At 30.9% G+C, this 57,671-nt stretch carries 41 protein-coding genes and 1 tRNA gene (2 of these 42 cut by a window edge); 21 read left to right on the top strand and 21 right to left on the bottom strand.

Translation table 11 applies throughout. The features are described from left to right. Together GQS58_RS13720 and GQS58_RS13715 are read left to right on the top strand one after the other, a co-directional pair. Positions 1-35, top strand: partial view of an enoyl-CoA hydratase/isomerase family protein gene (locus GQS58_RS13720; protein WP_166386850.1) — the 3' portion only. It extends 733 nt beyond the left edge of the window; 35 of the gene's 768 nt are visible here — the last part of the coding sequence; its start codon lies beyond the left edge, outside the window; it ends in the stop codon at positions 33-35. 44 nt (positions 36-79) lie between these two features. Further along, on the top strand, positions 80-640 hold the full coding sequence (locus tag GQS58_RS13715) for an MOSC domain-containing protein (RefSeq protein ID WP_166386848.1): 561 nt from the start codon (positions 80-82) through the stop codon (positions 638-640). A 231-nt stretch (positions 641-871) separates the two neighbouring features. Here GQS58_RS13715 and GQS58_RS13710 read toward each other — a convergent pair whose 3' ends face one another. Next, positions 872-2,014, bottom strand: a complete 1,143-nt coding sequence (locus tag GQS58_RS13710; RefSeq protein WP_166386846.1) for an ATP-binding protein — start codon at positions 2,012-2,014, stop codon at positions 872-874. Positions 2,015-2,192: 178 nt separating this feature from the next. Between GQS58_RS13710 and GQS58_RS13705 the strand changes: the two genes are divergently transcribed. Both GQS58_RS13705 and GQS58_RS13700 read left to right on the top strand, forming a co-directional pair. Then, positions 2,193-3,380: a phosphoglycerate kinase gene (locus GQS58_RS13705; RefSeq protein ID WP_166386844.1), complete on the top strand. Its 1,188-nt coding sequence runs from the start codon at positions 2,193-2,195 to the stop codon at positions 3,378-3,380. Positions 3,381-3,593: 213 nt separating this feature from the next. Then, positions 3,594-4,634, top strand: coding sequence for an aldo/keto reductase (locus GQS58_RS13700; protein WP_166386842.1), 1,041 nt, complete (start codon positions 3,594-3,596; stop codon positions 4,632-4,634). 141 nt (positions 4,635-4,775) lie between these two features. Here the strand turns inward: GQS58_RS13700 and GQS58_RS13695 are convergent, their stop codons facing one another. Together GQS58_RS13695 and GQS58_RS13690 are read right to left on the bottom strand one after the other, a co-directional pair. After that, positions 4,776-5,081 carry a DUF6370 family protein gene (locus tag GQS58_RS13695; protein ID WP_240914625.1) on the bottom strand — a complete coding sequence of 102 codons (306 nt, stop codon included), beginning with the start codon at positions 5,079-5,081 and terminating at the stop codon, positions 4,776-4,778. Between the two features lie 86 nt (positions 5,082-5,167). Continuing rightward, positions 5,168-6,853, bottom strand: coding sequence for a glutamine--tRNA ligase/YqeY domain fusion protein (locus GQS58_RS13690; RefSeq protein ID WP_166386840.1), 1,686 nt, complete (start codon positions 6,851-6,853; stop codon positions 5,168-5,170). 219 nt (positions 6,854-7,072) lie between these two features. On the opposite strand from GQS58_RS13690, the gene folB reads away from it, so the two are divergent. From folB to GQS58_RS17415, 3 genes are all read left to right on the top strand, one after another. Further along, the gene (gene folB / locus GQS58_RS13685; RefSeq protein WP_166386838.1) at positions 7,073-7,429 is read left to right on the top strand and encodes a dihydroneopterin aldolase; all 357 of its coding nucleotides are present in this window, start codon (positions 7,073-7,075) and stop codon (positions 7,427-7,429) included. Between the two features lie 163 nt (positions 7,430-7,592). Continuing rightward, positions 7,593-7,663: transfer RNA gene (locus tag GQS58_RS13680), tRNA-Cys, on the top strand. Between the two features lie 212 nt (positions 7,664-7,875). Beyond that, positions 7,876-8,133 (top strand): DNA/RNA helicase domain-containing protein, encoded by a 258-nt coding sequence (locus tag GQS58_RS17415; RefSeq protein WP_166386871.1) that lies wholly within the window; start codon positions 7,876-7,878, stop codon positions 8,131-8,133. 306 nt (positions 8,134-8,439) lie between these two features. Here the strand turns inward: GQS58_RS17415 and GQS58_RS13670 are convergent, their stop codons facing one another. From GQS58_RS13670 to GQS58_RS13640, 7 genes are all read right to left on the bottom strand, one after another. Next, complete coding sequence (locus GQS58_RS13670; RefSeq protein WP_166386836.1) at positions 8,440-11,568, bottom strand: DEAD/DEAH box helicase family protein; 3,129 nt, start codon at positions 11,566-11,568, stop codon at positions 8,440-8,442. A 381-nt stretch (positions 11,569-11,949) separates the two neighbouring features. Next, positions 11,950-13,677 (bottom strand): BT4734/BF3469 family protein, encoded by a 1,728-nt coding sequence (locus GQS58_RS13665; RefSeq protein ID WP_166386834.1) that lies wholly within the window; start codon positions 13,675-13,677, stop codon positions 11,950-11,952. Positions 13,678-14,303: 626 nt separating this feature from the next. Beyond that, positions 14,304-15,311: a helix-turn-helix transcriptional regulator gene (locus GQS58_RS13660; RefSeq protein WP_166386832.1), complete on the bottom strand. Its 1,008-nt coding sequence runs from the start codon at positions 15,309-15,311 to the stop codon at positions 14,304-14,306. A gap of 82 nt (positions 15,312-15,393) precedes the next feature. Continuing rightward, positions 15,394-16,464: a hypothetical protein gene (locus GQS58_RS13655; RefSeq protein ID WP_166386830.1), complete on the bottom strand. Its 1,071-nt coding sequence runs from the start codon at positions 16,462-16,464 to the stop codon at positions 15,394-15,396. Between the two features lie 13 nt (positions 16,465-16,477). Beyond that, on the bottom strand, positions 16,478-17,521 hold the full coding sequence (locus GQS58_RS13650) for a hypothetical protein (protein WP_166386828.1): 1,044 nt from the start codon (positions 17,519-17,521) through the stop codon (positions 16,478-16,480). Between the two features lie 17 nt (positions 17,522-17,538). Beyond that, on the bottom strand, positions 17,539-18,660 hold the full coding sequence (locus GQS58_RS13645) for a DUF4433 domain-containing protein (protein WP_166386826.1): 1,122 nt from the start codon (positions 18,658-18,660) through the stop codon (positions 17,539-17,541). Further along, a complete protein-coding gene (locus GQS58_RS13640; RefSeq protein ID WP_166386824.1) occupies positions 18,660-19,295 on the bottom strand; it encodes a hypothetical protein in 636 nt (211 codons plus the stop codon). The genes GQS58_RS13645 and GQS58_RS13640 overlap by 1 nt, the downstream gene beginning before the upstream one ends. Before the next feature lie 206 nt (positions 19,296-19,501). Between GQS58_RS13640 and GQS58_RS13635 the strand changes: the two genes are divergently transcribed. The 6 genes from GQS58_RS13635 (at position 19,502) to GQS58_RS13610 (ending at position 23,865) form a co-directional block, all read left to right on the top strand. Further along, the gene (locus tag GQS58_RS13635; RefSeq protein ID WP_166386822.1) at positions 19,502-19,936 is read left to right on the top strand and encodes a hypothetical protein; all 435 of its coding nucleotides are present in this window, start codon (positions 19,502-19,504) and stop codon (positions 19,934-19,936) included. A 2-nt stretch (positions 19,937-19,938) separates the two neighbouring features. Next, positions 19,939-20,241 carry a hypothetical protein gene (locus GQS58_RS13630; RefSeq protein ID WP_166386820.1) on the top strand — a complete coding sequence of 101 codons (303 nt, stop codon included), beginning with the start codon at positions 19,939-19,941 and terminating at the stop codon, positions 20,239-20,241. Positions 20,242-20,252: 11 nt separating this feature from the next. Further along, positions 20,253-20,711 (top strand): hypothetical protein, encoded by a 459-nt coding sequence (locus GQS58_RS13625; protein ID WP_166386818.1) that lies wholly within the window; start codon positions 20,253-20,255, stop codon positions 20,709-20,711. 84 nt (positions 20,712-20,795) lie between these two features. Then, a complete protein-coding gene (locus tag GQS58_RS13620) occupies positions 20,796-22,145 on the top strand; it encodes an ATP-dependent RecD-like DNA helicase (RefSeq protein WP_166386816.1) in 1,350 nt (449 codons plus the stop codon). A 115-nt stretch (positions 22,146-22,260) separates the two neighbouring features. Further along, a complete protein-coding gene (locus GQS58_RS13615) occupies positions 22,261-23,235 on the top strand; it encodes a hypothetical protein (protein WP_166386814.1) in 975 nt (324 codons plus the stop codon). Between the two features lie 132 nt (positions 23,236-23,367). Beyond that, positions 23,368-23,865: a tetratricopeptide repeat protein gene (locus tag GQS58_RS13610; protein WP_166386812.1), complete on the top strand. Its 498-nt coding sequence runs from the start codon at positions 23,368-23,370 to the stop codon at positions 23,863-23,865. 259 nt (positions 23,866-24,124) lie between these two features. Here the strand turns inward: GQS58_RS13610 and brxL are convergent, their stop codons facing one another. The 7 genes from brxL to GQS58_RS13575 are packed head-to-tail and all read right to left on the bottom strand — an operon-like array spanning position 24,125 to position 38,142. Continuing rightward, positions 24,125-26,206 carry a BREX system Lon protease-like protein BrxL gene (gene brxL, locus GQS58_RS13605; RefSeq protein ID WP_166386810.1) on the bottom strand — a complete coding sequence of 694 codons (2,082 nt, stop codon included), beginning with the start codon at positions 26,204-26,206 and terminating at the stop codon, positions 24,125-24,127. A gap of 3 nt (positions 26,207-26,209) precedes the next feature. Beyond that, a complete protein-coding gene (locus GQS58_RS13600; protein ID WP_166386808.1) occupies positions 26,210-28,693 on the bottom strand; it encodes a PglZ domain-containing protein in 2,484 nt (827 codons plus the stop codon). A 15-nt stretch (positions 28,694-28,708) separates the two neighbouring features. Beyond that, positions 28,709-32,737, bottom strand: coding sequence for a BREX-1 system adenine-specific DNA-methyltransferase PglX (gene pglX / locus GQS58_RS13595; RefSeq protein ID WP_166386806.1), 4,029 nt, complete (start codon positions 32,735-32,737; stop codon positions 28,709-28,711). Between the two features lies 1 nt (position 32,738). Then, positions 32,739-36,326, bottom strand: a complete 3,588-nt coding sequence (gene brxC / locus GQS58_RS13590) for a BREX system P-loop protein BrxC (protein WP_166386804.1) — start codon at positions 36,324-36,326, stop codon at positions 32,739-32,741. Positions 36,327-36,336: 10 nt separating this feature from the next. Beyond that, the gene (locus GQS58_RS13585; protein WP_166386802.1) at positions 36,337-36,900 is read right to left on the bottom strand and encodes a BREX protein BrxB domain-containing protein; all 564 of its coding nucleotides are present in this window, start codon (positions 36,898-36,900) and stop codon (positions 36,337-36,339) included. Next, the gene (locus GQS58_RS13580) at positions 36,887-37,663 is read right to left on the bottom strand and encodes a BrxA family protein (RefSeq protein ID WP_166386800.1); all 777 of its coding nucleotides are present in this window, start codon (positions 37,661-37,663) and stop codon (positions 36,887-36,889) included. The genes GQS58_RS13585 and GQS58_RS13580 overlap by 14 nt, the downstream gene beginning before the upstream one ends. Positions 37,664-37,668: 5 nt before the next feature. Continuing rightward, positions 37,669-38,142: a BrxE family protein gene (locus GQS58_RS13575; protein WP_166386798.1), complete on the bottom strand. Its 474-nt coding sequence runs from the start codon at positions 38,140-38,142 to the stop codon at positions 37,669-37,671. Positions 38,143-38,806: 664 nt separating this feature from the next. On the opposite strand from GQS58_RS13575, the gene GQS58_RS13570 reads away from it, so the two are divergent. Beyond that, a complete protein-coding gene (locus tag GQS58_RS13570; protein WP_166386796.1) occupies positions 38,807-39,160 on the top strand; it encodes a hypothetical protein in 354 nt (117 codons plus the stop codon). 133 nt (positions 39,161-39,293) lie between these two features. Here GQS58_RS13570 and GQS58_RS13565 read toward each other — a convergent pair whose 3' ends face one another. The 4 genes from GQS58_RS13565 to GQS58_RS13550 all read right to left on the bottom strand — a co-directional run bounded on the left by GQS58_RS13565 (position 39,294) and on the right by GQS58_RS13550 (position 41,974). Further along, the gene (locus GQS58_RS13565; RefSeq protein ID WP_166386794.1) at positions 39,294-39,506 is read right to left on the bottom strand and encodes a hypothetical protein; all 213 of its coding nucleotides are present in this window, start codon (positions 39,504-39,506) and stop codon (positions 39,294-39,296) included. Between the two features lie 290 nt (positions 39,507-39,796). After that, a complete protein-coding gene (locus GQS58_RS13560) occupies positions 39,797-40,078 on the bottom strand; it encodes a helix-turn-helix domain-containing protein (RefSeq protein ID WP_166386792.1) in 282 nt (93 codons plus the stop codon). Between the two features lie 61 nt (positions 40,079-40,139). Further along, the gene (locus GQS58_RS13555; protein ID WP_166386790.1) at positions 40,140-40,697 is read right to left on the bottom strand and encodes a hypothetical protein; all 558 of its coding nucleotides are present in this window, start codon (positions 40,695-40,697) and stop codon (positions 40,140-40,142) included. Between the two features lie 11 nt (positions 40,698-40,708). Further along, positions 40,709-41,974 (bottom strand): site-specific integrase, encoded by a 1,266-nt coding sequence (locus tag GQS58_RS13550; RefSeq protein WP_166386788.1) that lies wholly within the window; start codon positions 41,972-41,974, stop codon positions 40,709-40,711. A 443-nt stretch (positions 41,975-42,417) separates the two neighbouring features. On the opposite strand from GQS58_RS13550, the gene GQS58_RS13545 reads away from it, so the two are divergent. The 7 genes from GQS58_RS13545 to GQS58_RS13515 all read left to right on the top strand — a co-directional run. Beyond that, positions 42,418-47,958, top strand: coding sequence for an alpha-2-macroglobulin family protein (locus GQS58_RS13545; protein ID WP_166386786.1), 5,541 nt, complete (start codon positions 42,418-42,420; stop codon positions 47,956-47,958). A gap of 172 nt (positions 47,959-48,130) precedes the next feature. Beyond that, positions 48,131-50,479: a penicillin-binding protein 1C gene (pbpC, locus tag GQS58_RS13540; protein WP_166386784.1), complete on the top strand. Its 2,349-nt coding sequence runs from the start codon at positions 48,131-48,133 to the stop codon at positions 50,477-50,479. Between the two features lie 117 nt (positions 50,480-50,596). Continuing rightward, positions 50,597-50,758 carry a hypothetical protein gene (locus tag GQS58_RS13535; protein ID WP_166386782.1) on the top strand — a complete coding sequence of 54 codons (162 nt, stop codon included), beginning with the start codon at positions 50,597-50,599 and terminating at the stop codon, positions 50,756-50,758. Positions 50,759-50,983: 225 nt separating this feature from the next. Beyond that, entirely contained in the window at positions 50,984-51,829 is an 846-nt protein-coding gene (locus GQS58_RS13530) for an MBL fold metallo-hydrolase (protein WP_166386780.1), read from the top strand. Between the two features lie 4 nt (positions 51,830-51,833). Next, entirely contained in the window at positions 51,834-53,465 is a 1,632-nt protein-coding gene (locus GQS58_RS13525; RefSeq protein WP_166386779.1) for a S8 family peptidase, read from the top strand. 103 nt (positions 53,466-53,568) lie between these two features. Continuing rightward, the gene (locus GQS58_RS13520; protein WP_410524708.1) at positions 53,569-55,359 is read left to right on the top strand and encodes a M1 family metallopeptidase; all 1,791 of its coding nucleotides are present in this window, start codon (positions 53,569-53,571) and stop codon (positions 55,357-55,359) included. A gap of 252 nt (positions 55,360-55,611) precedes the next feature. Further along, positions 55,612-57,671, top strand: partial view of a T9SS type A sorting domain-containing protein gene (locus tag GQS58_RS13515; protein ID WP_166386775.1) — the 5' portion only. 2,209 nt of this gene lie beyond the right edge of the window; the window shows 2,060 of its 4,269 coding nt (coding positions 1-2,060); its start codon is at positions 55,612-55,614; the stop codon falls past the right edge of the window.

Here is a 57,671-nt window from a genome sequence, read left to right as displayed (position 1 = left end):
TTACTAAAAAGGCACTAAAAAAGTTTGTAAAATAACAAACCTACAAGGTTCTTAAAACCTTGCAGGATACATAGGAATAATGAGAATCATATCAACAAATATCGGAGAACGAAAAGAAATAGACTACAAAGGAACGTTAGTAACTACGGGTATTTTTAAATATACTGTTGATGAACCTATCTTTTTAGATGCAGAAGACGTTAAAGGAGATACTATTTGTGATAGAGAAAATCATGGTGGAGTTTTGCAAGCAGTTTACGGATATTCTTTAAAACATTATGAATATTGGAATGCTATTTTTCCTAAGGTAGATTTTGAAATGGGAATCTTCGGAGAAAACTTAACGATTGATGATTTAGATGAAACTAAAATACATCAAGGAGATACGTTTAAAGTTGGTGAAACTATTTTAGAAGCAACCGTGCAAAGAGATCCTTGTTATAAATTAGGTGTTCGTTTTAACGATATGACAATTGTAAAGAAATTTTGGAAAACTACTTTTTGTGGTGTTTATTTTAAAGTTCTACAAACGGGTTTTGTAAAAGCTGGTGATAAATTTATTCAAATAAAAAGTTGTTCAGAAAATCCAACCATTGCAGATTTGTTTGTTGCTAAAAGAATTTTAAACGGTATTAGTTAAACTTCTTGTTATAGCTTTTTTTATAGAAACTTACTAGCTTGGTAGAATAAAGTAGCTAAATTTTTAAAAATTAACCACATAGTAACATAGAAAATATAGGTTTAAAGATTAACAGATAAAAAGACCCTTCAGGTTTAAAAAACCTGAAGGGTCTGATTTTGTTATTAAAAGAATATTTTTATGATTATCAAATTAATTAATAAAACGAGTAGCGGAAGATGGAAATAGCATCTAAACTGTCTCTTCTTTTTTATGTAAAAAGCGAGTCAATTTCATAGATAAATCTAACAAAATAATCTTCGGATTTCCGTTTCTTTCTATATGATACATGGCATCATTTAGTTCTTTTTCTATATCTAAAATATTACCAGAATGTACAAAAGGAGCAAATTTAGAAAGATTGAATCCGGTTTTAGACTCCATAAAAACCAGGTTTTCAGATTTATAATTTAGTAATAAAGCTTGTCTAAAAAACTGTAAACAATACTCTAAAAAACGCTTTTGAGTTTCTCGTCCAGTTTTAGCAATCGTGTCCGACCATTCAATTAATTGTTGCACAACGGCGGCGTTTCCTTTGGCTTTAAAAGCAGTTCTAATCCAAGCAATAAACCATTCTTCAAAAACAAGATCACTAGAATCGTTTTGTAATAATTGCAATGCTTTGTTGAAATTTCCTTCTGCCTGATGTGCTATTTTAGCAGCATCATTTTCTGAAACTTGATGCTTTTCAACTAGTGCATTAGAAATATCTTGCTCACTTAAAACAGGGAAATGTAATGCCTGACAACGAGATTTTATGGTATTTATAATCTGACCTTCATTTTCTGTAATTAAAATAAAGACCGTTTTTTCTGGTGGCTCTTCAATTAATTTTAGCAATTTATTTGCGGCAGCAATATTCATTTTTTCTGCCATCCAAATAATCATCACCTTAAAACCACCTTCGTAACTTTTAAGACGAAGTTTTTTTACAACTTCTTCCGCTTCATCAACACCAATAATTCCTTGTTTATTTTCTACCCCAATATGTTGTAGCCAATTAAACAAACTTCCGTAAGGTTGTGTTTCTATAAAGCTTCTCCAATCTTCTAAAAACAAACTACTCACAGGGTGTTTTTTTACGTTATCATTGGAAGTAACAGGATATGCAAAATGCAAATCTGGATGCTGTAATTTGTCGCATTTTAAGTTACAGACAGCTACATTATCAGAAAAATTACATAATAAAAACTGTGCGTAGGCAATTGCCATAGGCAAAGTTCCGCTTCCTTCTTTACCCACAAATAATTGTGCATGCGGAATTCTACCGTTTTCAGCAGATACTTTTAAGTGTTTTTTTATGTGTTCTTGGCCTATAATTTGGTTGAAAAGCATAGGCAAATATAAAATTTGTTTGTCATTAATCCACCAAATTTAGAAAGCAATCTTTTTCATTTTCGAATTCTTGGTAAGAGTAGTATTTGTTTTCGCAAACGTTGTATTAAATTTTAGGTTTTACATTTCTAAAAGAGTAAATAATTCGGTATTTTTGTTGAAAATAGATTAATAAAAGATGAAAACACTAAAAGATTTCAATTTCAAGAATAAGAAAGCGTTAATTCGTGTAGATTTTAATGTGCCTTTAAATGATAAATTTGAAGTAACAGATGCTACAAGAATTCAAGCCGCAAAATCTACAATTATAGATATTTTAGAGCAAGAAGGAAGCTGTATCTTAATGTCTCATTTAGGACGTCCAAAAGGATTTCAAGATGAGTTTTCTTTAGGAAATATTGTAGACAAAGCAACTGAGATCTTAGGAGTTAAAGTAAAGTTTGTTGCAGATTGTATTGGTGCTAAAGTAGAAGAAGCTGTTGCAAATTTACAGTCTGGAGAAATCTTATTATTAGAAAACTTACGTTTCTATGAAGAAGAGAAAAAAGGAGATGTTGCTTTTGCAGAAAAATTATCGAAATTTGGTGATATTTATGTAAACGATGCTTTTGGTACTGCACACAGAGCGCATGCTTCAACAACAATTATTGCTCAATTTTTTCCTGAAAGCAAATGTTTTGGAAACCTATTAGCAAGAGAAATTGAAAGTATAGATAAAGTATTAAATAATTCTGAAAGACCAGTTTTAGCAATTTTAGGTGGTGCAAAAGTATCTTCTAAAATTACAGTAATTGAAAATATTTTAGATAAAGTAGATCACCTAATTATTGGTGGTGGAATGAGTTTTACTTTTATTAAAGCACAAGGCGGAAAAATTGGAAACTCTATTTGTGAAGATGATAAAATGGAATTAGCTTTAGATATTTTAAAGCAAGCAAAAGAAAAAGGCGTAGAAGTTCATATACCAGTAGATGTTATTGCTGCAGATGATTTTTCTAATGATGCAAATACACAAATTTTAGATATTAATGAAATTCCTGATGGTTGGGAAGGAGTTGATGCTGGACCAAAATCTAGAGAAATTTTTGATGTAGTTGTTAATAAATGTAAAACTATTTTATGGAACGGACCTTTAGGTGTTTTTGAAATGGAATCTTTTGCAGGCGGAACAATTGCATTAGGTCATTCTATTGACAAAGCAACCAAAAACGGAGCGTTTTCTTTAGTTGGTGGTGGTGATTCTGTTGCTGCTGTTAAACAATTTGGTTTTGCAGATAAAGTAAGTTATGTTTCTACTGGTGGTGGAGCAATGTTAGAAATGTTAGAAGGTAAAACTTTACCAGGAATTGAAGCTATTTTAAAGTAACGGTTTAAGTGGTTATTTGTTGAATCGTGTAATTATTTAACAGGGTTTACAAACCATAAACTTCTTTAATTTTAAATAAAATAAGTCAATAAAGCGTGTAATTTTAATAATTATACGCTTTATTTTTTGGTTAAAATATTAGTTTCTAAATTCGCAGTAAGTTTTTGTACAATTACACGATTAAACATTTACACAATTTCACTTCATTTATATATGAAATACACAAAATTACCAAATACAGATATTAAAGTTTCTAAGATTTGTTTAGGAACCATGACTTGGGGGAAACAAAATACACAAGAAGAAGGTTTTGAACAAATGGATTATGCTTTAGAACAAGGCGTAAACTTTTTTGATACCGCAGAACTATATGCCGTTCCTGCAACCCCAGAAACATACGGAACCACAGAAACGATTATTGGAAATTGGTTTAAAAAAACAAGAAACAGAGATAAGGTTGTTTTAGCTAGTAAAATTGCAGGTCCTGGTCCGTATACCGCACATATTAGAAAAAATGGATTGGCTAAAGAAGCAATTATAGAGGCTGTAGAAGGTAGTCTTAAAAGGTTGCAAACAGACTATATAGATTTATATCAGTTGCATTGGCCAGAAAGAGGGGTTAATTGTTTTGGTACGAGAGATTATCCTTATAAAACTTCAAATGAAGAGGCAGAAAACCATGTAGAGATTTTAGAAACTTTAGATGATTTAATCAAACAAGGGAAAATAAGACAAATTGGTTTGTCTAATGAAACTCCTTGGGGAACCATGCAATATTTACAAGCTGCTAAAGAATTGAATTTACCAAGAATGGCAACAATTCAAAATTCATATTCATTAATACATAGAAGTTATGAATATGGAATGTCTGAAGTTTCTATGAGAGAAAATATAGGTCTATTAGCTTATTCTCCTTTGGCACAAGGTGTATTAACTGGTAAATATTTAAGAGGACAAAAACCTGCAGATGCAAGAGGAATTATATATCCTAATTATATTACTCGATATCAAACAGGTGCTTCAGAGCAAGCGGTTTTAAAGTATGAGGAGATTGCGTTAAAAAATAAATTGAGTTTAACAGAGTTGTCTTTGGCATACATCAATCAATTACCTTTTGTAACGGGTAATATTATTGGAGCATCTAAAATGAGTCAATTAAAAGAAAATATTGGAAGTATAAATATTGATTTGTCAGAAGAAATATTAGCTGAAATTGAAGAAGTTCATAAATTAATTCCGAATCCTGCGCCTTAGATTAGTGGGCAGTTTTTCAGTCTTCAGTAGGCAGTATAAAAAATCCGATGAAAATTATTTTCATCGGATTTTTTATTTATTGCCTTTCCTGCGAAAGTAGAAATCTATTTTTTACGTCTTGATTCTAAAATCTTGGTTCTTTTACTCAACCAATTCAATAGAACTCGCGATAAAGCTTCCATCCTCTACAAGACCAACAATTTCCGCCTTTCTAACTACATTACAGAAGCCGATTTTTTCATCATGGGCGTCACCAAAATCATCAATGCCAAAACCATCTACAAAATAAGCTTTGTCATCAAATCTAACAGCTAAACTGCATCCTGCTTCAGAATCTAAATCAAGCTGACATTGGCCACAAGATATTTCTGCAACATGTTTTACTTCTTTCTTGTTAGAACAGGAAGCGAATATTAATAAACTTAAAAAAATTAATTTTTTCATCATTTTAAAATTTAAATGAACATTCTATTTTAAAACACAACAGTGATTACTGCGACTGCGACGGCTACTGAAAACTGCCTACTAAAAATTTATTTCCCTCCCCAAGAATCTCTCAATCCAACAATTTTGTTAAAAACTAAATTGTCTTTGGTTGTGTCATTGTCAACATTAAAATATCCCATTCGTTGAAACTGAAAACGTTCTCCTATGGTAGCCGTTTGTAAACTCGGTTCTACAAAAGCAGTAATTACTTCTAAAGAATTAGGGTTTATAAACTCCATAAAATCCTTGTCTTTATGGCTGTCTGGTGCTTCATCTAAAAACAATCTGTCATAAGCTCTTACTTCTACTTTTGCAGCATGTTTTACAGAAACCCAATGCAAAGTACCTTTTACTTTACGCTTGCTTTCTTCGGTGTCCATTCCAGATTTTGTTAACGGATCATACGTACATTGTATTTCTGTAATATTTCCATCAGCATCTTTAGTACAACTAGTTGCTGTAATAAAATACGCATTTTTTAAACGAACTTCTTTCCCTAATTTTAAACGGAAGAACTTCTTATTCGCTTCCTCTCTAAAATCTTCACGTTCTATATAAATCTCTCTAGAAAAAGGAACCTCTCTGCTACCAAAACCATCTTCATAGTCATTGTAATTCGCATCTAACATTTCCTCTTTATCTTCAGGATAATTTGTAATAACCACTTTTACAGGGTCTAAAACTCCCATCACTCTCTTTGCCGTTTTATTTAAATCCTCACGAATTTTAAACTCTAAAAGTGCTACATCAATTACGTTTTCACGTTTAGAAACACCCACAGTTTCAATAAAACTTTTAATAGATTCCGGAGTATAACCACGTCTTCTTAAACCAGAAATTGTAGGCATCCTTGGGTCGTCCCAACCAGCAACAATTCCTTGTTCAACTAGAGTTAACAACTTACGTTTACTCATTATAGTATAACTCAAATTCAAACGAGAAAACTCACGTTGTTTTGGTGGATTTGGGTATTCAGATTTACTAAAATCGTACACGTTATCTCTAAACCAATTGTACAATTCTCTGTGAGGTTTAAACTCTAAAGAACACAAAGAATGCGAAATTTGCTCAATATAATCACTCTCACCATGTGTCCAATCGTACATTGGGTAAATGCACCAAGCATCACCAGTTCTATGGTGATCTTTATACATAATTCTGTACATTAAAGGATCACGTAGTAACATATTTGGGTTTTCCATGTCAATCTTTGCACGCAAAGTATGTTCACCTTCCTTAAATTTTCCATCCTTCATTCCCTGGAATAATTCCAAGTTTTCTTCAATAGAACGATTTCTAAAAGGACTATTAGTTCCAACCTGAGTTGGCGTACCTTTTTGCGCTCTCATATCTTCTGAAGATTGAGAATCTACATATGCTTTTCCATCTTTTATCAACAAAACTGCCCAATCGAACAATTGCTGAAAATAGTCTGATGAATAACACTCATTTGCCCAAGAATAGCCCAACCAAGAAATATCTTTCTTAATTGCATCTACATATTCTTGCTCTTCTTTTGCTGGATTTGTATCATCAAAACGCAAATTTACAGGTGCATTATAAGTCTCACCCAAACCGAAACTAATTCCGATTGCTTTTGTGTGACCAATGTGTAAATACCCATTTGGTTCTGGCGGAAAACGAAAACGTAAATTTTCTTTTGGCATTCCGTTTGTTAAATCCTCTTCAATAATATGCTCTAAAAAATTGAGCGATTTTTTCTCTTCAGACATCTGTTTCGGTACAAAATTAAGCTCCAAAATTACGTAAAATAACTCATTTTTCAGATCTTTTTTTGGGTGTTTCCCTGCGGGTCGTGCTTTACACTGTAGTTTTTTATAGTTTCAAAAAAAAAAACTATAAAAAAGCTGCCGTTTCAATCACTAACACAAGTAGTAGAAAGTCTATAAAAATCGGTTAATAACGCTATATTTGTTCTTTTAAATTACAAAATGGGAATAATACAAGTAAACAATATTAAACTCTATGCTTTTCATGGATGTTTAGACGAAGAAGGAAAAATAGGAAGTGAATATAGCGTTGATATAGAGATTAAGGCAGATTTAAAAAAATCATCTAGAACAGATGAATTAACAGATACGGTAGATTATGTGCATTTAAACCGTATTATAAAAGAAGAAATGGCCATTCGTTCTAAACTATTAGAAGAAGTGGCACAGAGAATCTTAGACAGAACGTTTAAAGAAATTCCTATGGTAAAAAAAGCCAAAGTTTCTGTAGCTAAAATTAATCCTCCAATTGGTGGAAACGTAGAAGAAGTAGTAATTATTCTTACAAAAAAGAGATAGATATTACGTAACTAAAAGGTGGGCGAACACGTATAAAAGCAGAAAAACTATTTGTTTTTATTTTAAAATTAAAAAAAGACTTGCAATCCTTTAAAATTTGCTTAAATTTGCAATCCTTAAAAACAGATTTATAATTTATTGTAAATTTTCTTTAAGATAAAAAGGTGTCTTGGCCGAGTGGCTAGGCAATGGTTTGCAAAACCATGTACAGCGGTTCGAATCCGCTAGACACCTCAGTAATTTTTTATAAACCTCTAGCTTTAAATTAGTTAGAGGTTTTTTGTTTATTTCTTTACCCACATTCTTACCCACATTAATAAAAACTTTATAATTTACTACTTGAAATTACTTTTAAGTTTATACCCATTTTTTTTAAGATGATTTGAAAACTTATCTTTTATACTTTTATCTAAATTTTTTATTGTTATTATATCTAGGTTGGTTGTATTTATACAGCTCAAGGTTTTGAGTTCGATTATATTGGAGTAATTGTTGGAGATGATATCGTATATGATCATGAGAACGATTGTTTAAGAGGGAATATTGAGGGAACAAAAGATTCTACATTAAAAAGAGGAAAAGCCAATTTCGATGAATACGTGAAAAATATTTATAGAGTACTTATGACAAGAGGGATGCGAGGTTGTTATGTTTATTTTGTAAATAAGGAAGTAGAAAACTATTTTAGGAAACGAATGAAATAATTTAAGGTATTTCTTTTTAAGCAACGATCAAAAATAAATAAACAGTCAGATAGTAAATAATATAAGCTACTTAAATAAACGTGTCTTTTACTCCTTGGATTAACCTTATTTATATAATATAAAAACATATAAATTATGGATCAAAAAGAAGATGCAAACGATGTGATTTCTAGAATAATTAGAGATGGCTGCCAGTTAATTATACTCTGGATTAAAAATAAGAACTGATGATTTGCATAAAAAAAAACCAACCCAAATATGGGTTGGTTTAATTTCATTTTATTAAATTTTTTTACTTGCTTTTTTCTATTTTAAAGATTTTACATAAGTAGCGTACTCCTTAATGTTTACATCATAAGTTTTGATAATATAGTTTGAAAGAGTTTTACTTGCGGAGCTATTAACAAAATAGTCCTTTTTAAAAGTATTTGGATTATAGATTCCTTTATTTAAAATCTTTACAGGTATACTACCATCAATCATTATAAACCTTTCATTGTTAAATGCATAATCACACAAAAACTTACATGTTGCTAGTTGATCAAAATTAGAATACAAGATATTACCTTTTATATCACTTATTACGTGTGCTGTGGTAGTGAATTTTGATGGTGTACTATTATTCAAATCGATAACTTCTCTACCTTTTTCTGTTCGGATTTTTATTTTATCCTTTTTTATGTATTTATCTGACTCTATGAGTAAGGAATCATAAACATCTGTAAGATTATGATTGATAAGACCCGGACTAAATTTACTATCCAGTGACTCTAACTTAAAATCTTTATCACAAAAAAATGTTTGTTCAATAAAAGGCATTATTTTATGATCATTGACATTCTTATAGGTAAGATGCTCCGCAGTTTTAAAAGCGGACAACAAAAAGCGATCTAATTCTTTTAAATCTTTTTTAAGTGCATTAAGTTTCTTAGATGTCTCTGGCAGTTTATTCTTTTTAGGATCATTTAATATTCCTTCGATGTATTCTGTTGTTACTTGAATGTCTCTTTTCTGTAATTTTACTTTTAAAGAATTATAGATGTTTTCTAAATGAGCATAGTTTAACCTTAAAGTTGGAGTTAAATGATTGTCCAGTCTTTTTAAAACCTTACTAGTAAAATTTTTAAATTCAATATTACTATCTGATAAATCGGAATATTCTGGTGCTACAGAATCACATTCCAGAAATTCCATACCAGACAATAAGCGATCACTTCTCAATATCCTAGGTATAATAATTCTTTCGTGAGATCTCACCTCTTCGTTTTTATCTTTTTTCATCGGTCTATAAATAGTAAGTTTGTTTAAAAATTCCTCTAAATCCTCTAAATCTGTTTCTCTCATTAATTCTTCATTGGAAAATTCTTTCTTCAGCAGATCTTTAGAGCTTTCTAATCGATTATGCTTATCGTTTTCAATTCCATTAACTGTTTTCTCAAATTGTTGTTTCGCCCACATATCTTTAAGCAGAGAAACTACTTTATCATTAATAAACGTAAAGGAAATATTTGTTGAGAATACTTCTTTTATAACCCCAATATTTTTTTGAGATAGGTAATCTAAGCCTCTTAGATAATTTATTTGTTTTAAGTATTTATCATTTGTAAGATAAGGATAGGTGTTTACATAATTAGCAATGCTTTTTAGATAGCTTGGGGCTTTAAAGGGGTGGAAATCAATATCCTCATTTATTAGGTATTTTAAGATTTTAAATGCTTTATCTGTTTCATACCAATAACATAATTTTAGATGATAGCTAATTAATTTATTTATAGCTCTTTCATGAGAAATATGAAAATCTCCTTTAATCTCATATTTATCATTCTTGAAATCTTGAACTATAAAATTACTTACATGGTCACTTAGAGGATCTGTTATAATTCCTGTCGCTTTTACAAAGAATCTTTTTTCTGGATCTAACTGTCTTTCTAAATAAAGTATTATTTTCTTATCATCTAAGAAGTTTTTAATTACTTTATTTTCTAGGGAGAGGTGCTCTTTAGAGATATCTTTTAATGGTTCTGAAACATATATATGTTTAATTATCGATAAAATTCCAGCGTCTTTAGCTGTATAATGGTATCCATCCATGGAATAAAACCAATCATCATAAATACTTTTTTTTTCTTCTATACTGTTTATTACAGCGGTTTCATCTTTACTTTGTTGCATTCTTTTTTCAATCATTTCTTTTGTTACTTCGCTTGGAGACTTTCTAATTTCATCCAAATAATGAATCTTTTGTTTTTGTGTTACTTCTTCAAAAATATTTGCTGTTTTATCTTTATCGGCAGATAATAAATGGTGATTATATCTATTAATACCTAACAAAACTTTTCCTGTATTTCCTAAGTCAAATTTTATTGAGGTATCCTTTTGAACCTGCTTGAATATTTTAGGCAACAATACTGTAGAGTTGCATAATCTATTTCTAAATCTATTTATAGTTTGTATAACATCTGTAGCACTTACTTTTGTATGTATATTTCCAAGATCTATTACTACAGCATATTTTTGCTTAGAGGTCCCTCCCTTGGAATGCTCCTTCTTTGTAATATTATCTAAATAAATATTGATTCCATTCATAAAATATGTTGTAGCTAAAATCACATCATAATCCCCAAGTTTTCCTGATAGAATATTCTCGGTACATTCTCCATTAGAACCAGAGTAGAACAATCCTATTTTAATATTGGGTGAAATTTTAGTTTGAAGTTCTCTTCTGTATTCGTCCATTCTTTCTTTGTTATTAAAAATTTGAACAACCTTTCTATCTTGTTTGAGATACTTTTTGATTACAGCGATTACTGTGTCTTTTCTTATTTTAGCATCAGCTGTATCTAAATGTGTTAAATATATTTTAGGAGTCACTTTATATTTTTTATCTACTTTTATGATTTGAAATAAATCTTTGATAGATTGTTTTTCCATAAGTTCTGGAATTACTAAAGCTTCAACATTAGGGGTGCCTGTCATAAAGATAATCTTAGTTTTTGATTTTCTTTTCTTTGCCACAAACTCGACTAAATAATTCAGCAACTTGGCGATAACCTCAGCTCTATAATTTAACCCATCAGATAATGTGTGGCTTTCATCAATTACTATATAATCAAAGGTCATCATATCTTCATGGGATATGTTTAATAATTGATTATATGTGGTTTGAAGTGTGAGGTTTTTGTCTTTTGGAATTTGAACACCATTTAGTGTTTTCAAGTAATTTAATTTTATAGTTTCTGCATTTGTTTTTTTAAAACTTTTAAGAGTTTCTTCTACAGTGGAATTGACAAATAATTGTTCATCCCTTTTTGTTTGATTGCTATTCCATGCATCAGAAGCAATTTGATCTCCTATACTTTTGAATGGCATTCCAATAGCAATCCTTCCAGGCATTTTATATTTTAAATTACCTGTAATACTGTTTTTACCAGTCATTAATGTTCAGAATGAGTCGTTAACTCACTCCCGAAATAATATTTATAAAATATTTTTCTGCTTATAGTTTCCTAAAAGATCGGACTATATCTTTACCTGTTCTAGGTAACATTCACTTCCACTAGACTTCTAGTGTACTCCCTCTCGGGATAGTCTCTGAACTTTCTAATTCATTATAGAGACCAAGTGGGGAGACCATGCTTTATTATATATTAAAGGGCACGTTCCCCAAGTGGGCTTTTCTACTGTGTTTATTATGAATTAGCTTAGCTGCTGATTGGTGGACTTAGCGTAAGTTCTTTATTGTTCACTTACGTACCTTCAATCAATTTAGAAATTGATTGTGGCTATAACTTTCCAGCAATTCAAATGTTTTATTACTCAAGATTCCCATCTTGAGACGGCACATAATTTACCGCACTGGCTTCGTAAAAAGAAGATTTTCTTATCTGTATATTTATTTTGAAAAATATCATGCATCACATCCTTGTCTAAATAATCTTTAGGACCCAATATCACTTCTGGAGCAATGCTATCAAATTTTTTTATTAAAGGTAATCTCATTTTTTTCATATCTAGATACCTAGTTATATCATCCAAAAACTCTGAAGGATCTTCTGTACCATCATCAAGATCTTTATTACGTGTATAAGTTTCGTAATAATCGTTTAAGATTTTAAAATCAGAGTAGTTTTTAGAAGATGCTCCAAAGTTTTCCGAAATAAAATCGTTTACAATTGGAATCTTTCTTACACTTGCATAGAAAGGGGAGGGGGGCAAGGATTTTAGTAGCTCCTCACTATAATCATCTTTAGATTTTTTTGCCCAACGATAATCATTGTGGGTTTCATCTAATTTATTAGAATTTGCTGGTATCAACCTTTTTATTTGTTCGATGGCTAAATCTCCAAATACACCATATAAAACCCAACTTAGTTTCTGAAGAGAAAGATACGTATCAAACTCTTCCGAAACCCAATTTTCTAAACGAGAATCTTTACTAGTTTGTTCTTCTATAAAATCGATTACTTTTACAAATTTTTCAGTTTCTAATTCTAGGTCAAAATCATAAACGTTCTGTTTTTGAATTAATAGGTAAGCTTCTTCTGGAGATGAAGTCTTATTCTCCTTCATAAATTTGTCAACATCAGCTTGGTTTTCTGAAATTTTTTGTTGAAGTGCCTCATGTACTAGTTTTCTTTCATTTGTAACAATTTCAGAATAAGAAGACTCTCTTGAAGCATCATATTTGAAATCATTCGCTTTGTTTGCGATAAAAGGAATGTAAGTCAAACGTTGAGGATCAGTAGTCGCTAAATCTATCTTATCTTTCAATTCAGGAAACTTAGAGACTAATTCTTTTCTTGCACCTTCATACCAAACCTTATGATGTATTGTTACGGTACTTTTATCTTCTGAACTAAAGTCTTTTATGAAATCTAAATTAGTGGAGTCCACTTTAAAAAATACTTTAACACCTTTTCCTCTTGGTGAGATAAATGCCATGTAAGGTTTGATGTTTTTAGTACCCTTCCAGATGCGGTTTAAACACTCTATAGCATGTTGTTTGTCTTTTAGTCCATCTATATCAAAACAGAACCTACCAGTGTGTTTAAATTGCATTCTTTCTGGGGCTCTGGTGTTTGTTTTGAGAGATATCATTATTGCAGGTAAGAAAGGCTTTACGGCAGAGAGGTCTCCTCCTGAAGCGTCTAACAATTTCTTGATGGATGCCTTAGGACTAGTCATTTCTTCAATTAGCTCTTTTTCTGTAATTTCTTCTGCTCTGTCTTTACTGCTTTTTCCAAAAGACCTAGTACTTGCATTCCATTGGTTGGCGTACCCTAAGAAATTATAAAGATATTCTTTTGGAGAGGTAACTTTCAATTTATACAGCTCACAAAGTTCATCTTTATGTTTTGCTATAAATTTAGAACAGTATTCTAAAATACTAAATTGTTTGTCTCGTTTCGCAAAGTCTTTTACGAATTTGTCTAGTAAAATTTGAGTTTCTTCTTCTAGTTTTTGATATTCTGCATGTGCAGTTAACCGAGTGTAAATCTGTGGATGGATAGCGTGAGTTGAAAAATAATAATAATTATTGTTCATTGTTTAATGTTAAGGTTTAATACATTTTTATATGGACCCAAGTGTGGAAGCTATGCTTTATTATATATTAAAAGCGAGCTCCCTCAGTTGGTCCATAGCAGGAATCTATAAATGAGATTTATAGAACATTCTTATAGCGATTACGCTATTTAGTATAAGGTCTTGAGATTTTACTCGCTGTTGGTCTTCTAAAAAGGGGAGGTAGTTACTTAATTCCTATTTTGGTCTTAAAGAAGTTATGATTTTTAGACAAAGGAAAGGGTAGTTATTTTTGCCATAAGGTCATAATTTTAATTAGTAGTCAAGTTTTTACATCATTATCTAAGTGAGGTTAATGGGGAAGTCTTTTATGTTTTTATTTAGAATTAAATGTTTGTATAACAGTGAATTTTTGTTATTTAGATTGGGAATTGTTAGGAACAAAGAGAATAAATCATAATTACTTTAATGTAACAGGTGGGGGCAAGAGTCTTAATTATTTATTTATAGCTGTCTTCCCTATTTATTATACTTAAACTAGGTGATTTTAGCATTCTCCAATCATAGATTAATTTCGATACTTTAATTCTACTGACTTCAAAGATAAGGATGAAGGTAAAAAGTAGATATTTAGGCAATATGAAACCTTAATAATTATCTAAATTGGAAACTAAACGAGACATAATCCTATGCCTAAATTCATCGGGTTTTATGACAGTTAGATCTTCACCAAATGACAAAATCATTTTTTCTAATTCAAAGTTAGGAATGACTTCAATTGAAAAAATATACCCATTCTTATCTTCTCCAATTTTTCTTTGTGAGCCATGAAGTGGCTTTGTTTTTATGTATGGAGAAACTGATGTACTTGCGTTGAATATAATTTTTATTAAATCTTGATTTTTCAACTTTGATACTCCAATAATATCTTCAAAATATTCATCAAAATTAATTTTAGTATTTGGAATATACATTTCCTTACCAACTTTAAGGGATTTTATTCTATCTAAAGCTAAATTTGTTAAGTTTTCGTAATCTCCATTTTTCCCAAATATAAACCATCTATTATTGTACTGCTTTAAATGGTATGGGTGAAAAACAACGATTTGTGCTTCATCACTTTTAAATGATTTATATAATATTTCTAACGTTTGATGATATATAATAGAATTATATAGAGGAGTAATAAATTCAACACCTTTTAAAAACTCATTGGAATCAAAACTTATTATTTCCTGAGGCTGATCTGTTAAGTTAAAAGAATTATCTAATTTAGGTAATAATTCATTCACCCATTCAAACTGAGGTAATCCTTTAAAACGGCTTAATACTAGCATTGCAGATTTTAACTGCTCAACTTCACTCTCATTGATTGGCTCGTTATTAATGGAAAAATCAAAGTCGCTATAGTTATAATAAACATTTCTGCCAATTTTGTTTTTTTTCAATGGAATAGAATATCCCTGAGGGGATTCCATATAGCGAATATCTTCATATAACTGTCTTTTCTTAATTCCATTGGAATTAGGTTCAAACTCATATAATGAATTATTACAAGCCTTCAGTAGGTCTTCAATGAAATATCTTTTACCTGGATTTCTAAAACATTGGTCTAATGTTTTGTATCTTATTAATGCATTTTTTGTAACTGACATGCGTATGAATTATATATATATATAAATTTTCTATTTCTAAAATTAAAATTACTGATATTTATTACTACAATTCATGTGTTCATTAAAAATCAATATCCCCATTTACAATAACTTTATTTTCAATATAAGTGAGTAATTCTTGATGATTCTTAGTGCCCGAAATTAACACATTTATCAATGTTCTTTCCGGTATAAAAAAATCATCATCTACCATTTCTTTCAATTTATCTTTCCGTTTTTTAAAAAAATCTTCCAAATAACATAGTTTAGGATTGTTTTCCAAGTCTATCATTTCCATTTTATAGATGGCATCTCTAGCCTTTAAAACGGCTAAATTACTTGACATTGAGAACAAGCCTTTGGAGGTCAAGTTTAGAGCTTCCATTACTGTATATCTGAACGGTATATTGCCAATGCGTAAAAGAAGTAACCTGGTCTGATAGATCTTAATGTTTTCACTATTATCTTCAATAGCTAAAGAAGTACACAAATAGCCTACACTAACCATCATCTGCAATATATCAACATCATCTGAAAGCTCTATATCCAACATTACCAGGAAGCAATTACCTAAATTTTCATAATCTTCAACAAATTTCAGCTGTTGGGGGTCTCTTTTAACAGAACGATAAACATCTAAAAGGAGGGGTATTGTTTCTTTTTTATTACCTTTTCCATATAATTGAATTGCCTTCCTTGCTTTTATACATAACTCTGACAAAGGTTTTAACAGGGTACTACTTTTATCTGAAAAAAAATTTATCTGCATTCCTGTTTTATGAATTACAAATGAAATTTTAGAAAGCACTCCATTTAAATAAAACATTGCAACATAGTCAGCAAGAGTTGAGTCTAATTTTTCCTCTTCAAAAGGTTTTTCTAAACTCCACCTAATATTATCTATGTTATAAGATATGGTGTTAAAAAACAAGGATTTATTCAAGTATTTGTCAACATCATTTCCTACAATATTAATTTTCAGATTTCTATCTTCAACCGATCCTCTTATTCTGGAAGGGGTCTTAACATTGTAAACAACAGACTCATTCCTCAGTACTTCAAATTTATCATAACTGAATGTAAATGGTTTTCGAGATATTTCCCCAGATATTTCTCCAATATTTGTAATAAACCTGTCGTAATCTTTACTCATAACAATCTTATTTTTAATATTTTGTACTTTTGAAACTTATATAAAAATCAAGTAACCTATTTAAGGAGTGTGTAAAAACGATAACATCAGTTTTTTCCATCTGAGCCGGAATACATGTAGATTCACCTTCGTGTGCCATAAAATTTCCGAATACCCTAAGGGTGTGCATATAAGTAATCATCCAGTCTGCTACATTTTTTGATTTTAAATCATTAATGTATTCAAAAAGGGATATATATTTATCACTTTTTAAATCAGAAATATCAGCTAGTAATAATTCTTCGAGTTTTCTACACAATATTCCCAATTCAAAAAAGCGTAAATTCCTGTTATTAATTTTATTAATTAAATTTCTTATTGTTTTATTTTTAAAAAAATATTTATTTTTTATTCGTACTAATTTAACAAGAATAAGTTCAAGACTAGCAGTAAGGAGAGGGTCATCAAACACTTTTTCTAGCTTATCTGCACCACGATTCAGGAAGCTATTAATTGTTTTGTCAATCAGTTTTGCTTTTTCTTCATTCACCTCGACAAAATATATTGTATTCAGTTCAGAATTTGTATTTAACGAGTCAATTGCCTTCTCAATAAGAATAGGGAGTATTGCATCTACAGAGTTTTTCTGAAAACCAGCACCCAGTATAGGAAGAGCAATACTAGCAACCTTCATTTTTTTATAATGAAGAAGCGCAATGGTTCCAAACAGGTCGGACAATGCGCTTTCTCCTGTACCGCTTTGGTTAATACTTGTTTTAATACTCTCTATACATACAATCTGTTTAAAAGGTTGGCTAGATATTTCAGAACTAACCCAGCAGTTTAATGAAGATCTTAAATCGAGTTGAGGTGTTTGTGAAAGATTCCCTAAGACTATTCCTGTATTGTCTAATAGTGCTTTTATTACAGTCCCTTCTGCAGGAGCATATTGATTATGATAGGCTGAAAGTACAAGAACATCTACATTAAACTGCAGTTTGGTGATATCCTGATTGTGTACTTCAATTGTTTTTATACCGCTTGTTGTTGGAACGGAAATTATATTTATAAGACTCATGTTTTTTTTAAGTTCTGTTAATTTGTTCTAAAGTATTCTGAATTTATTTCGATAAAGATACCTTTGTGATTGGGGAATAATGGAAAAATATTTTTTAATATTGCTTCAGATTTTACTATTATCTTCTGTATGTAATATACTTCAATATTTGTAGGAACCAATACCTCTGAGCACATTATCCGCTTACTTTCAGCATCTTCAACCCATTTGCCTTCCTGTAATAATTTCCAATTGATATTTTCTAATTTAGCCTGGTCTTTGTAAAAATTTGTTTCTTTAGTAGAGGCATTTCCATCTGAGAATAGTGTTTTCTTTTTTTGTACCAATACATGAGGTATTATCTCCATTAACACAATATTATCTATTACCTCCATAACTTTATTGGAATTCATCATAGGATTCATAGGGTTTATGTAGAGTGGCACGTAATCCTGAATGTTACGCCCATATACTTTTTCGATTCTGTTTCTAAGCTCTTGAATTTTATTATTTGAAATATCCCTTTTTATCATTTCATTACTGTGAACGGTTTTATGAGATAACAAGCCATAATTAAGAATGGTTTCTAGATTTGACACATGTGTCATATGATAGAAGCCATTGTATGGTAAATTTTTGATTTCCTCTGATGTAAGTTTTTCTCTTTCATTTATTACAGTCTTATCTTTAGCAGATTCAAGGAATTCATTCATTTTTAAATTTACTCCCGCTATAAGTTCTTCATGTTTTTTTAATGTACCTTCCATAATTTCAGTATCAGGGTTATTCAATACTGAAAAAATTTTTTTATAAATCCTTAACAATCCTGATAACAATTTATTATAAATTTTGTCTAGATTATTTAAACTTTTTTTTTGAATTTTAATACTTATGAACCAGGATGAATTGCCACGATCCAATTCCCCATTAAAACTTAAATAATGAGGACTTAAAATTCTCTCCATTTTTAAATAAAGCTCCCCTCTAGTGTTTGCATAACTAAATGTTTCCTTGTAAATATTTTCCAATTCTGTAATACGAGCGTATTCTTTTGATTTTCTGATGGACTTAATAAACGTCTGAATTTCTCTTAAGCTTTCACTAAGGTAGTTGCAAAGCAACATATAGGAATTATCATTATATTTATTTAATATCGTCATTATTCAAAGTATTCAATTCTAATATTTCTACTATCAAGAATTAAAGTTACATGATCAATGCTGTCTAAAAAATCGAATGTTATAATAAATTTATAATCAGGATCAGATCCAATGTAGGTATATGTATTATTTTTAACGATTTTTAAATAAGCCTTCTTTTCAGATAAAGTAGGAGATATACCAAACAAACACTCCTTTTTATCTTCTGAAAACATTATTTTTACTATTCGTTCAACATTACTGTTACTAATAAAAACTTCATTTTCATATCTTTTATGAGAAGAAGAATTGAAAATTTCCTCTACAATCTGAACATCGTCAATTGATTCTCCAAACTTACTCTGAAAATATCCTCGTAAAAAATCCCATAAGCCATCCCAATCAAGTGTTACCTGAAAAGCTATCCACATTGATATTAAGTTATTTAAACCCGCAAACAATTCTTCCGCGGCAACTGTATATTCTGTGAATATCATAAATTCGTTAACAAAAACGCCTTTTTTTCTCTGCTTCATTATTTCTAGATAAGCTAGATTGACTATTAAAGGTTCAAGTTCCTCATGTGTCATTCCATTACTTCCATATCTTGAAACGTAATTTTGATAATATTCATTTATTTCTTTTTTTCTATCCATAACATAAACTTTTAATTAAAAATATGAAAATAATTGCAATCCCCTTTTCTTAATCTCCTTTTTTATCGTTTTAAGGTTTATTTATTTTTATTTAGGGATAATCCAACCAATATTTTTTTAATTACCTATAAGTGCAGTTACACTGCATTAATAGACTGTAATCTTGCACCATCATTAAAAAACAATTCATCACCTAAAAATTTATTATGATTAAAAGCCTTGGAAAACAAGATACAGTAAGTGAAAATGGGTTAACGGTTATTGGAGAAGCTTACCGTGCAGAGAGCGGTTTTAATTATGCTTCTGGGTTCAGGAAATTTGGAAATCTTAAAATAGTAGAAGATGTTGCTGGAGGTACTGCTGTAACCTATCTATGTGGCATTAAGGTTTTCGATGAAAAAGGTGCTTTAATTATAGATCGAAAAATAACAAAGGGGTTTCACTTTGAACGAGAGGCTGTTCGGAATATTGTATTGAATGAATTGATGAAAATGTTATCTGAAGTTCATGGAGGTGATGAAAGTTTTGACAAAGTCGTAGTCAAAGAGAAGATAGATTATCATTTAAAACAGGCTTATTATGAATCTTCATATAAGGCTATCTCGAGTTGGGCAAAAGATTTAGGGATTTTTAATAACTAATTATGGACGAAACAATTATTGCACTAGCTCCCTCAGTTTATTCAGATATTCAGATTCAATTAACCTTGTTTCAGCAAGGTGAAAAAAGCTATATCAATTCTGTTAATATCATATTTAAAAAAAAAATTATCAAGAAAATAAAATTAAATGGGGCTCTAAAAGAAAATATTCCTGAAAATGTAGATTCTATTATTAGTTCTTTTTTTAGTCGTAAACTAAAGACCTTTAGTGGTAGCGGGTCCAGCATAAAAAAGGAAGATAAGAAAAGAGCATCATCAGATCTAATGAATAAATATAATATCTAAAACCAACAAAGATGAATAATAAAACGGTAATTTTTGAAAAATATGGGCTTATAAATTCAACTATTTCTTACTCGGAAGTAGCAAATGCTTTTTTATCAAGTGGCTATACTTCTGCAACCGGAAATACTTATTTCAATTCCATTCGTGTGGCTGAAGGAATTCTTATTAAAGAAGATATTGGTGTGGGATACGCACATACATTTTTAAACGGCATTAAGATATATTCTATAAAAGATAAAACTCTGATAGCCGATAATACATTTCATTCTGTTTTCTATAGTGCTTTAAAAGTCAAGATGGAAGCTAAAAAAATGCTAATGAAACTTCTTGAATACACGGCAATTCAAGAAAATACTTTATTTGATTACTATGCAGCAGAAAAAATAGTTGAAAAAGTTTTAAATCAGGCTATTGATTCTGATCAGCGTACTATGGTAATAAATCAGACGGAAAAATATTTATCAAAGTAATAAAGTTTGAGAAAATAACTGAAGTGCAGTTTGACTGCATTCATCTGTTGTTAATTTGTAATGTTCAATTTAAAAACCAATTTCATGATAAACCAAAATAATATTTTAGGCTATTTACAATTTGATTGTCCGACCTTTGAACAAAAAAAGGCGTTATATGAGATGTCTGCTTTTATTGAAACAACAAACATTAATGATTTTTATATTTTAAGCGGAGCTGCTGGCACTGGAAAAACTTCAATCACTACAGCCTTGATAGGTTATTTAAACTATAAAGCAATTTTTTACAATATTGCAGCTCCTACAGGAAGAGCTGCTAGAATTTTAGGACGTAAATCAAAAACAGTTAATAGCACCATACATTCACTTATCTATAATTCAAAACCGACTCCTGAAACAGGTGAGATAAATTTTGTCTTAAAAACAAATCCCGTTTCAGATTTTACTGTTTTTATTATTGATGAGGCATCCATGATTTCTTCAAAAATCACAAATGAGCCAGGTAGTTTGTTTAAAAGCAGTAATTCATTACTTTCTGATTTAATTCGCTATGTGAAAAGTGGAAATTCTAAAAATAAAATAATATTTATGGGAGACAGAAATCAACTTCCCCCTATCAAGGAAACAAATTCGATGGCTTTGTGTGAAGAATATTTAAAAGGTAAATTTTCCCTTTTAGGTACTTCCCAACTATTAACGGAAGTAAAGAGACAAGAAGACGGCAGTTATATATTAAAAAATGCCATTCATATTCGTGAAGCAATTGAACAAAATTTGAGTAAAGTAGTTCTTCATGGAATCGAAAAACAACATTTAGAAACAGCTACTTCGAAGTATGTAAAAGCATATTTAAACAATGGTTACGACTCTGTAATCTCCATTGGAGCAACACACAATATGAATAGTGCATTTAACAATGTTGTGAGGTCAAAGATTTATGGAAAGAAAGCTAAATCTATTGAAAAAGAAGATTTATTACTAGTTACCCAAACATGGAAAAGGAATGGGTATCAACTTTATAGTGGAGATCATATTATTGTAAAGGAAGTTGACTTAACTAATATAGAATCCGTCGCAGGTTTGCATTTTGTTCCTGTAAAATTATTATCAAAAACCTTAGAGGGTAATGAAGAGGTTATTGAAGATTACCTTTTACTTGAAAGTATTTTTAATCCTGGTGGTCTTAAGCCTGAACAGGAGAATAAACTGAGACATGAACGGTTTACTAAAAATAAAGTTTATAGGGAATCAGGCAACACCTCTGATGACCGTTATGTGGGCGCAATCCGTACAACTTATGGACATTCAATTACCTGTAATAAGGCACAAGGAGGAGAGTGGAATCAAGTATATTTAAATTCTTATTTTATGCCAACACTTCGTTATCAGTACACGGCAGTTACAAGAGCGAAGCAAAACCTTACCCTTTATTAAAAAAGTAACTTAGAAATAACTAAGAGTATTTATTTAGATTCAAATTAAATTATATAAGTATAAACTAATTTATCTTAAAATTTTTAGATTTACGTATTCGAAAAAAATACATTTTATGGATTTTAATTTTTATACACAACAAGGACACAAACTTCTAGCAAAAAAAGAAGCTCCTTCAATTAAAAAAGCACTTGAGTATTTTAAAATGGCAAATGAAATCACTGAAAATAATGATATATCTAAACCTCAAGCCCTGTACAATTTAGCATTAGGGAATTACCTTGCTGGTAACACTGTAATGGCTTATAGATTAGCGAACAAAGCTAAAAGAAGCTTAGAACCTGCTGTTAGTAATTCTATGTTTAAAATGGATAATATGCGCAAAATGCTGGGTGAGGATAATATAAATGGTCTTATAAATTATATTGAAACTAATTTTTCCGAATTCATATTATTTACGGATTCCAATAATGATGATTTTGATGAAAATGAGCTTGATTTGTCAAATGTGGATTCTATTTATCCTTCCCCTGCTGTTATTACTGATTATTCCCCAAAATTTACTTTGAATAAAATAACTGATGAAATGTTGGGAGCAACGTTTGCAGGTCTATCAAGAAATCAAGATTCATTAATATATTTTGATAAGGTAAAAGGAGATATCTTGACCTACGTTGAAGGCTATTTCTCATCACTACTTGGCAATCAGACAAATTCCAATACAAAACTAGTTTCTAGAATAAGTAGTAATGATCCAACAGATTTTGTTGATGAAGACCGATACTTGCTTATAGACCGCATTTTTTTAAAGGATTTTTTAGAAGAGTACCAAATTCAATCAGAGGAAGAAGAGCCGTTCTATTCATTTTTGGATTTATTTAAGAAGGAAATATTAGAGGAATACAGTCATTATAAAGATATTACTATTGATAACATTTTATTTAGTTATCATATCCAACAAAAATTTCATGAACTATTTAGTAAACATCATAATTCAAAAGAAAATGAACTAAAGGAAACCTATTCAATCCTTTTTGATAATACTTGTAATGAGATGTCCCTTAAATGGATAAAGAAACATGTTTTTTGATCTAAAAGAAAAAGTCATGTGAAAACAATAGTTGTTTAAGATGAAAAAATATCTTAGTTAAAATAGAACTTTAGCCTATTTCTAATAGAATAAAATTAAAGATTAAAAAAAATACAATTAAAATCTATGTTTATGAATAATTTTGAGAGTGATTACATGTCAGGAGTTAAGGCCTATAAAGAACGTAATTTTCAAAATGCAATTTACTTTTTTGAGAAATCCATGTCAGCTTTAAAATTTGCAGGACTACCTGAGGAATTTGAAAAAGATTCTATGGAAACAGGTTATTTTAACCTTGGAAATGCAAAAAAAGAAGTTGCTGATTTTGAAGGAGCAATTGACTGTTATAAAATTGTTTTAAAGAGTAACCCTACACGGCCTGAATATGAGAGAGTATATATGGATTTATCAGAATGTTGTTTTGAGATTAATAATCCATTATATTTGAAAATAGCTCTAGAATATTTAGGTAATTGCACAAAATATTTTCCGAATAATATATCTGCTTATATGAATAGGGGAATTGCTGCTATAAAATTGAATAACCTTCCTATAGCGAAAATTGCATTTGAATCTGCAAAAAATCTTGGAAACAATGACGCTGAAGGATTTTTAAATAAGTATTGTTGATTAACAATATGATAACCTGGTAGTAGGACTATCATTTATATAATGAATTAAAATCCTGGTTAGGAAACATCTTTTGAAAATTATTGAGGCTTACTTTTTTTAGGAGAATACTTACAATATTGGGATTATAAATACAAGGTTTCCATTTGGGAACCTTGTATTTTATTTTTAATAAATCTTTTTACATCTAAATGTGGAATACTAAAAAACGCATAGATTAGACCGCATAAATATTTATACTATAATTCCCTAGAAAACGTTAATTCACTTTTACGAAGTCTATATTAGTTTCTAAACAAGCTCTTAAATCTTGATCATTAGTTCCTATCTGGAAATAATTCCCTGCTAAAGACTGGAAATAATCTATACCTCTGCCTAATATAATTCTCCATCCTGAAGATAGCAGAATTTGTCTATCATGAACAACATTAGAGAACTCAACTTCTAATTCTATATCATTTTCAAAAAGGCTATTTGCTAATTGATCAAAAGAGTATTTATTTTGACTTTGCTGATCATCGTCATCTGCAGATGTTATCAATTTAATATGTTTTACATCTCCAATTTTTACTGCTAATTCACAGAATTTAACGAAGTTGGAAATTTGATGATTTTGTCTAATATATGGATCTTCAAGTACTATTTCTTTAGCCCCGTGTAAATAAGGGCCAAAAACTGTTTCGTAACTATAACCAACATCACCGTAATGAACTTTTAAGTGCTTCTCTATCAGTTTTACTTTTACAGGAATATCTTCAACCTCAGCAATAACTTGATCAAATAAAGACTCAGTTTCATCTATAGGGATTTCCTCTACCTCATCTTTTCTTGGGTTTTGCGATGCTTTTGATGATTTACTCTCAGGACAATAGACAATTTGTTCTGTTCCATCTTCCTTAAAGAAAGATAAATTTATTGCAGCAAACTCATCATCTGGTTTACGCTTATTCATTTGTTCTTTAACACGTCGTCTTCCTTCAATGGCGTAAGAAACGATATCATTAAATTCTTCCTCTGAAGGCTCCCCCGATGGGTGTATGATTTTAAGTAAACCTGTAACTGTCTTTTTTATTGCTATCTCGTCTCTTCCTTGTACAGATGGTCCTAGTTTTAATCGTCTATTAACCACGTCAAAATATTCATTATTATGTTTAGACATATAATGAAAAGCCTCCGCCATATAATCTGTAATTAAACCATAATTAGTTGCGAAAAATTTATTATCCATTTTAGGAATCTCCCAACCTGGTAAGAATAAGAAAAATCGATCTTGTATTGCAAGATCAAATGCTTTAGGTAAGGTTATAAAAAGATCGTGGTCGTAAGAATTTACCAATTGTTTTATGGAGTGATCAATATTACCAACAAAAGAAAAACTTGCATTAGCAGTAACTTCTTGACCTCTAGAAAATCTTCCGTTAGCCATGTAGTCTTTCATTATTTGAATGGTATCAGTATCTCTAATTTTCATATTACCAACCTCATCAAATGCAATATTATCCCAAAAACCAACGGCACCTACTTTTTTACGTGCATTATTATAGAGTAGGGTAGCAGTACTTGCTTGTCCTCCTGAAAGCAAAGTTGAATATGGTGAAAACTCAGAATAGAAATAAGATTTTCCGGTACCCCTTGGTCCTAATTCAATAAAGTTAAAATTACTTTGAACCAAAGGAATTAAACGAGCTAGAAAATGTAGTTTTAATCTTAATCCTGAAGGGAATTTATCTGCTATTTCCTTTGGTGGATTATCTAAAATCTCTGGGTTTAGTCCAACACTTCTTAACACAACATCTATCCACTCATCTCTGGTGAATTCTTCTCGACCTTCAAAATATTGATTTTGATTAAATCTTGATAATTGAATGGGTTTTAAATCTTCAATATAAAAAGCATAATCATCATCTTCAACATCATTATGAGCAATAGTAACTTCAGCCCAAATTCCACCTTCAAGTAATTTGTCATTTTCTTTGTAAAACTTCTCATTTATAGCAATACGACTAGAATTAAAATTCTCCATTGCTGCCCAATGCCTACGTTCTTTTTCTACATATTTTACATGTATTTTGTCAATAAACTTATGACGTCCTTTCTGTTGAACCGTAGATTGTGCTTTATTTGCTTCATCTGCTCTTACGTAGTTTTTCTCTACAACTTCAAGGACTGCTTTTGAGCCTGCTATAATTTCATCAGGATCATCTGTTGCACAATATTTTGAAAGCAAAAACTCAAGTACAAACGAGGGTACATTTGCTGCTTTTTTTATTTGATGTACAAGGTCTTTCCGAACTACTTTTCCAGAAAAAACATCATTTAATTTTTTATCTAAAGTATCCATAGTTTATAAATAATCAGTTTCTAGATTAATTTCAGACAATATAACACCCGTCGCAGGTGCCTTTGCATATATAGTAAACTTCCCTTCAAAATCATCATGTAAAGACATCGTGATTTTTAATGATTGACCTGGCTTAATTTCTGCAAAACCAGATGTAGAATTTACATTTTCAGATGCTGCAGGTCCACCAATAAACTTATTATCTCCTATAGCTTCTAACATTATGTCAATAGGTTCGTCGAAGAAAGAATCTCCAAAACAAGAAATTTCAATTGAGGGTCTTCTTGTAGTTACATATCCGGAAACTTTTCCTTTATAAGTTAAGTTAATTTGGTAATCTTGTTTAGTTTCTATTCTTTTCGGTCTAAACGTTAGTAGAGGAGTTATACATTCTTGTAAAGATAATCCTTCATGAAAGAATTTTTTACCTCTTTCGTAAGTTGCATAATTCTTTAAAAACAAAAATTGTTTTGACTCACTTTTAATACCTAAATCTTCATTGGACATAAGAATGTGGTTAGAACTTGTATCACCAGTACCTACTACACACCTAGATTTTTCTAATGACCAATCTCCAGGTGGTTTGGTTGCATTGTTACCTGCTTTAAAACTATCTACAAGTACAAAACCATGATCTGCTACTAAAACAAATTCTTCATAGCCCTTTTCTTTTAGTTTAGCACAAACTTTTAATATTTTATGAATAGCACTATCAATAAGAGCTTGAGCATTCTCCGGTGAGTTTTCACCAGCCTGATCAATTTCTGTAGTAGTAACAAAAAGAATATCCTTCTCTTCAAATTGATCGTTCAGGATATCTTTTTCCCAATACCATGCACTCTTGTCTCCTAATAAACCTTCTGTATATTTAATTCTATCCTTTCTATTCCCAGAGGGGGTACCCTTTAAAAATGGTTCTAACTTATTATTGACAAGCTTTAATTCTAAATTCTTATCTGCTTCTGGCATTAGTGCTGCCATTCCATATTTTGTAATTGTTGGTATAAAGGCCAATGAAGGTTCTAAATTACAATCAAAATCTGCTCGATCTAATCTGTTTTTAAGAAATACTGCTAGTTCAAAACGCAATGCATCTGCTAAAATATATACAGTTTTCTTTCCATTGTCTATTAAGGGTTTAACCTTATCATTGAATAGGCTAATGTTTCTTTGAATATTAATATTAGAAACTCCTTCTGTTTCAATCCCTTTTTGAAATTTCTTTTGAACATCATCCATAAACAAATGATATTCTTTACGACCAAAGGCTATTACTTCAGTTAAATTAGGAGAGATTACAATTTCATTTTGAACACCTTTTTCAATTTCTCTTTGTAAACTATCTAAGTTAAAACCTGATGAGGTATACCAGTTAATAATTTTTTTAAGAGAATCTATCTTTTTTATCTTATCGGATTCAGCTTCAATACATTTTAGTAATTCACAAATTTTATTACCTAATTGCCATGCAGCTCTTCTTTCGTCGTCATAGATACTCCAAATCGATTTAGAAGAGGTTTCTGCAAGTGTCTTTGCTTTATTAAAATTTCTCTTTAATAACTCGTTTTTAAATTGAATAAAAAACGATGAATCTTCAAACGCAAAAGTGTTTATTTCTCCTAAATTGTTTTCTGCATTAAAGAGTTTACCTAGCCCAAGTTCATCACTCACTCTATTGGCATTAATTATATACAGTTCTTCAGTATCTTTTAAACTCCTTAACTGATTACATACCTTAAATATAACGTCTTTGGATTCTTCTTTAGCGATAGAAACTTCTTTTAACGACTTTGGAAGTTCTACAGGAAGATCAAAAACAAACTCACTAAACAATACAATTCTCCAGAGATGGTTTTGTATCGTTTCTACTTTTTTAGAAGTTACTTTAAAACCTAAGCTCTCTTTTAAAAATTGTTTTAACTCTGAGCTCCAGGATTTGTCCGTTTTTAAAAATGCTAATTGCTGATCTGTAGGATTTAAAAATGCTAATAATATCTCTGCTTGAGATTGAGCTCCTAAACCACTTTTTAATGAAGGATAGGAATTCCCTCCATCTAAAGCATCTATTTTATTAAAAGACGGGAATTTCTCATGTGAAAATATAGCTTCTACTTTTGCTGTTTTATCAGGTAATGCAGCTAAACAAATTTGCTTATAATCATCTGATGCCTCATCTGGAAATATAACGCCACCACCTGTAAAAATTAAAAAAGGATCTGTAGCTTTTTCATCATCTTCAATCTTCTTATCAAAAGGGACATAGAATATTAATTTCTTATCGTTTTGTTTTGGAATTTCATTCACCCAATAGTCTAAAGCAGCTTCCCTTTCTGTGATGACATTTTTAGATGCATCAAATACTTTTATATTTTCAGTTGCTAATTCTAAAACCAAATCACGGTAAAATAAATTAGAATCATAAATAACTAAACTATGTTTCCTGTCTATTTTGTCTAGCAAATATTTTTTGATATACTCTTTAATCATTTATAGTTTCAGTTATTATAAAAGTTTGTTTTGTGTTTCCTCCTTTACTGTTGGTTTCTTTCTTGTTTTTTTCTCCTTTGGCTTAACCTCACATATAGATTCTAGACCATGTGCAATTGCCATACTTAAATCTTTCTTACACTTATTAGTTACTCTATCTGGCCAAATACTATATGCTAAATGTGCCCAATCGTATTCTCCTTTTTCTAATTTTTTCCAACATGCTTCTGTGCTTTTACGCCATTTTGTATGACCAAATAAATTGTGTAAAGGAGCTGCAGTTATAAGTACGCCATCATCTTGGTTGGGTTTATATGGCAGTTGTGCCACTCGTAATAACTCTTCTTTAAAATCCTCTAACTCTTCTAAGAATTCTTTTTGATCATTGAAATCTTTGGTAGAACCATTGAGTTCTAAGGCCTCAACTTCTTTAGCTACTTCATCAAGCTTAGGATCGACTAGTTCATTTATAATTTTATATAAACTATTGTCATTAAGTTTTGGGTAGTATATCCAAACGCTGAATTTACCAGAAGGTACGCACAAATGCCAATAAATTGGTGATATACGCTTGTTACGTGAATAATCTTTTAAATGAGCATCAAAGAATTTTGAATGCTTATCAATTATCTCCCCTAAATCATTGACTTTAAAATGATCTACAAGTTCTTCTTCAATAGTATCAAAGGTTTCTGGCCAAAAATATTTAATAACTTCTTTTAGTTTATCTACAATTGGATTAATATCAGAAACAGTAGCACAATCTTCTAATACCTCAATTGGATAAGGCATTTTCCAAATTTCTTTAATGTTATCATGATATTCGGGTAAAACTAAATCTAAAGTAGATTCTTTTTTGCCATATAAAAACGGACTATGTTTTCTAGCTTTAAAAACTCCTTCATCACTCCATACCTTTTTCCATAATTTAATAATACGTATATCCCATTTACCAAAAGCAGATCCAATTATAGTCGTGAAAATATTTTCAATAAAAGCTTTTGGATTTACTTCAAATACTTTACTTTCAGAAGCTTCACCTGCCTTGCTAATTATTTCTTTAATATCAATTTGTTCTTCTTTAGAAATTGAAAAATAATTATAAACCAAATTATTCAACAACCTCAAGTTATCTAAATAATTAACTTTATTCTTTTCTAAAATCTCCTTTCTTTTATTTTTAAAAGAAAGGAGATTTTGTTCATTTACAAATGAATTTGATGTGAAGGCCAAACTTTTTTCTTCAAGTCTAAACACTTCTTTAACATAATAATATTGTTCTAAGGAGATTCTTTTTAATTCTTTGTTTATACTGGAATTTAGAATTGGATGCGGTAATTTATTAATAGTTCCATTAGCAAATCGAGGATTTCCAGAATCAGCTTCCATACTTAGTTTAATTAAATAGTCTACATACTCAGTATTCCAATAACCCAAACAGCTTAATATTTCGTCATCATTTGGAAATACAGTAATTATTCTCCCATGACTTGGAATTGCACCTGAACTTATTAGATGAGGTTGAAATTTTGAGGTTCGATAAGACCAACTTATTCCCTTTAAATAGTAATGTTTTATACCTTGAGGCCTAGATTTTATTTTACCTCTTTCATTAAAAAAATTACATAGTTCATTACCTGATTTCTTCCAATTTACACAAGAATTAAAATCAGAATAGAATCTTATACTTTCTTGACCCATTAGATAATTCGACCAACCCATATATTGATTTTCTTGCTCTGAAGTTGATAATTGTTTAATTTCCCATATATTCCTTACAAAACGAGGATTGTCAGCCGTTGCGAGACCTTGTTTCGCACCTCTATCATTATTTTCAAATTTTGGTGAATTAATGAACATTTCCACAGTTTTTTCATCCACCCAATAGCAAAGCGGTTCATTGGATATATTACTTAAGATCGTCGTATCAATCGAATATATGTCTTTATCATTTTTTTCTTTTACTAGTCGTTCTAATTCCTTAGCCTTGAGCTCCATCTTTGTAAGACGGTAAAATAAAGATTTATCAGTTATGCCATTAATTGAAATGGTTGCTGCAGTTTCCACCATAGCGTCTAGAACTCCAGATCCTAGATCAACATAAAATGGTAATCTATTTCGTTCGAAATACGTTTTCTTTCTCCAATTTCGAAGTGAACTCATAAAGAATATAGTACGGGTGGTGATAGCTCCTAAAAGTGAATTTATATTAAGCATTCCATTCATTCTATCCATAAATACAGCTGCTAACTCAGTATTTGATTCTGGATAGTTTAAATCAATATATAATTTAGTTCCCTTTGATGTTGAGCCAAATGGGGGATTCATCACAATCACATCATAACGCTTTCTACACAATTCAATAAATGCGAATCCCCTAGCTGTATCTTCGGCAAAGAGTAACTTTTGAAAGGCGTTATCCCCTTCAGCGTTTTCAGCAAAGTTTTGTAATGCTTTTAATACCTCATCTTCTGCGGTCTCAAAGAAGTCTTTTGATATTTTCTGATTCTCCCCATAAATGGCAGCCATTTCAGCTGCTTTAGAATCTTCTGTTCCACCAAATATTGACGTTTGAGTGGAGCCCCCTTTGTATTTATTGTACTCTGCTTTGGCTATTTCAATTTCTTTTTTTAATTCTTCTTCAATTTTAAGAAGCAGACCTGTTTCTCCTGCTAATTGCATTTTATCCCAGATTACACGCACTAATTTACCAATTGGTCCTGGTAAACTGCGGGTAAATTCGTTTAGTAAACTTGCATCACCCGGCATAGGTTCTGCAACGACTAAATTACTTTTCTGAATAGCCGGACGTTCTGCAGGTTGTAGCCCTAAAGACTTGTAACTTTTTTGAGCTCTTAGCCATAAACTTAAACCAGCTATTTGTATAGCTCTAGGATCTATATCGACTCCATGAATGTTATGAGCCAGAATAAAACCAGGTATTTGTTTTATATAATCTGCTCGCAAGTATTTATCTCTTAAATCTAGTAGTAAATCTGGATAATTGTCCCAAGCCTCAATGTATATCTTTTCAAATAGATCGAAGCTGTACAAACCAAAATGCATAGAACCGCAAGCAGGATCTAACATGAGTATTTCTCTTGGATCTTTTAATATTCTATATTCTATATAATTAGCACCTTCAATTTTAGCTTCAGGAATAGCTTCTCCTTTTTCTAAGAAGATTTCATGCTTGCGCTTTACCATATACTGGCAGGAGTCTACTAAGTTTGTTTGTCCTTTGGTCATTTCAAACCATTGTCTTCCTAGACTATTGTCTACAAGAAATTGAACTACATACCTTGGTGTAAAGAACTGGTTTCTTACGGCTAATTCACGACTATTTCTGGGTGCTCCAGAAGCATCTCGCATCGCACTAATCTCTTCTCTACTATTATAATATTGGTATACCCAGCCAATGGTTTCATCTTCTTCCCAAAGATTTATTGGTTGATGTCCTTCTTCTCTGTAAATACTTAAATCTTCATCATCAATAATGTCTAATAATTCTAGCATTACTTTTTCTGAAGGGAATAATAATGCATAGGGAGAGAACCTAGCAAAAACGGCAGGCAAGTCTATAGCCAATTCATCGAACATCGCTTTTAAAAACCATGTATAACGTACAAATTGATCTGCACTTTGGGCACCCCCACTAAGCTGATCAAAGACTTGAAAACCTTCTGAATTATACCCTTTTTTAATGGCCTCTGGAATTATATTCCGATCTTCAGCCATACGTAAGGCCGCAAAACGATTCAAAATAGTAAAGGCCTGTTCACGCACTAATTGTTCTACAGCTTCTTCTTTCTTGTTATTTCCTGCTATGGTCTCTTCTAAATAGCTAAGACGCTCTCTTAACAATCGTGCTGTCTGGATAATGGAACCATCATTAGTAGTTAACTCTTCTACCATCAAATAACTACCATCTGGACGAATGCCATAGTATTGTTGTATTTGTGATAAAAACTCATTCATCAACAATTTTTTAGCTGATTGAACAAAAGATTTGATCTTATTACGTGCGCCTTGCGTTAATGCCATATTACCAGTTTAATTCTATTGTTTCATCTTCTTTTAATTCACCTTTTAATTCGGTTAGTTTTTTGATAATACTATCCAAATCCTCTACCGTTTTTATTTGTTTAGGTAGACCAGATAAGTTGATTGTTCTTGATTTTTTACCAACTGTAGGTTTGGTCTTAATCTTCGTGTATTCTTCAATTTGCTCTTTTACAGATCTAAGAGTACTACCAGCTGCGTAAGCAGCATTAAGAATGTCTTTAACTCCTTCTATTCCTTGCTTATCTTCAATTATTAGAGCATCTAATCTATTTACTAATTCTTGCTTTTGGTTAGGGTCTAGACTCTTCCATTTTGCATTGTCTGTTACTGTTTTTATTTCATTTTTGTTTATTTCATTTTCTGAATTTAAAAATTTCCCACAATAATCAGATATTAAATTTTCAATGTTTGAAATAGCATCTTTTAAATCAGGAATTTTGCTCACAAAATCTTCACTTTCTACAACATCTTTTACTGTTTCAAAATCGTTTTGTGTAGCGTCTTTTAATTCCTTAGGAATACCATGGTCTGGTAAATCTGTAATTGCCTTTTGAAGTTCTATTGCTTTATTAAAGTCCTTCTTAACTCCCTTTTCAAAAGTAAGTAGTACTTCTTTAATCCATATGAGGTTATCGTATAAGTCTGAATCAGGTTTACCTAATCTAAATGCAGCATCAGAACCTTCCCCTTTTAATACTTCTTCAATACCTTCTTGTACATCAATTGCTTTTTGCACACCAGGTAAATTTAAATTTTCCAATTCAGTTTTAACCGCTGAATATTTTGTTTGAAATGAAGGAAAATGACGCCTTACTACTTCTGCAATCTTACCGGGTAAAGGAGCTACCACTTCACCTGTTAATTCTGCCAACCTTTTAACTGATATGGCTAATTCTTCCATCGAGGGTTGGTCTTGCTTATCGTAACGTAATATTCCAATTCTATTAAACCCATTTACATTGCGTAATGCATCTATAGCTTTTGGCCCCAGAACTTTTATATCCTCTCCACTTATTCTAAGTTTAATATCTGAAGAGATAAACATTAAAGCTATCAAAAATCGAGTTGTATCTTTACTCCATCCATATCTTGCAGCGTCGAAAACTTCCAATAATTTTCTACCTTCTACATGCCCTTCTTTATCAATAAATTCTTGAATAGAAACAATGGCATCATATTTTAAATTAATGCTACCGTCACTTTTTACAATATCAAAATGGTTCAATGCACTAGGTAATGATTTTAAGTCTCTAAAATTTAATAACTTTTCTGCATCAGAGCCAGGTATTGTTAAAGGAGCTTGTACATATTTGTCAAAAACTTTTTCAGCAATACTTTTCAATTTAGAGTTAATAGCTTCTCGTAATTTAGAACCTTGCGATTTTACTGGCGTAGAGGTACCTCTAAATATTAACTCACCTTTTTCAAAGGCCTGTAAGATAGAGCGGCGAACGTTGTTTCTTAATGATTGTGCTAGTTGTTTTTGACCATTTAAATAGTCATTTATCTCTTTGTCGGTTAATCGTTTGTTGGATATCTCTTCACATTTAACAATCTCTATAATATCATCTTCAATATCTTTCGCTAACTTTCCAAGTAAATAAAATCGAGATTGGTTTGTTGCTTCTGTGCTATTTCTAGTTAATTCACTTAACCTAGTAGCGTATTCATTTTCTTGAACAAAAGAAGTTTCAAGTTGAATTTCTTCATTAGTATCAATTAGTTTAAAAACTCTCATTTCCAAGTTAAGATTAATACCACTTTTTACAGTTTTGGTATTTTGTAATCTTGCAGAAGGTACTGGAGAGAAAATATCTTTAATTATACTTTCATATACTTTTCTTTTATCTCCACCCTGTGGTATGATTCTAGCCTTTTCATTTTCAATATTAATAATGGCATCCGTCATGAATCTTAATTCGCCATCAATTTCTTGAAGCGTATTCCCTGGCATTGTTTTAATCTCTTCAATTAATTTTAAAACCTCTTTTTCATTAGATTCTGAGCTTACATTTGTAAGCATTAAAGATGCTACATTCTTTGAAGAAAGGTGCAAGTCTTCCAGAAGCTGCAGCAAGCCAATAGACTTTGCTACTTTTGCTTGTTCACTCGTTTCTCCATAATAGATTACTACTTTATCAACAGCAGCAACTACATGGCTATATGCTTTTCTAATATCAGACTTTAAAACATCATAAATATGATACATACTAGCTAGTTTACCTGTTTCTAGTTCGGCAAAAGCTTCCTCTTCAGAATTTAGATTATCTGTTAAAATATCTTGAATAACTTTTATAGCAGAGCGTAAACCAACACCACCTGTTATTTTGGCTAGCCTCCCCAATAAAGCAATAATAATTTCGAAATGTTGAGGTAAGAACGGGTACAAATCAATGAAATTCTTTTCATCCAAAGACGCCTTTACATACATGGTTCTATCGCACTGTTCTAATTTGGTAAAGTGACGTAGTTTTTCACTATGTTTTGCGTATAATTGTTTTAATTCAGCAGCAGCATCACTAGATTTTCCTAATAAACGCTGTGTACATATTTCTTTGATGTCAGAAGCTTCAATTTCAGCTGTAACAGGAAATCTAGCATTCAGTTTATATAATTTATCTGAATTTAATCTAGCATTTGGATTATCTTCTGTTAAAGTCTGCTGTGCAGTAGCTAATAACCAAGCTTTACCTTTACCTATATTTTTCAGGTTCTCTAAAGTTCCTTGTAGTGATAGTATTAAGCTGTCTTTTGCAGCAATATATTGACCAACCTCATCTACTATAAAAATGATATTCTCTTTACCTGTGATTTTTTTAATTGTTGCTAATAATTCCTCTACTTTTTGTTTGTCGGAACTCATATCATCCACCTTTGTGGTTTTAAATGCTCTAGCATCTTGCCATATTTCAGGATACATTTCAGCAGCCAAGTTACTTGCAATTCCTTTTGCTCTTAATTGATCATTTAGCTTAATGTCATCCCAATCTTTATCAAAATCAGTAGTGATTCTAGATTTAAATTTTTCAAGATTCCCATCTTTCTGCAACATTCTTTCAAAATTTGCCAACTGACTATCTGTAGAATACCCAGCTAAATGGTATACCTTAGCAATCAGTAATTCAAGTATCGGTGGCAAAGTTCCTCCTTTTATTTGCTCAGTAGCACAATCTAATAAAATAACTGCCGGATCATGTTTTGCTATAATAGACTTAAAAACTTGCGCAATGGGTGCTGAATTAATTCTATTTGATAAACGTTCATGAAACGCCTTGTCATCAATAATCATCTCTTTTTTTAGTGCAAAACCTAAATATTTTGCAAAAGAACTTTTACCAGAACCATAAAACCCAGATACCCATATTCCAATTTCATTAGAACTCTCGTTCATTCCATTGTAAAGAGAGTCTAATATTTTTTCAAAATTATCTCTAATCTTTTCCGTAACAACATACTCAGAAACTTCTTGTTTTAAATTTTGCTCAGATGCATTACCAAAGGTTACTACCTTTTCTATACCTCTGTAGATATCTTTATCCTTACCAAATAATGATTTAATTTTTGTCATTTCTTAATTTTTAAAAATGTTTGGATCTATAGTTTCCGTCTTCAGGGTAAAATCCTAAAAATTTTAGTGCTGTACCTGATATTTCCCCAGGATAAAAGACCACTATTGGTACTTTAATTTTGGTGTAAATTTTTTGTTCAATGGGGCCAAATCGACTGAAGGGATGAATGGCTTCTAAATCTGTAATAAATAAAACTCCAGATTTTGGATCAATTTTCTCTTGTGCTTCCAGAATTGCCTTCTCTATTATTTCTTGGTTTTTTAAATTCTCCCCTAAACTTTGATACACTTCAAGAGTATCATCCTCGCTATCTACTGCATCTTCTCCAGCTTCTATTCGGTATTCATCTTTACTAAAAAAGGATTTGAGTAAATCGTGAATAGAAAGTATAGTAACATTAAAACCTTTATTTTTAGCAAGCTCAACCCAAACCTGATTCAAGTTTTGCTTTACGGATATAATATCATCCATACCAAAGGTTAAATAGCAGATAGTTTTATCACCACTATAATTATATGTTTTTGGTTCTAGCAGGTAATCTAAAAGGTCGCTGTATTTCTTATTTACATTCATTATTTATAAAGTCTTTCATAGATTTATTTTTCCAACTAATACTTAATAATTCACCTGAAAACTGCATGATAAAAGTTCCTTGGTTTGCTAATCTTTCAAATACAGGAATAACATCTTGAGGCTTTAATCCAAAGATGCTCCAATCTTTATGTGTCCATATATTATTGTCTGAGACCCCCCTAAAATGTAATTCGTGTGCTAAATAATTTGCTGTTAAATCGAAGATTCTAAATTTGAGTATTGTTTTGTTTCTTTCAATAAGTTCAAAATCGATAAGTGTGGCAATAATGTGTTGTGAAACCTTATTAATTGTTGATTCTGACCAACTTGAATTTATTCTACCGTCAGATAGAGCAACCTTAATAAAATCTTTAGGGTCACTGGACTTTAAATCATGATAACCATTATTTAATTTTTTAAAATATACTTCAATTATAAAATCAACAAGGAGTCTATTTGCCCTACATGTGTACAAGAAAAATATTTGCGTTAATACAGACATACTCACGTATTCTTCCCTCATTTCTTTTAGAACTTCAGGTATATTTATTTCGTAACCTAAAAATCGATCTTTAAATATATTTCGGACTATATCAATTACCCTATTTTCAGTGCTTTTCGACAACAAATCATCCTTTACAACACGTTCCTGGAATTCTAAATAGGGTTCAGAATTATCATATGCATCAATGAGTATCAACATCTCTTGAATAAGTCCAGTTCCTTTTAAAAGGTTTGAGTTATATTCTTTTTTTAATATCATAAAGATTAATTCAAATAAGGATAAGTTTCATAATCCTTCTCATCTGCTTTTAAATATTCCGCTGCAAAAGCTTGAATAAGATCATCATCTAAATCATTTATGTTTCCAATATTCTTTGGACCCTTTGCCTCATCAACTGATAGGTTTTTTGACAAGTTTATTAATAATTCTCTCGATTTGTCGATTGACAAATACTCTTCAAAATTACTAAGGCCTAATTGATGATGTATTTGTTCTTCATAATTGATGCTTAATCTAAAAAGATGGAAATTATTTGGTCCCACTTTTTCATCAACAACACTTTTAATAGCATCAAATGCAACTGTGTATTGAATATTCTTTGATCTTGGGTAAACATAATCTAAAAAAGACTTTGAACTTGAAGCGAAAAATTTAGTTTTCCACCATCCTTTACTTTCACCTAAAACAGCAACGGCTATTCTGGTTAATAATAGATTATTTATGTTTTCTTTTGTCATATTATTTTTTCTTACAATAATTTTAGGGCTATTATATTCTGAATTGCCGTACTTCTTGTAGAAGTAATACCCCTATTTTCTTTTATCTTGTTTATTAGTATTTAACGTAGCCTTTAAAAACGAGTCTGCCCATTTTCTATTGACAGTTTAGTTAAAATGAGCTACCCAGGTATTTCTGAGTTTTTTATAATAAAATACCTCAAAGTAAAAACGCCCCTGTTCAATTAAAGAATAGAGTAATACAAGAAATAAATATTAGTGTATTTAAAGCAATTTTTACTAATAAAAGATAAAAAATAAAGGTATACATTCTACTTAAGTAATACAATAAATTAATCCTAGAATTATGTAAATAAATATTAAGGAGTTTAAAAATATTAACATATAACTTTAAGAACTTTGTAATAGTTCTAAATTCTGGTTCTATTAGGTTCTTAGCCAATTCTTTTAAGGGGAGGGGTATGTGTTTATGATTAGTGATGATGAACTTCTAGATTGTAAATCTATTTTAATAATAGAAGATAGTTTAGCCAGAATTTCTTCAACATATTTATCCATTTTAGCTTTATAATTAAAAATATGAAGTACTAAAAAAAGGAATGAATTGACATTGTTTCTTAGGAGCTCATTTACTCTCCGAACACCTTATAGGAAACAAAAAATTATGTCAAAATTAAGTAAGAAAACATTTTTAGAAAATCACAGTTCATTTCCTGTTTTTCACAAGAAATTACTAAAACAAGGTGAGGTAGAATGGTCTTTATTAAAAGAGTACCCTCAAGATTATTATGCTGCAAACAGCGGGTCAGTTCCTGGGATGATTTATTATACAGATACAGTTGCTTTTGCAAAAAAGTATCATTTATCAATATTGCAAATTTTAGAAGAATTCGAAAATGAATGTGGACAACTAGAAGGGAGACCCACCCCTACCGATGAAACCCAATATTTTAATTGGCTTTCTTGGTTTGCTTGGGAAAGCATGATGAGTGAAGTAATATCCTTTTTAGGGAAATAAAATCATCACTTCTATTAAAGATTATTAGATCATTAAAATAGAAACGTGATTACTTATTTTTTTAGTTATAATTACTAGTGTTATGATCGTTATTCGATCATAACACTAGTTTTGTTTTAAAAAATAAGATTAATTAATAATTAGAGTTTATGTAATCTATTAAAATATTTTTATTACTATCATCTAGTCTTATGCAAAAATCTAATAAATCGCTATTACTTTCATTAGAAAATTTATTCCATAGATGCACGTCCATATTAGTTTTTGAAAACATCGCTTTAAAATCTGCGAATGACACCTTAATTCTAAAGGCTAATAATTTTTGTAATATTGATTTTGTTAACATAATTTTTTTAAGTTTATTTTAAGTAATTAAATGGTCATTAATAATTGTACTATAGTTTGTAATGGTTTTACTTTTAGAACTATTAGAATAGTAGTATTTTCGTCTAGTGTTTTATGTCTTGCTCTTGCTTCTATTCGATTGTATATCGATTGTTTAACATAATGCGTGGTTATCCGTATAGTTCTATGGCTAATACAGGTTTTTTTAATATTGAATTTCCATTACAGCTAACGTAAATTAAGTTATTTGTCCTCTAGAATGACAAATAAAATAATTAATGTAACATGTTTTTAAGAGAACAATACATCAATTAAGTCAGACTTCTTAAAATAAGTCCTTTGACCTACTTTAAAAGGTTGTAGAATCTCCTTTTTGCTCCAGTCATTGATGCAATTCAGGCTAACATCGAAAAATTTTGCAGTTTCTTTTCTAGTAAGATGGGGTTTGTCTGTAGAGATTAGATCTTTAACTTTTGGGTTTGCTGTGAACTTTATTAGTTCAAGTTTTAGTGCACAACTAATAAAGTTTGCTAATTCTTTTGGCGATAATTGAATGAGTGTTGATTTTACCATTAATAATTTTTTAAATTTTATTTAGGCAAAGGTCTAAAGATATGTGTCAAAAAATAGAGAGCTAAATAGGTCTATTTTTATCAAATTCTTCTATAATTTTTATTAATTCCTTTTTGTTTTTGTTATTAGTATCTTTTAGTTTGTCATATTGAAATTTCCCTGTATATCCATAGCTTTTTATAATAAAAGCCTGATAATCGTTTTTGAAAGGGGCTTTGTATTTGTCAGAAAAACTAAGTTCATTCCAGATGTCGGCCCATTTTTGATTGTAACTGTAATTCCATTTTTTTACTATGAATTCAAAAAGCTTAAAAGTTTCGTTATTTGTAAATGGGTGTTTTAAATTCGGTTTATTATCTTCAACTATTTCAACTCTTTTGTAGTCTTTTATCTCTTCTATTTCTTTAATTTTACTTTTTATTTTAAGTATTTTAAAATCTGAATTTTGTCTTGTATGATCTCTAAATGCATATCTTTTAATGGTTTCAAATTCCTCTATTGCTAGGTTTAATTCTTTTATGTATTTAGATAGAAAATCTTCTGTTTTATTTGTGAGTTCTTCTTTGTTCGTGTTTAATATGTGTTCAATTGCTATACTTGCTTCTCTGTAACCTGCCATTTTAAAATATTTTATTTTTTACTTTCTCCTAGAAAGAAAGGATGTGAACCGATTTTAATTGCTTTTTTTAGAGCATCAGCTTTAATGTAGTTTAAAAATGTCTTCTCACTTGTGTGTCCACTTATTTGCATAATATCTATTGGGTTCATTTCGCTCAAATAAGCATTGGTACAAAATGATCTTCGGGCTGTGTGAGTTTTAACCAAATCAAATTTAAAGCTTTTCTTTGTTACTTTTTTACCTCCAATGGTTTTTGTTATACTTGTAATTTCATCAATCCCAGCATTTTCGCAAACTTCTTTTATTTTTAAATTAATTTGTTGGTCAGGCATCCGTTTTGGAGGTTTATTGCCGTGTTTTTTTAAAATTTCTTTTACTTCTGGACGGAGTGGAATTATAACCTCTTTTTTTGTCTTTTGAGTTTCTACTTTTAAAAAAAGATTTCCATCATAATCATTTATATTTTCTTCGTTGAGGTAATTAAAGTCGGATACTCTTAAACCTGTGTAAGCTCCGATTAAGAATAAATCTCTTGCTTGGTCTAATTTAGGGTGTTTCGATAAATCTAGTACGTGTATTTTGTTTAATTCCTCTAGGGATAGATAAATGTTATCAACCTCCTCTCTGATTACTTTAAATCGTGGGTTTTTAAATTCTAAATTTGTATTAATTTTTTCTATGGTAGAGGTGTTTAAGAAAAATTTTAATGTTTGTATCAGTTTGCCTATGTAGTTCCTAGATAAATCTTGTTTTTCAGACCAATCAATAAAATCATTGTAAAAATTCATATCAATATTTTCAAAGTCGATTTTATAAACCTCATCATTGAACCTTTTTAATATGTTTTTAGTAATTAAGTAGTTTTTTAACGTTCCAGCTGTTTTTGATTTTTTTATATCTGGACGTTTTTTAAGATCATCAATAAAATCGAATAGACTTTTTGGCTTTGTTTTGTCATCGTTATCAAAAAAAGATTTAAAGTTTCTTTCTGTAAGTTTTTGATCTGGTTGCTTACCATTTTGAATTAAATTGTCTTCAAAGTCTTCTATACGTCTAGTTAAATTTTTGATGAGGTTATTTATTTTTACTCTGTTTTTTATGTGAACTTTATTTCTGACTTCTTGTTTTTCTTCATTCCAATCTTCTGGTTTTGATTTAAAGCCTATAGCTTTTCTAATGTCTACCTTTCTTCCGTATCTATATCTAATGTAAATAGAATACTCTTTCCCGTCTTCAGTAGTTTTTCCGTTGTTTAATTTAAAATTTATGTTAGCCATTACAATGATTATTAGTCCTGCAAATTTAATATTTTTTATTTATAAAGTTACCCACTAAATTACCCACAATGTTTGTTGTTGTAATTATTTGTTTGTTTTGATTGTGTTATCTTTGTAATAATATAAGGGGGTGGGAGTTGGTTTGAGGATAAATAAGACTTAATAAGAAAAGTGATAGGTATCCGCTAGACACCTCCAAAAACCCCAGTCATTCCGATTGGGGTTTTTTTATTTGGAATTTTTGCTGGAATATATAGTCTTTGGAATTTATGTGAAAATCTTGACTAAGGTTTTAGTAATAAAAAGCTCTTATCTTTAAAAGAAGAAAAGAGTTAATAACCATTTTTTACGAATACTAAATAAACCATAGCGAATACTAAATAGTCGTACTTAAGCTCAAAGGGAATCCTTATTTTTGAGCTGTGTTTATAAATACAATTACTATGAAAAAGAAAAATCTACTTTTAACAATCTCAATCTTTTTACTGATCCTTTCTTGTAAGAAAGAAGAAGTTAAAACAGATAACATTTTTAAGTTTAAAGAATACATAAGTTACACTACATCCGGAGTGGTTTCTGTTGCAAATAATATAGAAGTAAACCTTGCCAAAGAAGTAGAAGGATGGGAAGCAAATAAAGAAATTTCAACTGAAATTATTTCTGTGAAACCGCATGTAAGTGGTACCGTTAAAACAGTAAATAAACATGCTTTTATATTTATACCAGATGAAATTTTAGATGCAGATACAGAATATAGTGTTTCTGTAAATCTGGAAGAAATTTATAAAGACACGCCTCAAGACTTTGAAACTTATACTTTTCAGTTTAAAACAATTGCACCAAATTTTAATATTCAGACCAATAATTTACAATCGTATTCTAAAGAATTTCAATATTTAGAAGGTCTTGTAAAATCTGCAGATATTATTTCATTAGAAAATGCGAAAAAGTTACTGAATGCTTCTCAAAACGGAACATCAAAAAACATCGTTTGGAATGAATCCTATAAAAACGGAAAGGTTTTCGAATTTAAAGTTGATAGCATTCAACGTTTTGTAGAAGACTCTCAATTAGCCATTTCTTGGGATGGAAAAGCAATAAATGCGGAGTCTAAAGGTGAAAATGAAGTTCTAATTCCTGGTAAGAATAATTTTAAAGTACTTGGTTTAAAAGTTAACAATACTTCTGAACAGTATATTTCTATTAACTTTTCTGATCAACTTAAAAAACAACAAAATTTTGACGGTTTGGTAACCATTCAAAATGAGAAAAATCCACGTTTTATTGTCAACGGGAATGAGTTAAAAGTGTTTTTAGAAAATAAGTTTCAAGGCGATGTTTTAGTTTCTGTATTTCAGGGAATTAAAAATTCTGATAATTATAAATTAAAAGAATCTTTTAAGGAAACTATCACTTTTGAACAAAAGAAACCAGCAATAAGAGCGATAAGTAGTGGAGCTATTTTACCAAATTCTAAAGATTTAAAATTCAATTTTGAAGCCATCAACGTAAAAGAAGTAGATGTTAGAATTATAAAAATCTATGAAGATAATGTACTTCAGTTTTTGCAGGAAAACAGTATGAATAGTGATAATGAATACCAAATTATACGTGTTGGTAGACGTGTTGCTAAGCAAACCATTACGTTAATTGACAGCAAGACAACTAATACTCAAAAATGGAAGGCGTATAGTGTAGATTTGGCTAAATTGATAGATGCTGAACCTGGTGCTATTTATAGAGTAGAATTGAGTTTTAATAAAAGTCAGGCACTTTATGATTGTTCAGAAAATAAAAGTGTAAACTCTAATTTCGAAGAAGAAACGTATGATGATTTAAGTAAAATAGAGGACGAAGAAGCGAGAGAAGAATTGTATTGGGACAATAAATTATACGATTATAAAGATCGTAATTATAACTGGCAAGAAAGAGACAACCCTTGTTCCGATTCTTATTACTACTATAAAGAAGTAACTCAGAATTTATTAGCTTCAAACTTAGGAATCATTGCAAAAAAAGGAGAAAATAATTCTTATTTCTTTGCCATAACAGATATTTTAAGCACAAAACCTCAGGCTGGAGCAACTATTAAATTATTTAATTTTCAGCAACAAGAAATTGTAACTACCAAAACAGATTCAGAAGGATTTGCTAATATTGAGACTTCTAAAGCTGCAGCTTTTGCAGTGGTTTCTAAAGGTAATAATAAAGGATACATTCGATTGTTCGACGGGAATTCTTTGTCTTTAAGTAAGTTTGATGTTGCTGGTAGCAAAACAGAAAAAGGCTTAAAAGGATATATTTATGGAGAACGCGGAGTTTGGCGTCCAGGAGACAATTTGTATTTAACGTTTTTACTAAATGATGCAGATAATAAATTGCCAAAAAACCATCCTGTTAAACTAGAAGTTACAGACCCTAGTGGAAAATTGGTGTATAAAAAAGTAACATCAGAAAACGTAAATAACTTTTACAACTTTATATTTTCAACTACTCAAGAAGCAAAAGCAGGAAACTACAATGCAAAAATTTCTGTAGGTGGTGCAAAGTTTTACAAGTCACTAAAAATAGAAACTGTAAAACCGAATCGTTTAAAAATTAAGGTCGATTTTGATGATGAAGTTCTAACAGCCAACAAACCCGTTAATGGAACTTTAGATGTAAAATGGTTGCACGGAACTCCTGCAAAAAACCTAAAAGCAGAAATTAAAGCAAAAGTGTCTACGGCAAATTATGGTTTTGAAGATTACAAAGACTATGTTTTTACAGATCCATCAAGAGAGTTTTCATCTGAAGAAATAAACATTTTTGAAGGAAAATTAGATGAAAGCGGTTTCGCAAAAATTGATAGTAAATTAAGTATTGGTAAAAATGCTCCCGGAATGTTAAACGTTCAGTTTTTGGTAAGAGCATTTGAGAACGGAGGCGATTTTTCTATAGATGCTTTCACTAAAAAATATGCGCCATTTACTTCTTTTGTAGGTTTAAAATCTCCAGAAGGAAATAGGTATGGTTCTTTCTTTACAGATGAAAATCAAACTTTTTCTGTGGTTTCGGTTGATGAAAAAGGAAGTCCAGTGAAAAGAGATGAAATAGAGGTTGAAGTTTATAAAATTGAGTGGCGTTGGTGGTGGAGTTCTTCGGATGATAACTTGTCTAGATATACTTCTAGCACGTATAATAAACCATATAAAACTTTAAAAATTAGCACGAACTCTAAAGGAAATGGAAGTTTCAATTTGAATATTCCAGAAAGAGATAGAGGTCGTTTTTTAATAAGAGTAATCGATAAGAAAAGTGGTCACGCAACGGGTAGAACAGTCTATTTCTATAAAAATTGGTGGGAAAATTCTGGTTCTGATAATAAAGAAGCTGCAAAAATGTTAGTGTTTTCTGCGGATAAAGAAAAGTACAATGTTGGTGAAACTGCAAAAATTACATTTCCATCAGGTAGTGAAGGTCATGCGTTAATCAGTATAGAAAATGGTACAAAAGTATTAGAAACAAAATGGATGAAAACTACAAAAGGGAATACTTCTGTAGAAATTCCTATCAACAAAAATATGGCGCCCAATGTGTTTGTAAATATTTCATTATTACAACCACACCAAGTTTCTGAAAATGATTTACCAATAAGATTGTTTGGTGTAATTCCGCTTTTGGTAGAAGATGAAAGTACCAAATTAGAGCCTCAAATTTCGATGCCAGATGAATTACAGCCAGAAAAAGAATTTACGGTAAAAGTTTCTGAAAAAAACAACAAAGCCATGACCTATACTTTAGCAGTTGTAGAAGAAGGTTTGTTAGATTTAACACGTTTTAAAACTCCGAATGCATTTGATGTTTTCTATGCAAGAGAAGGTTTAGGTGTAAAAACTTGGGATATTTTTGATGATGTAATTGGTGCATATTCGGGTAGTGTGGATCAGGTTTTTGCAATTGGTGGAGATGGAAGTGCTGCTGCTGCAAAAAATAGAAAAGCCAACAGATTTAAACCAGTTGTAAAATTTATTGGTCCGTTTTATCTTAAAAAAGGAAAAACAGCAGCACATAAAATTACCTTACCAAATTATATTGGCTCTGTAAGAACCATGGTAGTTGCGGGTGATGTTACTAATGAAGCTTTTGGAAATGCAGAAAAAGCAGTTCCTGTTAAAAAGCCTTTAATGGTGTTGGCTACGTTGCCAAGAAAATTATCGCCAAAGGAAAAAGTTACGTTGCCAATTACCATTTTTGCAATGGATAACAAAGTAAAAAATGTAACGATTGAGGTAAAAACATCTAACGGAATAGCAGTGATTGGTCATAAAACTCAAAAACTTAATTTTGAGAAACCAGATGAAAAAATGGTGTATTTTGAATTGGATGTTTTAAAAGCAAACGGCATCAATACGGTTGAAATTATTGCATCCGGAAATGGAGAAAAAGCAACTTATAAAGTGGAGTTAGATGTTGTAAATCCGAATCCAATTACATCTAAAATAGTAGATGCAACTGTAGAAGGAAATAAAAGTCAAACTATTAATTTTGATACATTTGGAGTTGAGGGATCAAATACCGCAATGTTAGAATTATCTACCATTCCTCAAATTAACTTTTCTGGAAGATTAGAGTATTTAATTCGGTATCCACATGGATGTGTAGAACAAACGACTTCGAGTGTTTTTCCACAATTATTTTTGAATGATATTTTCGACTTAACGTCGGATAAAAAACGTCAAATTCAAGAAAATATAGAAAACGGAATTAAAAGATTAGGAAACTTTCAGCAAGCAAATGGAGGTTTGAGTTATTGGATGGGAGAAAGTGAAACAGATGATTGGGGAACAACCTATGCTGGTCATTTTATGTTAGAAGCTGCTAAAAAAGGATTTGTTTTACCGTTAACTTTTAAAAGTGATTTTATTAGGTATCAGAAAAATGCAGCAAGAAATTGGAGACCAGATTACAGAAATAATTATACAGATTTAGCACAAGCTTATCGTTTATATACATTGGCTTTGGCTGGTAGTCCAGATTTGTCTGCAATGAACAGAATGCGCGAGTTTAAACAAATTTCTAACGATGCAAAATGGCGTTTGGCTGCAGCGTATGCTTTGGCAGGACAAAAAGAAGCGAGTTTAGAAATTATGAACACTGCAAATATTAATTTTACCACTTCTAAATACAATTATTATTCTTACGGATCTGTAGATAGAAACCGAGCAATGGCTTTAGAAACCATGTTAATAACTGATCATAAAGACATAAAAGAGGTGGCGAAATCTATTGCAAAAGAATTGTCTGGTAGTAAATGGATGAGCACACAGTCTACTGCATATAGTTTATTAGCAATTGGTAAAATGGTGGTTAAAAACGGAGGGAAAGCCATTAATTTAGAATATACTAATAACGGGAAAACGGTTGCGGTAGACACACAAAGTTCTATGGTGCAAAGAACCGTTCAGGTTAAAAACGGAGCAAACTCTATCACTATAAAAAATGAAGATAACAATGTTGTCTTTGCAAGAATTATCAATTCTGGTCAGTTGCCTTTGGGTGATGAAATTACAGAAAGTAGAGGCTTGAGTGCGTCTGTTCAATATGTGGATTTGCAAGGAAAACCTATCAATATCAACAACTTAAAACAAGGTCAGGATTTTGTAGCAAAAATAATTGTGAGCAATCCTAAAAATGAAACTGTAAAAGACATTGCTTTAACGCAAGTTTTCCCATCAGGATGGGAAATTGTAAACACTCGTTTTACAGATTTTGGTACAACTACAAAAAGTGAAGCTCGTTATACAGATATTAGAGATGATAGAGTTAATTTTTATTTCGATTTGAATCAGCAGTCTAATAAAGCAGAAACAAAAACTTTTACGGTGTTGTTGAATGCAGCCTATTTAGGAAATTATTATTTACCAGGAATTCAGGTAGAAGCCATGTATGATCATGATTATTTGGTGAGAACAAAAGGACGTTGGATTGAAGTGATTAAGTAGTCACTGGCAATTACAAATGTCATTCCGAATGAAGTATGATTGTCATTCCGAATGACGCAGGAAGAGGAATCTCATAATCAATACCAAACTTGTGAGATTTCTCAATCACCTGAAAGAGGCTCATTTCGAAATGACACTCGAACACCTAAAATAAACTTGTAATACATCAAAATTGAAAATAACAAACTACATAAAACGTCATAAAAAGAAAACAATATTTGTTGTTGTTCTACTGATTTTTTATGCATTTTGTTTGCCAAGTCAGTTATTTACCAAGCCAACATCAACAGTAATTACAAGTAATACTAATGAGTTGTTGGGCGCATTAATAGCAGAAGATGGACAATGGCGTTTTCCGCATAAAGATTCCGTTCCAGAGAAGTTTAAAACCTGTTTAATTCAGTTTGAAGATGAACATTTTTATATGCATCCTGGTTTTAATCCGATTTCTATTTTAAAAGCCTTAAAACAAAATTTACAAGCGGGAGGAGTTAAAAGAGGCGGAAGTACCATTACCCAGCAAGTTATTCGATTGAGTAGAGATAATAAATCTAGAACCTATTTTGAGAAAGTAAAAGAATTAATTTTAGCAACCCGTTTAGAATTTAGAGCGTCTAAAGAAAAAATTATTTCTTATTGGAGTTCCAATGCGCCTTTCGGCGGAAATGTAGTGGGCTTAGATGCTGCTTCTTGGCGTTACTTTAATAGACAAGCATCTGAGTTATCTTGGGCAGAATCTGCAACTTTAGCCGTTTTACCCAATGCACCAAATTTAATTTATCCAGGTAAAAATCAGCATAAATTATTAGTGAAGAGAAATCGATTATTAACCAAGTTACTTGCTAAGAACATCATTGATTCTCTAACGTATGAATTATCGGTATTAGAAGAATTACCGCAAAAACCGTATGCATTACCTCAAATTACGCCACATTTATTACAAAAAATCAATAAAAAAAATAAAGGAGAATTTGTAAAAACAACCATAAATAAAAGGTTGCAAAATCAAGTAAATTTAATTGTAAATAATCATTATAATCAGTTAAAAAACAACGAGATATTTAATATCTCTGTTTTGGTTTTAGATGTAAAAAGTAGAAAGGTTTTAACCTATATTGGTAACTCTGAAACAACTAGAGAAAATCAAAAATATGTAGATGTTATAGACAAACCCAGAAGTACCGGAAGTATTTTAAAACCATTTTTATATACAGCCATGTTAGATAGTGGAGATTTGTTGCCAAATATGTTGGTTGCAGACGTGCCTACAAATTTCGGAAGTTATCATCCAGAAAATTTTGATAAAAAATATGCAGGAGCAATTTCTGCAAAGTTAGCGTTGTCTAGATCTTTAAACGTACCAACAGTAAGAATGTTGCAACGTTTTGGCTTAGAGAAGTTTCATGATTATTTACAAAAATTAGAACTGAGAGATTTAAAGAAAGATCCTAATTATTATGGTTTAACATTGGCTTTAGGTGGTGCAGAAAGCAATTTATGGGATTTATGTAAAAGCTATGCTTCTATGGCATCTACAGTAAATCATTATTCAGAAAACTCTAGTAGGTATTTTAAAAATGAATTTTGTGAACCTACTTTTTATGCTGATAAAAAGGTTGACTTCGGAGAAAAATCATCAGAAAAAATAATTTTTGACGCCGCTTCTATTTATTTAACTTTTGAGAGCTTGAAGGATGTAAATAGACCAAATGCAGATCAGAATTGGGAGTTTTTTGATGCTTCTAAACAAATTGCTTGGAAAACGGGTACGAGTTTTGGTTTTAGAGATGCTTGGGCAATAGGAACTACTAAAGATTATGTGGTTGGTGTTTGGGTTGGAAATGCAGATGGAGAAGGAAGACCTGGTTTGGTTGGTGTGCAAGCTGCAGCACCTATTTTATTTGATGTTTTTGATAAATTGCCAAACTCAGAATGGTTTGAAAAACCTTTTGATGAAATGACTGAAATAGAAATTTGTACACAAAGTGGGTATAGAGCAACTCGAAATTGTGAAGAAAAATCATTAGAATTCGTGCAAAATGCAGGTTTAAAAACAGCACCTTGTCCGTACCATGTTTTGGTAAATGTAGATGCTTCAGAAAATTATCAGGTAAATACTTCTTGTGAGCGTTTAGAAAATATAAAACAAAAATCTTGGTTTGTGTTGCCTCCTTTAATGGAATATTATTACAAGGATAAAAATCCGTTTTATAAACCGTTGCCAAAGTTTAGAAATAATTGTTTAGGTGTGGCCAAAAACGCGATGAAGTTTATTTATCCAACGGAAAAAAGCACCATTTTTTTACCAAAGAATTTCGATGGAAAAAAGAATGAACTTGTTTTAAAAGTAGCACACGCAAATAGTGAAGCTATTTTATATTGGTATATTGATAGTAAATATTTAGGGAGCACAAAAGAATTGCATGAGTTTGGTGTAAATTTAAATACAGGAAGTTACCTTATTTCTGCTACAGATAATTTTGGAAACGAAATTCATCAGCAAATAATAATAAAAGAATAATTTATTTAAAGTAGATTAAGTGCAGGTCAACGTAATAAAAGAGGTTTTTATCGAAGAGTAAGAGGTATACGTTCTAATTTTATAGATTTTTGGTATAACTAAACCTTACTATTTATTATGATATTACAAATTTCTACACCAATTAATGGGCAAACTCCCTCATCATTCTTAGACAATCAATTATTGTTTGTTATTTTAGGATTGGTTGCTTTGGTATTTGTGATTATTAGAGTAGCTAAGTTTTTAAGTGAAATGAATTCTAGTAGGGCTTCTAAATAGATCTAATTTTATTCATACTGTTTTCCTTTTCCTTTTTTAATTAAGAAAAAATAATTTATGTTCTAATCAATTATTTTAGACTAATCTTTAGACTTTTCTTAACAAAAATTTGTGTTATTTTCTTCATCTTTGCTTTCTGTATACTTTTAAGGAGTATAATGAATATATTGAATTCTAATTGATTATTTTTATAGTCAATTTTTTTATGATTTTAATCTATACAGAATGAAAATATACCCTATAGAAACTGGAAATTTTAAATTAGACGGAGGTGCAATGTTTGGTGTTGTGCCAAAAACTATTTGGCAAAAAACGAACCCTGCAGACGCTAATAATTTAATAGACATGAGCATGAGAAGCATGCTTATTGAAGATGGAGATCGTTTAATTTTGGTAGATACAGGTTTAGGCGCAAAACAATCAAACAAATTTTATAGTTATTATTACCTTTTTGGAGATTTTTCTGTAGATACATCTTTAGCAAAACATGGTTTTCATAGAGATGATATTACAGATGTTTTTTTAACACATTTACATTTTGATCATTGTGGAGGTGCTATAGAATGGAATGCGGAAAGAACTTTTTTACAGCCGGCTTTTAAAAATGCCAAATTCTGGTCTAATGATAAACATTGGAAATGGGCAACAGAGCCTAATGCTAGAGAAAAAGCATCCTTTTTAAAGGAAAATATCAATCCTATTAAAGAAAGCGGACAATTAAATTTTATTCATAGTAATTATAAAGATCAAATAGGTTTCGACATTCTTTTTATGGATGGTCATACAGAAAAACAAATGCTACCAATGTTGTCTTATCAAGGTAAAACAATTGTTTTTATGGCAGATTTGTTACCTACAATTGGGCACATTCCTTTGCCTTATGTTATGGGGTATGATACAAGACCTTTATTAACAATTAAAGAAAAAGCAGCATTCTTAAACTTGGCTGCAGACAAAGAGTATTATCTTTTTTTAGAACACGATGCTTATAATGAACTTTGTACCGTTCAGCATACAGAAAAAGGAGTTAGATTAAAGAACACACACAAATTTATAGATATATTTAATTAACATTATGAGAGTTTTAAAACCAATTTTATATACAGCTTTTGCTGGACTTGTTTTTACAGGTTGTAAATCAATTTCTAACATTCAAGTTCCTCAAGGTTCTGATGTAGCAATAGTAGCAGCAGCTAAAAAAATGCCATTAACACAAGAACAAAAAAACACTTGGGGACATTTAGATTTAGTAAAAGATTCTATTCCTGGAATGTCTGTAGACAAAGCGTATGATTTTTTACAAGGTAAAAAGAGTGTAACGGTTATAGTAGGTGTTGTAGATTCTGGAACAGATTTGGGTCATGAAGATTTAAAAGATGTTGCTTGGGTGAATGCAAAAGAAGTTGCAGGAAACGGAATTGATGATGATAAAAATGGTTATATAGACGACATTAATGGTTGGAACTTTCTAGGTAATGCTTATAAAGAAAACTTAGAGGCAGATAGAATTTTACACAATCCTTCTTTAGAAAGTCCAGAAATTGTTGCTGAGATACAAGCAGCACATGATATTAAAGTAGGTAATGCAGAAAAGACAAAAACTCGTTTTGAGCAAATGTTAAGTGGCGTTAAAGGAGCAGATGAAAATTTAGCAAGACACTTTGGTAAAGAAGACTATAGTGCCATAGAAGTTGCGGCAATTACAACCGAAGATCCTTCTTTATTACAAAGCATTGCAATTGCAAAACAAATGTTTGGTTTTGGTTTACCTTCTTTAGGGCAAGCACAAGAAGAAATTAAAAAGGAGTTAGATAAATCTATTGCTTTATTAAACAATGAATATACTGATTATAGAATAGGAGATAACCCAGAAGATCTTAATGACTCTCCGGGTTATGGAAATGGAAACACAGGAGTTTCTATTAAAAGTGAAGCACATGGTACACATGTTTCTGGTATTATTGCAGCATCTAGAAATAATGGAAAAGGAGTGAATGGTGTGGCAGATAATGTAAAAATTATGGCTGTACGTTCTGTACCAGATGGAGATGAGTATGATAAAGATGTTGCTTTAGGTTTACGTTATGCAGTAGATAATGGCGCAAAAGTAATTAACACTAGTTTTGGTAAAGGATATTCTCCTCATAAAGAATGGGTATATGATGCTATTAAATATGCAGCAGCGCATGATGTATTAATTATTAATGCAGCAGGTAATGACGGTAAGGATATTGATGTAGAAAGAACATACCCTAATGATTCTAAAGATTTGTTAACAGAAGTTTCAGATAATGTGTTAACAATTGGAGCTATGAGTTCTAATTATAATGAAACATTACCAGCTAATTTTTCTAACTACGGAAAAAAGAATGTAGATGTTTTTGCGCCAGGAGTTCAAATTTATTCTACAACACCAGAAAACGAGTACAAACACTTTAGCGGAACCTCTATGGCTGCACCTTCTACAGTAGGAGTAGCTGCTTTGGTACGTTCTTATTATCCTAAGTTAACAGCAAGCCAAGTAAAACATATTTTAATGAATTCTGGTACTAAAATTAATTTAGAGGTAATTAAACCAGGGTCTCAATCTAGAGAAAATCCAGAAGGAGAATTAGTTCCTTTTTCAGATTTATCTGTTTCTGGTAGAGTTGTAAATGCTTACAATGCTTTACAAATGGCAGACAGAATGGTAAACGGAAAAAAATAATTTATTAAACTTAAAAAGCAGCATTTTTAAAATGCTGCTTTTTTTTTGAACATTAATTAATACAAATATGAGAAAAATTTATTTTTTAGGATTGTCGCTAATCATGTTAACCTCTTGTAAGGTTATAAAAGATACAACTCATGTAGCTACAGAAACTTATTGGCAGCAACATGTAGACTATACAATGGATGTAGATGTAGACGCAAAAAACTACCAATACAAAGGAAAACAGACGTTAGTTTATACAAACAATTCTCCAGATGATCTAGATAAAGTGTTTTATCACTTGTATTTTAATGCGTTTCAACCAGGTTCTCAAATGGATATGAGATCTTTAAATATTAAAGATCCAGACAGAAGAGTAGGCGACAGAATTAGCAAATTACAACCAAATGAAATTGGGTATATTAAAGTAAACTCTTTAAAACAAGACGGTGTTGCAGTTTCTCATGAAACGGTTGGTACTATTTTAGAGGTGCAATTAAATGAATCTATAAAATCAGGAGAATCAGTTACTTTAGAAATGAATTTTGATGCTCAGGTTCCTGTTCAAATTCGTCGTTCTGGAAGAAATAGTGCAGAGGGAGTTGCGTTGTCTATGTCGCAATGGTATCCTAAATTAGCAGAATACGATTTTCAAGGTTGGCACACGCCTCCATATATTGCAAGAGAATTTCAAGGTGTTTGGGGAGATTTTGATGTAACCATTCATATTGATAAAGATTATACAGTTGGTGGTACTGGTTATTTACAAAATCCACAAGAAATTGGTCATGGTTACCAAGATGATTCTAAAGATTTAAAGCTGCCTAAAGGCGATAAATTATCATGGAATTTTAAAGCACCAAATGTGCACGATTTTATGTGGGCAGCAGATCCCGAATACATTCACGATGTTTTAAAAATGGAAAACGGAATCGATTTGCATTTCTTATACAAGAAAACATTAGAAGCCCAATATTTGAAAAACTGGAAAGATTTACAGCCTAAAACGGCTGAATTAATGACGTATTATAGTGAGCAAGTTGGTCAATATCCTTATAAACAATACTCTGTAATACAAGGAGGAGATGGCGGAATGGAATATGCAATGTCTACTTTAATTACAGGAAAACGTAAATTCGGTAGTCTTTTTGGAGTTACAGCACATGAAATGGCACACACTTGGTTTCAGTTTTTATTAGCATCTAACGAAAGTTTACACCCTTGGATGGATGAAGGTTTTACGTCTTACATTTCTAACAAAGCAGAAAACTTAATTTTAGGTGAAGGTAAAGAGAATCCGCATGCGGGGTCTTATAAAGGATATAGAACTATTGTAGCAAAAGGGTATGAAGAATCTTTATCTACACATGCAGATAGGTATCATACAAATTGGGCGTATAGTACAGCAAGTTATTCTAAAGGAAACATTTTCTTATCTCAATTAGAATATGTAATTGGTAAAGAAAATGTAGCAAACGGATTAAAGAAATACTTTAACGATTTCAGTTTTAAACACCCAACACCAAACGACATTAAACGTTCTATGGAAAAAACTGCTGAATTAGATTTAGGTTGGTACTTAAATGAATGGACAGAAACTACACACACTATAGATTATGGTGTAAAATCTGTAGATAATAAAACAATTACTTTAGAGAGAATTGGGCAAATGCCAATGCCAATGGATGTTGATGTAATGTATGTTGATGGTACTACAGAAAATTTTAATATTCCTTTAGAAATGATGAGAGGCAGTAAGCCAACATCGGCAACCATTTTAAAAGATTGGGCTTGGGCAAACCCTACCTATTCTTTTACGGTTTCTAAAACTGTAAAGTCTGTTACTATTGATAAAAGCGGATTAATGGCTGATATTAATTTAAAGAATAATGTTCTAGAAGTGAAGTAAGAATATTTTACAAATATAATTATGAGCCTTTCCTATTTGGAAAGGCTTTTTTGATTGGTTATATTTGCACCCATAAATTCTTAATAGATAATTAATGTTGTTTTCTTGTAAAATATTGCAACATCTTCATGTATTAATATTTATCAAGAAATTAGTTTTATAAAATATACATAATTGAAAAATAATAACACCTTACGTCTAAATTTCAACAATTTTTTTTACCTCTTTATTTTTGTAAGTACTTCTTTTTCTTTGAGTGCGCAACATGGTGTAACTGCTGTTTATGGCGATAATGGAGGTTTTTACACTTCTACCACAGCTGCACGTATTACTTATGATGATTCTAATAATTTATTAGGGTTTAAAGTTGATGGTGCAATATATTCTACAGGTGTTAATGATGCAATTTTATCAGCAAATAATATAACATTTACAAGCGGAATTTTTGTTTCATTTCCTATGCCTGCTTCTATTGATTATAATTCCACAGAGTTAATTGGTATTGGAACTAATTGGGGAGGAACTTCTCAAAATAATAGTGCAACAGATTATATAAAAACGTTTAACCCTATTGTTCCTTCATTTTTTGTTAGAGATGGTAGTAGTGGTTTAGAATTAGCAACAAATTTTTTTAATATTAAAAAGCAGGTAATTATATATGATGCTATTGTAATAAATCAAGCAGTAAGTATTAATGATGCGATGCCAGATATTATTGTAACTCAGACAGGGTCTCCTGGTAACACCGACAAATTTAAATTTATAGATAGTGCCGGTAATATAGTGGGGGCGGAAATAAATGTGGAATTTGGAGGAGTTTCTATTGTAGGAGGTACAGATTGGACTATTTATAGAGTGAATCCTTCTACAGGTACAGTCTCAAGTATTTTTGGAGTAGATACTTACAGAGATTTAAGGGTAATTGCTGTTAATTTAAGTGACTTTGGCATAACAACTAGTAATTTTAACCAAATAACTAATTTTGTACACAGCACATCAGGTAATACAGATATTGCTTTTACGGCGTATAATTCTGATGCTATAAAAATATTACTACCTGCAACAGATTTAGAAGTGTCAAATTCAATTATTTCTGCAGATGATTTTTGTGCACCTACAACAGTTAATTTTGTAACAACAATAAGTAATATATCTACTACTGAATTATCAAAAGATTTTACTGTAGATTTTATTATTCCTGCAGGTATGACAGCAACAAGTAACTCTGCAATTTTTTCTGAGGCAGGTGTTTCTCCTTTATCAGCAAGTTTTAATAATACCACTAATAAGTGGACTGTAGATAATTTATCTGCAGGAGAAAGTGTTACGTTAACGGTTAATACATCTGTAACTACGGCATCATTTCCTATAAGTTTTACAGCTACAGCAACAGGTGTGTTTCAGCCGGATAGTGACCCAAGTAATAACACACAAACAATTTCTGAGGCAGGTGAAGATAATGATTGTGATGGAGTTAAAGATACAGATGATTTAGATGATGATAATGATGGTATTTTAGATATTGTAGAAGGAACTGGAGATCTTGATGGAGACGGAATTCCTAATTATTTAGACTTAGATAGTGATGGAGATGGTTGTCCGGACGCTTTAGAAGCTGGAGGTACTGTTAAACAAACAGATTTAAATGCTAATTTTGTAATTACCGGAGCAGTAAATGCACAAGGAATACCAACTTTAGCAGCAGCTGGTGCTGGAGCAGGACAAAACATTGGTGATAGCCAAAATGGTAGCGTTTTAGCTTGTGATACCACTGATACTGATTTAGATGGAGTAATTGATATTATTGATTTAGATGACGATAACGACGGTATTTTAGATACTGCAGAAAATGCATCTAGTGGAAACCCAATTGCAGATTCAAATAAAAATGGAGTTATAGATTACAAAGATCCAACTCTTAGTGGTTTTGTTGATTCTAATTCTGATGATATTGATGATAGATATGATCTCGATTTAGACGGAATTATAGATCAGTTTGATACAGACGCAGATGGAGATGGTTGCCCAGATGCATTAGAAGGAGGTGCAAATTTTACTTTTGCTGATGTTGATGGAAATAATAGATTAAAAGGAGACGTAGATAAAAAAGGGATTCCTACCATAGCTACTTCTAGTGGTCAAGTAATAGGGAGTAGTCAAGATAATTTAGTACAAGATCTAAGTTGTAGTTTGCTACCTGTAATTATCAGTCAAGTTTATCAAACAGCATCCGGTAACGCCATAGAATTAACTAATATTGGTACCACTACAGTAACTAATATCAGTTTGGTTTTATTTAAAAATTTAGGTGC

The organism is Polaribacter sp. 11A2H (assembly GCF_011379025.1).
GTDB lineage: Bacteria > Bacteroidota > Bacteroidia > Flavobacteriales > Flavobacteriaceae > Polaribacter.
The sequence above is the reverse complement of the archived record's forward strand: the minus strand, read 5'-3'. Positions and strand labels throughout refer to the sequence as shown.

Coding starts and splice junctions, on each gene's coding strand:
- GQS58_RS13715 (WP_166386848.1), top strand. CDS start 80: ATGAGAATCATATCAACAAATATCGGAGAACGAAAAGAAATAGACTAC.
- GQS58_RS13710 (WP_166386846.1), bottom strand. CDS start 2,014: ATGCTTTTCAACCAAATTATAGGCCAAGAACACATAAAAAAACACTTA.
- GQS58_RS13705 (WP_166386844.1), top strand. CDS start 2,193: ATGAAAACACTAAAAGATTTCAATTTCAAGAATAAGAAAGCGTTAATT.
- GQS58_RS13700 (WP_166386842.1), top strand. CDS start 3,594: ATGAAATACACAAAATTACCAAATACAGATATTAAAGTTTCTAAGATT.
- GQS58_RS13695 (WP_240914625.1), bottom strand. CDS start 5,081: ATGATGAAAAAATTAATTTTTTTAAGTTTATTAATATTCGCTTCCTGT.
- GQS58_RS13690 (WP_166386840.1), bottom strand. CDS start 6,853: ATGTCTGAAGAGAAAAAATCGCTCAATTTTTTAGAGCATATTATTGAA.
- folB (WP_166386838.1), top strand. CDS start 7,073: ATGGGAATAATACAAGTAAACAATATTAAACTCTATGCTTTTCATGGA.
- GQS58_RS13670 (WP_166386836.1), bottom strand. CDS start 11,568: ATGACTGGTAAAAACAGTATTACAGGTAATTTAAAATATAAAATGCCT.
- GQS58_RS13665 (WP_166386834.1), bottom strand. CDS start 13,677: ATGAACAATAATTATTATTATTTTTCAACTCACGCTATCCATCCACAG.
- GQS58_RS13660 (WP_166386832.1), bottom strand. CDS start 15,311: ATGTCAGTTACAAAAAATGCATTAATAAGATACAAAACATTAGACCAA.
- GQS58_RS13655 (WP_166386830.1), bottom strand. CDS start 16,464: ATGAGTAAAGATTACGACAGGTTTATTACAAATATTGGAGAAATATCT.
- GQS58_RS13650 (WP_166386828.1), bottom strand. CDS start 17,521: ATGAGTCTTATAAATATAATTTCCGTTCCAACAACAAGCGGTATAAAA.
- GQS58_RS13645 (WP_166386826.1), bottom strand. CDS start 18,660: ATGACGATATTAAATAAATATAATGATAATTCCTATATGTTGCTTTGC.
- GQS58_RS13640 (WP_166386824.1), bottom strand. CDS start 19,295: ATGGATAGAAAAAAAGAAATAAATGAATATTATCAAAATTACGTTTCA.
- GQS58_RS13635 (WP_166386822.1), top strand. CDS start 19,502: ATGATTAAAAGCCTTGGAAAACAAGATACAGTAAGTGAAAATGGGTTA.
- GQS58_RS13630 (WP_166386820.1), top strand. CDS start 19,939: ATGGACGAAACAATTATTGCACTAGCTCCCTCAGTTTATTCAGATATT.
- GQS58_RS13625 (WP_166386818.1), top strand. CDS start 20,253: ATGAATAATAAAACGGTAATTTTTGAAAAATATGGGCTTATAAATTCA.
- GQS58_RS13620 (WP_166386816.1), top strand. CDS start 20,796: ATGATAAACCAAAATAATATTTTAGGCTATTTACAATTTGATTGTCCG.
- GQS58_RS13615 (WP_166386814.1), top strand. CDS start 22,261: ATGGATTTTAATTTTTATACACAACAAGGACACAAACTTCTAGCAAAA.
- GQS58_RS13610 (WP_166386812.1), top strand. CDS start 23,368: ATGAATAATTTTGAGAGTGATTACATGTCAGGAGTTAAGGCCTATAAA.
- brxL (WP_166386810.1), bottom strand. CDS start 26,206: ATGGATACTTTAGATAAAAAATTAAATGATGTTTTTTCTGGAAAAGTA.
- GQS58_RS13600 (WP_166386808.1), bottom strand. CDS start 28,693: ATGATTAAAGAGTATATCAAAAAATATTTGCTAGACAAAATAGACAGG.
- pglX (WP_166386806.1), bottom strand. CDS start 32,737: ATGGCATTAACGCAAGGCGCACGTAATAAGATCAAATCTTTTGTTCAA.
- brxC (WP_166386804.1), bottom strand. CDS start 36,326: ATGACAAAAATTAAATCATTATTTGGTAAGGATAAAGATATCTACAGA.
- GQS58_RS13585 (WP_166386802.1), bottom strand. CDS start 36,900: ATGAATGTAAATAAGAAATACAGCGACCTTTTAGATTACCTGCTAGAA.
- GQS58_RS13580 (WP_166386800.1), bottom strand. CDS start 37,663: ATGATATTAAAAAAAGAATATAACTCAAACCTTTTAAAAGGAACTGGA.
- GQS58_RS13575 (WP_166386798.1), bottom strand. CDS start 38,142: ATGACAAAAGAAAACATAAATAATCTATTATTAACCAGAATAGCCGTT.
- GQS58_RS13570 (WP_166386796.1), top strand. CDS start 38,807: ATGTCAAAATTAAGTAAGAAAACATTTTTAGAAAATCACAGTTCATTT.
- GQS58_RS13565 (WP_166386794.1), bottom strand. CDS start 39,506: ATGTTAACAAAATCAATATTACAAAAATTATTAGCCTTTAGAATTAAG.
- GQS58_RS13560 (WP_166386792.1), bottom strand. CDS start 40,078: ATGGTAAAATCAACACTCATTCAATTATCGCCAAAAGAATTAGCAAAC.
- GQS58_RS13555 (WP_166386790.1), bottom strand. CDS start 40,697: ATGGCAGGTTACAGAGAAGCAAGTATAGCAATTGAACACATATTAAAC.
- GQS58_RS13550 (WP_166386788.1), bottom strand. CDS start 41,974: ATGGCTAACATAAATTTTAAATTAAACAACGGAAAAACTACTGAAGAC.
- GQS58_RS13545 (WP_166386786.1), top strand. CDS start 42,418: ATGAAAAAGAAAAATCTACTTTTAACAATCTCAATCTTTTTACTGATC.
- GQS58_RS13535 (WP_166386782.1), top strand. CDS start 50,597: ATGATATTACAAATTTCTACACCAATTAATGGGCAAACTCCCTCATCA.
- GQS58_RS13530 (WP_166386780.1), top strand. CDS start 50,984: ATGAAAATATACCCTATAGAAACTGGAAATTTTAAATTAGACGGAGGT.
- GQS58_RS13525 (WP_166386779.1), top strand. CDS start 51,834: ATGAGAGTTTTAAAACCAATTTTATATACAGCTTTTGCTGGACTTGTT.
- GQS58_RS13520 (WP_410524708.1), top strand. CDS start 53,569: ATGTTAACCTCTTGTAAGGTTATAAAAGATACAACTCATGTAGCTACA.